Origin of the sequence: Helicobacter cetorum (assembly GCF_900198405.1) — a bacterium.
GTDB classification, from domain to species: domain Bacteria; phylum Campylobacterota; class Campylobacteria; order Campylobacterales; family Helicobacteraceae; genus Helicobacter; species Helicobacter cetorum_C.
Genome location: NZ_FZMR01000002.1, coordinates 115344 through 172563, shown reverse-complemented (window position 1 = coordinate 172563; position 57220 = coordinate 115344). Strand labels below are relative to the sequence as shown.

At 34.1% G+C, this 57220-nt stretch carries 52 protein-coding genes and 3 pseudogenes (1 of these 55 running past the window's edge); 42 read left to right on the top strand and 13 right to left on the bottom strand.

From position 1 onward, the window contains the following. Both C6H25_RS01355 and C6H25_RS01350 read right to left on the bottom strand, forming a co-directional pair. Positions 1 to 1304, bottom strand: a pseudogene (locus C6H25_RS01355) (hypothetical protein); the annotation flags it as partial. A 257-nt stretch (positions 1305 to 1561) separates the two neighbouring features. Further along, positions 1562 to 1762 carry a hypothetical protein gene (locus C6H25_RS01350; RefSeq protein ID WP_104747696.1) on the bottom strand — a complete coding sequence of 67 codons (201 nt, stop codon included), beginning with the start codon at positions 1760 to 1762 and terminating at the stop codon, positions 1562 to 1564. Between the two features lie 306 nt (positions 1763 to 2068). Between C6H25_RS01350 and C6H25_RS01345 the strand changes: the two genes are divergently transcribed. The 17 genes and pseudogenes from C6H25_RS01345 to C6H25_RS01265 all read left to right on the top strand — a co-directional run. Beyond that, positions 2069 to 2788, top strand: coding sequence for a cytochrome c biogenesis protein CcdA (locus C6H25_RS01345; protein ID WP_104747695.1), 720 nt, complete (start codon positions 2069 to 2071; stop codon positions 2786 to 2788). Positions 2789 to 2798: 10 nt separating this feature from the next. Further along, positions 2799 to 3935: an amidohydrolase family protein gene (locus C6H25_RS01340; RefSeq protein ID WP_104747694.1), complete on the top strand. Its 1137-nt coding sequence runs from the start codon at positions 2799 to 2801 to the stop codon at positions 3933 to 3935. Continuing rightward, complete coding sequence (mqnF, locus tag C6H25_RS01335; RefSeq protein ID WP_104747693.1) at positions 3920 to 5152, top strand: aminofutalosine deaminase family hydrolase; 1233 nt, start codon at positions 3920 to 3922, stop codon at positions 5150 to 5152. The genes C6H25_RS01340 and mqnF overlap by 16 nt, the downstream gene beginning before the upstream one ends. Before the next feature lie 75 nt (positions 5153 to 5227). Further along, entirely contained in the window at positions 5228 to 5470 is a 243-nt protein-coding gene (locus C6H25_RS01330) for an HP0268 family nuclease (RefSeq protein WP_104747692.1), read from the top strand. A gap of 9 nt (positions 5471 to 5479) precedes the next feature. Beyond that, the gene (gene miaB, locus C6H25_RS01325) at positions 5480 to 6790 is read left to right on the top strand and encodes a tRNA (N6-isopentenyl adenosine(37)-C2)-methylthiotransferase MiaB (protein WP_104747691.1); all 1311 of its coding nucleotides are present in this window, start codon (positions 5480 to 5482) and stop codon (positions 6788 to 6790) included. A 13-nt stretch (positions 6791 to 6803) separates the two neighbouring features. Then, positions 6804 to 7445, top strand: coding sequence for a lysophospholipid acyltransferase family protein (locus tag C6H25_RS01320; RefSeq protein WP_104747690.1), 642 nt, complete (start codon positions 6804 to 6806; stop codon positions 7443 to 7445). A gap of 18 nt (positions 7446 to 7463) precedes the next feature. Continuing rightward, positions 7464 to 8444: a hypothetical protein gene (locus tag C6H25_RS01315; protein WP_104747689.1), complete on the top strand. Its 981-nt coding sequence runs from the start codon at positions 7464 to 7466 to the stop codon at positions 8442 to 8444. Beyond that, positions 8434 to 8955, top strand: a complete 522-nt coding sequence (locus C6H25_RS01310) for a hypothetical protein (protein WP_104747700.1) — start codon at positions 8434 to 8436, stop codon at positions 8953 to 8955. Before C6H25_RS01315 ends, C6H25_RS01310 begins: the two co-directional genes overlap by 11 nt. Before the next feature lie 9 nt (positions 8956 to 8964). Continuing rightward, complete coding sequence (locus tag C6H25_RS01305; protein ID WP_104747688.1) at positions 8965 to 9507, top strand: hypothetical protein; 543 nt, start codon at positions 8965 to 8967, stop codon at positions 9505 to 9507. Positions 9508 to 9515: 8 nt separating this feature from the next. Then, a complete protein-coding gene (locus C6H25_RS01300) occupies positions 9516 to 9896 on the top strand; it encodes a YkgJ family cysteine cluster protein (protein ID WP_104747687.1) in 381 nt (126 codons plus the stop codon). 103 nt (positions 9897 to 9999) lie between these two features. Next, positions 10000 to 11250 carry an ATP-dependent nuclease subunit B gene (locus tag C6H25_RS01295; RefSeq protein ID WP_418904537.1) on the top strand — a complete coding sequence of 417 codons (1251 nt, stop codon included), beginning with the start codon at positions 10000 to 10002 and terminating at the stop codon, positions 11248 to 11250. Further along, the gene (locus tag C6H25_RS01290) at positions 11251 to 11799 is read left to right on the top strand and encodes an indole-3-glycerol phosphate synthase (protein ID WP_104747685.1); all 549 of its coding nucleotides are present in this window, start codon (positions 11251 to 11253) and stop codon (positions 11797 to 11799) included. A gap of 61 nt (positions 11800 to 11860) precedes the next feature. Continuing rightward, a complete protein-coding gene (locus tag C6H25_RS01285) occupies positions 11861 to 12112 on the top strand; it encodes a YfhL family 4Fe-4S dicluster ferredoxin (protein ID WP_014659007.1) in 252 nt (83 codons plus the stop codon). A 9-nt stretch (positions 12113 to 12121) separates the two neighbouring features. Beyond that, the gene (locus C6H25_RS01280) at positions 12122 to 13576 is read left to right on the top strand and encodes a Ppx/GppA phosphatase family protein (RefSeq protein ID WP_104747684.1); all 1455 of its coding nucleotides are present in this window, start codon (positions 12122 to 12124) and stop codon (positions 13574 to 13576) included. After that, positions 13573 to 14580 (top strand): lipopolysaccharide heptosyltransferase I, encoded by a 1008-nt coding sequence (gene waaC, locus C6H25_RS01275; RefSeq protein WP_104747683.1) that lies wholly within the window; start codon positions 13573 to 13575, stop codon positions 14578 to 14580. Before C6H25_RS01280 ends, waaC begins: the two co-directional genes overlap by 4 nt. After that, on the top strand, positions 14577 to 15572 hold the full coding sequence (locus C6H25_RS01270) for a lipid A biosynthesis lauroyl acyltransferase (protein WP_104747682.1): 996 nt from the start codon (positions 14577 to 14579) through the stop codon (positions 15570 to 15572). Before waaC ends, C6H25_RS01270 begins: the two co-directional genes overlap by 4 nt. A gap of 33 nt (positions 15573 to 15605) precedes the next feature. Then, a pseudogene (locus C6H25_RS01265) lies at positions 15606 to 15883 on the top strand (outer membrane beta-barrel protein); the annotation flags it as partial. Positions 15884 to 15997: 114 nt separating this feature from the next. On the opposite strand, the gene C6H25_RS01260 reads toward C6H25_RS01265, so the two are convergent. From C6H25_RS01260 to C6H25_RS01240, 5 genes are all read right to left on the bottom strand, one after another. Then, positions 15998 to 16300: a hypothetical protein gene (locus tag C6H25_RS01260; RefSeq protein ID WP_104747681.1), complete on the bottom strand. Its 303-nt coding sequence runs from the start codon at positions 16298 to 16300 to the stop codon at positions 15998 to 16000. A gap of 503 nt (positions 16301 to 16803) precedes the next feature. Next, positions 16804 to 19089, bottom strand: coding sequence for a hypothetical protein (locus C6H25_RS01255; protein ID WP_104747680.1), 2286 nt, complete (start codon positions 19087 to 19089; stop codon positions 16804 to 16806). Between the two features lie 223 nt (positions 19090 to 19312). Next, positions 19313 to 19594, bottom strand: coding sequence for an Asp-tRNA(Asn)/Glu-tRNA(Gln) amidotransferase subunit GatC (gene gatC / locus C6H25_RS01250; RefSeq protein WP_104747679.1), 282 nt, complete (start codon positions 19592 to 19594; stop codon positions 19313 to 19315). A gap of 15 nt (positions 19595 to 19609) precedes the next feature. After that, a complete protein-coding gene (gpmI, locus tag C6H25_RS01245) occupies positions 19610 to 21088 on the bottom strand; it encodes a 2,3-bisphosphoglycerate-independent phosphoglycerate mutase (RefSeq protein ID WP_104747678.1) in 1479 nt (492 codons plus the stop codon). A 12-nt stretch (positions 21089 to 21100) separates the two neighbouring features. Next, entirely contained in the window at positions 21101 to 22138 is a 1038-nt protein-coding gene (locus tag C6H25_RS01240) for a hypothetical protein (protein ID WP_104747677.1), read from the bottom strand. A 120-nt stretch (positions 22139 to 22258) separates the two neighbouring features. On the opposite strand from C6H25_RS01240, the gene glyS reads away from it, so the two are divergent. The 15 genes from glyS (at position 22259) to C6H25_RS01165 (ending at position 39421) form a co-directional block, all read left to right on the top strand. Then, a complete protein-coding gene (glyS, locus tag C6H25_RS01235) occupies positions 22259 to 24358 on the top strand; it encodes a glycine--tRNA ligase subunit beta (RefSeq protein WP_104747676.1) in 2100 nt (699 codons plus the stop codon). Continuing rightward, positions 24330 to 25640, top strand: coding sequence for a TolC family protein (locus C6H25_RS01230; RefSeq protein ID WP_104747675.1), 1311 nt, complete (start codon positions 24330 to 24332; stop codon positions 25638 to 25640). The genes glyS and C6H25_RS01230 overlap by 29 nt, the downstream gene beginning before the upstream one ends. Next, positions 25637 to 26710: an efflux RND transporter periplasmic adaptor subunit gene (locus tag C6H25_RS01225; protein ID WP_104747674.1), complete on the top strand. Its 1074-nt coding sequence runs from the start codon at positions 25637 to 25639 to the stop codon at positions 26708 to 26710. The genes C6H25_RS01230 and C6H25_RS01225 overlap by 4 nt, the downstream gene beginning before the upstream one ends. Next, positions 26710 to 29769: an efflux RND transporter permease subunit gene (locus tag C6H25_RS01220; protein ID WP_199768905.1), complete on the top strand. Its 3060-nt coding sequence runs from the start codon at positions 26710 to 26712 to the stop codon at positions 29767 to 29769. Before C6H25_RS01225 ends, C6H25_RS01220 begins: the two co-directional genes overlap by 1 nt. A 29-nt stretch (positions 29770 to 29798) precedes the next feature. Continuing rightward, entirely contained in the window at positions 29799 to 30080 is a 282-nt protein-coding gene (locus C6H25_RS01215; RefSeq protein ID WP_104747672.1) for a DUF3240 family protein, read from the top strand. Positions 30081 to 30652: 572 nt separating this feature from the next. Then, entirely contained in the window at positions 30653 to 31933 is a 1281-nt protein-coding gene (locus tag C6H25_RS01210) for an outer membrane beta-barrel protein (RefSeq protein ID WP_233707295.1), read from the top strand. An 87-nt stretch (positions 31934 to 32020) separates the two neighbouring features. Continuing rightward, positions 32021 to 32959: an NAD(P)H-dependent glycerol-3-phosphate dehydrogenase gene (locus tag C6H25_RS01205; protein ID WP_104747671.1), complete on the top strand. Its 939-nt coding sequence runs from the start codon at positions 32021 to 32023 to the stop codon at positions 32957 to 32959. An 11-nt stretch (positions 32960 to 32970) separates the two neighbouring features. Further along, positions 32971 to 33870, top strand: coding sequence for a glycine--tRNA ligase subunit alpha (gene glyQ, locus C6H25_RS01200; RefSeq protein ID WP_104747670.1), 900 nt, complete (start codon positions 32971 to 32973; stop codon positions 33868 to 33870). A gap of 2 nt (positions 33871 to 33872) precedes the next feature. Continuing rightward, positions 33873 to 34604 carry a Nif3-like dinuclear metal center hexameric protein gene (locus C6H25_RS01195; RefSeq protein WP_104747669.1) on the top strand — a complete coding sequence of 244 codons (732 nt, stop codon included), beginning with the start codon at positions 33873 to 33875 and terminating at the stop codon, positions 34602 to 34604. 14 nt (positions 34605 to 34618) lie between these two features. Continuing rightward, entirely contained in the window at positions 34619 to 35350 is a 732-nt protein-coding gene (locus C6H25_RS01190) for a zinc ribbon domain-containing protein (RefSeq protein ID WP_104747668.1), read from the top strand. Between the two features lie 7 nt (positions 35351 to 35357). Next, a complete protein-coding gene (waaA, locus tag C6H25_RS01185; protein ID WP_104747667.1) occupies positions 35358 to 36539 on the top strand; it encodes a lipid IV(A) 3-deoxy-D-manno-octulosonic acid transferase in 1182 nt (393 codons plus the stop codon). 2 nt (positions 36540 to 36541) lie between these two features. Then, a complete protein-coding gene (locus C6H25_RS01180; protein ID WP_104747666.1) occupies positions 36542 to 37270 on the top strand; it encodes an RluA family pseudouridine synthase in 729 nt (242 codons plus the stop codon). Between the two features lie 10 nt (positions 37271 to 37280). Further along, the gene (gene lgt / locus C6H25_RS01175; protein WP_104747665.1) at positions 37281 to 38126 is read left to right on the top strand and encodes a prolipoprotein diacylglyceryl transferase; all 846 of its coding nucleotides are present in this window, start codon (positions 37281 to 37283) and stop codon (positions 38124 to 38126) included. A 3-nt stretch (positions 38127 to 38129) separates the two neighbouring features. Next, entirely contained in the window at positions 38130 to 38762 is a 633-nt protein-coding gene (locus C6H25_RS01170) for an NAD(P)H-dependent oxidoreductase (protein ID WP_104747664.1), read from the top strand. Positions 38763 to 38848: 86 nt separating this feature from the next. Continuing rightward, complete coding sequence (locus tag C6H25_RS01165; RefSeq protein WP_104747699.1) at positions 38849 to 39421, top strand: hypothetical protein; 573 nt, start codon at positions 38849 to 38851, stop codon at positions 39419 to 39421. A gap of 87 nt (positions 39422 to 39508) precedes the next feature. Here the strand turns inward: C6H25_RS01165 and C6H25_RS01160 are convergent, their stop codons facing one another. From C6H25_RS01160 to C6H25_RS09045, 5 genes and pseudogenes are all read right to left on the bottom strand, one after another. Further along, entirely contained in the window at positions 39509 to 40624 is a 1116-nt protein-coding gene (locus tag C6H25_RS01160) for a glycosyltransferase family 8 protein (RefSeq protein WP_104747663.1), read from the bottom strand. Between the two features lie 86 nt (positions 40625 to 40710). Further along, the gene (locus C6H25_RS01155) at positions 40711 to 42702 is read right to left on the bottom strand and encodes a transglycosylase domain-containing protein (RefSeq protein ID WP_104747662.1); all 1992 of its coding nucleotides are present in this window, start codon (positions 42700 to 42702) and stop codon (positions 40711 to 40713) included. Positions 42703 to 42717: 15 nt separating this feature from the next. Beyond that, the gene (locus C6H25_RS01150) at positions 42718 to 43824 is read right to left on the bottom strand and encodes an aminotransferase class I/II-fold pyridoxal phosphate-dependent enzyme (RefSeq protein WP_104747661.1); all 1107 of its coding nucleotides are present in this window, start codon (positions 43822 to 43824) and stop codon (positions 42718 to 42720) included. Between the two features lie 28 nt (positions 43825 to 43852). After that, on the bottom strand, positions 43853 to 44239 hold the full coding sequence (locus C6H25_RS09050; RefSeq protein ID WP_418904536.1) for a CZB domain-containing protein: 387 nt from the start codon (positions 44237 to 44239) through the stop codon (positions 43853 to 43855). A gap of 114 nt (positions 44240 to 44353) precedes the next feature. After that, positions 44354 to 44638 (bottom strand): annotated as a pseudogene (locus C6H25_RS09045) (methyl-accepting chemotaxis protein); the annotation flags it as partial. A gap of 827 nt (positions 44639 to 45465) precedes the next feature. On the opposite strand from C6H25_RS09045, the gene C6H25_RS01140 reads away from it, so the two are divergent. The 10 genes from C6H25_RS01140 to C6H25_RS01095 all read left to right on the top strand — a co-directional run bounded on the left by C6H25_RS01140 (position 45466) and on the right by C6H25_RS01095 (position 57092). After that, positions 45466 to 47001, top strand: a complete 1536-nt coding sequence (locus tag C6H25_RS01140; protein WP_104747659.1) for a flagellin A — start codon at positions 45466 to 45468, stop codon at positions 46999 to 47001. A gap of 121 nt (positions 47002 to 47122) precedes the next feature. After that, on the top strand, positions 47123 to 47779 hold the full coding sequence (locus C6H25_RS01135) for a 3-methyladenine DNA glycosylase (RefSeq protein WP_104747658.1): 657 nt from the start codon (positions 47123 to 47125) through the stop codon (positions 47777 to 47779). 1 nt (position 47780) lies between these two features. Further along, positions 47781 to 48404 carry a hypothetical protein gene (locus C6H25_RS01130; protein ID WP_104747657.1) on the top strand — a complete coding sequence of 208 codons (624 nt, stop codon included), beginning with the start codon at positions 47781 to 47783 and terminating at the stop codon, positions 48402 to 48404. Positions 48405 to 48462: 58 nt separating this feature from the next. Next, positions 48463 to 49482, top strand: coding sequence for a uroporphyrinogen decarboxylase (gene hemE, locus C6H25_RS01125; protein ID WP_199768904.1), 1020 nt, complete (start codon positions 48463 to 48465; stop codon positions 49480 to 49482). Between the two features lie 8 nt (positions 49483 to 49490). Then, positions 49491 to 50996 (top strand): TolC family protein, encoded by a 1506-nt coding sequence (locus tag C6H25_RS01120; protein WP_104747655.1) that lies wholly within the window; start codon positions 49491 to 49493, stop codon positions 50994 to 50996. Between the two features lie 14 nt (positions 50997 to 51010). Then, positions 51011 to 51724 carry an efflux RND transporter periplasmic adaptor subunit gene (locus C6H25_RS01115; RefSeq protein ID WP_104747654.1) on the top strand — a complete coding sequence of 238 codons (714 nt, stop codon included), beginning with the start codon at positions 51011 to 51013 and terminating at the stop codon, positions 51722 to 51724. 13 nt (positions 51725 to 51737) lie between these two features. Next, positions 51738 to 54809, top strand: coding sequence for an efflux RND transporter permease subunit (locus C6H25_RS01110; protein WP_104747653.1), 3072 nt, complete (start codon positions 51738 to 51740; stop codon positions 54807 to 54809). Then, entirely contained in the window at positions 54806 to 55375 is a 570-nt protein-coding gene (locus C6H25_RS01105; RefSeq protein WP_104747652.1) for an outer membrane beta-barrel protein, read from the top strand. The genes C6H25_RS01110 and C6H25_RS01105 overlap by 4 nt, the downstream gene beginning before the upstream one ends. A 60-nt stretch (positions 55376 to 55435) precedes the next feature. Then, positions 55436 to 56560, top strand: a complete 1125-nt coding sequence (locus C6H25_RS01100; protein WP_158653844.1) for a hypothetical protein — start codon at positions 55436 to 55438, stop codon at positions 56558 to 56560. 1 nt (position 56561) lies between these two features. Further along, the gene (locus C6H25_RS01095; protein ID WP_104747650.1) at positions 56562 to 57092 is read left to right on the top strand and encodes an isochorismatase family protein; all 531 of its coding nucleotides are present in this window, start codon (positions 56562 to 56564) and stop codon (positions 57090 to 57092) included. 13 nt (positions 57093 to 57105) lie between these two features. On the opposite strand, the gene C6H25_RS01090 is transcribed toward C6H25_RS01095, so the two are convergent. Beyond that, positions 57106 to 57220 carry the 3' portion of a hypothetical protein gene (locus C6H25_RS01090; RefSeq protein ID WP_104747649.1) on the bottom strand. 356 nt of this gene lie beyond the right edge of the window, so only the last 115 of its 471 coding nucleotides appear in the window; its start codon lies off the right edge, out of view — the gene reads right to left on this strand; it ends in the stop codon at positions 57106 to 57108.

Genomic DNA, 57220 nt, shown 5'->3' with positions numbered 1-57220 from the left:
GAAGATTGTAATTCGTTATAGGTGTTGAGTTTGGGGGGTAATGCCATAAAAGTAAAATGCTGTTTGTATTGATTTGGCAACTGATTATTGATTTCTTTTAAGATTTGATTAAGCGTGCTATCATCACCACCTGTAGTATATAATTGCGTATTAGGAATGCCTTGAGTAGATGCGTTATAAAAATTATACAAACCATTGATAGCTTTGCTAATTTCTTTAGGATTGTGAGCAATAAGAGCGTTAGCAACATCACCTGCTTTAACCCACCATTTGTAAGTAGCATTATACACTTCTTGTGCTGTGATTGTCTTGTTATCAAAAGTGGCATCACCATTTGAATTGACATTAACCTTACTTGATAAAATTTCATTAAATGCAACATCATGTATCCAATAGCCAAATTGTGAATTTAGAGCTTTCATCTGATTATCAAAGGTTTCATTATTTAAGATAGCTTGATTGATAATGCTTAGAGCTTCTTGTTTTTCTCTTTCTTTTGTGGAGTTGCTTGAGAAATTTAAGTCATTAATTTTATTTTGCAATGCTTGTAAAGTAGGAGTAAAAACAGCCATGCTATTTCCAATCCAAGCCATGGCAATTGAATAAAATTGGTTATAGATTGTCATAAGGTTTGGGTCTATCTCTTGGATTAAATGCTGTAGTTTTGCTGGTCCTATAGGGCAATTATCCCCAAGAGAAACTTGCCCATAAACCTGACAATTAAAGAAATTTCCGGTCGTTTTTTGCAACATGGTTACATTATTATATAGTGCATAAGCATAATTAGTTGTAGGGCTATTCTCAGCTATGCCTTGTAGCATTTGAAATAACATTAAAGCTTCAATACCACCACTAGCACTTAAGGAAGTGTTAGAGTTGCTTGATGTATTTTTAGGGCTACCAATAGTGTTACTTTCTATTTCACTAATAATAGAAGTTAAAGCTTGTGGTATGGTCTCAGTTTTGCCATTTACTTGTAGAGTAATACTAGCAATATCTGTATTTGTATCCTTTGGATTTTCTAAGGCTTTTAAGATATCTTGAGCTTGTTGAATGATAGATTTTGTAGTTTGATTCTTATTGCTACCAAAAGATAAATTATTGAAAAACCCCTTTATATACCCCTCAAACGATTGCTTCCTTAATTTTGACAAACTATAAACTACATTTGAATTAGCATTACTCTCTAAGGCATAATGATTACTTGCTATAAGCGTAGCTTGTTTAGGATTACTACTAACTTGACTAGGATTGATAAGTTGTAATAATTCATTACTCTGAGCCAACACTAATCCTAAACTCATAATCCCTACACCATTTTGTGTTAAACCTGCATTTAATTGTAAGCTTTTAGCTATTTTATCTATTTGAGAGTTTTTAAGTAAGCTAGGGTCATTTTGAATAGCTTTTAAGGTCTTGATAGCTTGTTCTTGGATTTTTAACTGAGCGAGTTGGGTTTTTTGTTGTGCTTGAGCTTGATTACTTGAATTTTTTATTTGGTTTTGTAAATTTGTGATTTGACTAGAAACATCATTAGAAAGGGTTGTTAATTCTTGGCTATCTAAAAGAGAGGTATTACCCCCCCCCCCCCGAAAATATCAGGGTTATTGTAATAAGGGTTAGTCATAGTAGAGCTTTGACTCATTTGTGCCATTTGATAGTTAGCCCCTAAAAAGAAAGAGCTTTCTTCAGCTATTAGAGAACTAACTAGAGATAAACTTAAACTTAAAGCACTAAAAAATTTTAATCTGTTATGAGACATTAAGAAATTTCCTTTTTTTAAATGATTTTACGAATGAAATAAAAATAAGTTTGAATTGTAGCATAAAGGGGGGCAATTAAAAATAAAAAACTAAGAGTTTAGAAAACCGATGGGCTATTTTAAGGGTTTTTAAAAATAAAACCTAATTTTTAACATCATGAAAACAAGCTATAAAAATTTAGATAGAACAACTTAAAAATAGAATTACATTGATTTAAGTTGATTGAATAAACTTAATGAATATAATACAAAGATAAAAATCATAGGATTTTAGATACCATAAAGATAAGATTTAAGGATTAAAATATGTTTGATAACACGCTGATAAATTTATTTGAGACAACGCCTTTTTTAACTTCGCTCTTAGCTGGGGTTTTGACTTTTTTAAGCCCTTGTGTGTTGCCTTTAATTCCAGCATATATGTCTTATATCTCTCAAATTTCTTTAGAAGATATTAAAGATGGTAAGGCTAAAAGAGTTTCGGTTTTTTTAAAATCCTTGATGTTTGTTATAGGATTTTCGCTCGTATTTTTGGGTGTGGGCATGTCTATGGCAAAGCTTATTCATAGCTTTGTGGGGGGATGGGTGAATTATATTTCTGGGGGTATTGTCATACTCTTTGGCTTGCATTTTTTAGGACTATTTCGTTTTACTTTTTTGTATAAGACTCAAAGCGTGCGTTTTAGTAGTAAATCTAATAGTATGCAACGCTTTTATCCCTTTCTTTTAGGGGTGAGTTTTGCCCTAGGTTGGACGCCTTGTATTGGACCTATATTTACTTCTATTGTGATGATGAGTGCAAGCAAGGATACTTATGGTTTGTTGCTTATGGTAGTGTATGTTATGGGGTTAGCCATTCCATTCTTATTAGTGGCTTTAATGGTAGAAAGGGCGTTATTATTTTTAAAATCCTTAAAGAAATACAACCGCACTATTGAGATTATTTCAGGGTTAGTGCTAGTTTTAATGGGGGTGTTGATTATGACAGATTCTATGAAAAACTTGACAAATTTCTTACAAAATTAGGGGGGGGGATATGCTGTTAAAAAATGCGTCGTTTTATGATGATGAAAAATTAAGGGTAGCGGATATTCGTTTAAAAGATTCTCTCATTACGGAAATAAAAGAAAACTTAAGCCCAACAGATAACGAAGAAGTAATTGAGTGTGCGAACTTATTTGTATTGCCAAGCTTAATTGATTTAAGCGTTACCTGTTTAGAAGGCTATGAAAATTTAAGACAAAAGGCTTTTAAAGGTGGGGTAGGGCTACTTAATATTTTTAATCACGCTCAAAGTAATATTAAAAATATTATGGCAATTAAGGATAGCAGATTAGAAGACATTGCTACGCTTAAAAATCAAGGGGGGGAAATTTTAATCGCCCAAAGTGATGTTTTTTTAGAGCTCATCAGCCATTATGCAAAATCCTATAACTTGCCCCTTTTGATATCCTTAGAAAATTCTTTTGAAAGCTTAAATAGTGGGGAATTAGCCTATGAATTAGGGCAAAGTTTCATAGACAATGCGTTTGAAAACACCCACTTAGTGCGTTTTATGGAAGTTTCTAGAGCCTTAGGCATTCCTATGCTTTTAAATAAAATCAGTAGTATAGCCACACTAGAACTTACAAAAGCCTTTAATTATTTAGGGGCGAATTTACAAATTCAAGTGCCATTAAGCCATTTAGTATTAGATGAAAGCGTAATTAAAAATTATGAGCCTAGGTTTAAAATTGCCCCCCCTTTAAGAGACAAGAAAAGTCAAAACGCCTTGCAAGTTGCTTTAAGAAATAATGAAATCTCCATGCTAACAAGTCTCCATACTCATAAAAACTCTAACGCACAGCTTTTTGAAGAAAGTGCTTTTGGGTGTGAGAGTATAGAATACGCCTTTAGCGTGGCTTATACCTTTTTGGTTCAAACAAATATTATTAGCTTACAACAGCTTATTAAGGTCATGGCTTTTAATCAAGCAAAGTTTTTAGGGCAAAACTCAGGCGAGATTAAAGAAAATAAAATGGCTAATCTTATTATCGTAGATTTAGATGCTAAAAAAAGGGTTAGCAATAAAAATTCGCCTTTTTATGATTTAGAATTACAAGGTGTGGTTGAAAGAGTGATTTTAAAAGGACAAACAGCGTTTTTTAAAGGGGGCTTATGCGAGAAATCATAGGGGCTTCTTTAGTTTTTCTTTGTAATGAAAAATGCGAAGTTTTACAAGATTATGGCGTAGTCTTTGATGAAAAGATTCTTGAAATAGGCGCTTATAAAAGCCTAGTGCTTAAATACCCTCATTTAAAGGTACAATTTTTTAAAAATTCCATTCTTTTACCCGCCTTTATTAACCCACACATTCATTTTGAGTTTTCTAACAATAAGGCGAGTTTTAATTACGGGAGTTTTGCTAACTGGCTAGAAAGCGTGATGGAAAATAGGGGGGCGATTTTACAAAATTGTGAGATGGCTATCAAAAACGCTATAAACACACAGCTAAAAAGTGGAGTGGGGAGTGTGGGGGCGATTTCTAGCTATCTTAAAGAGGTCAATTTATTACAAGATTGTCCCTTAAATGCTGTGGTATTTATGGAGTTTTTAGGAAGTAGCTATTCCTTAGAAAGACTAGAAATATTTAAGACACAATTTAGGGATTTAAAAGCGTTAGAAAATGAGCGTTTTAAAATCGCTCTAGCCTTGCATGCCCCTTATTCAGTCCAAAAAGATATGGCATTAAGTATCATTAAGTTAGCCAAAGACTCACAAAGCTTGCTTTCTACGCATTTTTTAGAATCTTTTGAAGAATTAGAATGGTTAGAAAATTCTAGTGGGTGGTTTAAGAGTTTCTATCAAAAATTTTTAAACCAAACTAATGCTAAATCGCTTTATAAGAGCGTGAATGATTACATTGAAATGTTTAAAGACACACATACTTTATTTGTGCATAATCAATTTGCACCTTTAGAAGTCTTAAAAAGAATTAAGTCTCAAGTCAAAAACGCTTTTTTAATCACATGTCCTGTTTCTAATCGCCTACTAAGTGGGAAAGTTTTGGATTTAGAAAAAGTTAGAAAAGCACATTTGAATGTGAGTATTGCCACAGATGGTTTGAGCTCTAATATTTCGCTGAATTTTTTAGATGAATTAAGAGCGTTTTTATTTTCTCAAAAACCCATGCCCTTATTAGAATTAGCTAAAATCGCTCTTTTAGGGGCTACGCATTATGGGGCTAAAGCTTTGGGGTTAAATAATGGCGAGATAAAAGAAAATAAAAGAGCGGATTTGAGTGTGTTTAGTTTTGATGAAAGTTTTACTAAAGAACAAGCGGTTTTACAATTTTTATTGCATGCTAAAGAAGTGGAATGTTTGTTTTTAGGGGGTAAAAAAGTGCTTTGAGAGAAAATAATTTATTTTAAAGATAGAATGCGTTAAAATTAGAGATTTGAATAGATGAAATAAAAAGGGAAAGTTATGAAATTAGTTTTAGCAAAGAACACAAGAAAATCAGACACAAAGAGCGTTGAATTAGAAGACTTGTATAAAAAATTTAGTGAAGATAAGCATTCTATTTTTTATTTTGCTCCCTCAAACGCTCATAAAGACATGCTTAAGGCGGTGGATTTTTTCAAAGAAAAGGGGCATACAGCTTATTTAGATGAAGTGAGAGTAAGCACTGATGAGAAAGATTTTCTTTATGAATTACACATTATTTAAGGGCTTGTGTTGAAAGTTTATATTGAAACGATGGGTTGTGCTATGAATTCTAGGGATAGTGAGCATTTATTAAGCGAGCTATCCAAACTAGACTATAAAGAGACTAATGACCCCAAAGTAGCGGATTTGATTTTAATCAATACTTGTAGTGTGCGTGAAAAACCAGAGCGAAAATTATTTTCAGAAATCGGTCAATTTGCTAAGATTAAAAAACCTAGTGCAAAAATCGGTGTTTGTGGATGCACAGCAAGCCATATGGGAGCAGATATACTCAAAAAAGCCCCAAGTGTGAGCTTTGTGTTAGGGGCTAGGAATGTGTCTAAAATCTCTCAAGTCATTCATCAAGAAAAAGCGGTTGAGGTGGCTATTGATTATGATGAAAGTGCGTATGCATTTGAGTTTTTTGAGAAAAAGGCTGAAGTTAGGTCGTTATTAAACATCTCTATAGGTTGTGATAAAAAATGCGCTTATTGTATTGTTCCGCACACTAGGGGTAAAGAGATTTCTATTCCTATGGATTTAATCTTAAAAGAAGCTGAAAAACTTGCTAGCAATGGCACTAAAGAGCTGATGCTTTTAGGACAGAATGTGAATAATTATGGCGTGCGTTTTAGTAATGAGCATGCAAAAGTGAATTTTAGCGATTTGTTGGATAAATTAAGTGAGATTGCTGGCATTGAAAGGATAAGATTCACTTCACCTCACCCCTTGCATATGAATGATGAATTTTTAGAGAGATTTGCGAACAATCCTAAGGTGTGTAAGAATATCCACATGCCCTTACAGAGTGGCTCTAGTGCAATATTAAAAGCCATGAAAAGGGGCTATACCAAAGAATGGTTTTTAAACAGAGTAGAGAAATTAAAATCCTTAGTGCCTCAAGTGGGAATTAGTACTGATATTATCGTAGGCTTTCCTAATGAAAGCGATAAAGATTTTGAAGATACTATGGATGTGCTAGAAAAAGTGCGATTTGACACGCTCTATAGCTTTATTTACTCGCCACGCCCTTTTACTGAAGCGGGAGCTTGGAAAGAGAGAGTGCCTTTAGAAGTTTCATCTTTAAGATTAGAAAGATTACAAAGTAGGCATAAAGAAATTTTAGAAGAAAAAGCAAAACTTGAAGTGGGTAAAACGCATGTGGTGTTAGTAGAGAATGTGCGTGAAGATAAAAATCAAGTTATAGGTTTTGAGGGGCGTAGTGATACGGGAAAATTTATTGAAGTAACTTGTAAAGAAAAAAGGAATTTGGGCGAACTTATAGAAGTAAAAATTGTTTCTAATGATAAAGGACGCTTAGTTGGGGCAGTCAAAGAGTGATTAAAGGGAAGAGTTGAGTTTAAAATTTTTTAGAAAAAATTTAGTGTTAAGGATTGTTCCACGCTTGGCTTGGGGAGTCCTTTGGTTATTGCATAAAACTTGTAAGAACCGCTATTTTTTATCTCAAAAATTAAAAGAGCAACAATTTATTGTAAGTTGTTGGCATGGTGAACTTGGCATGATAGGCTTTGCTTATTTAAGGCTTAAAAAACCTTGTATTTATGTGATTGCAAGCCAGCATTTTGATGGCTCTATTGCAGCGGGTTTATTTGAAAGCTTTGGCTTTAAAAACATTAGGGGTTCTAGTAAAAAAGGGGGGGTTAGGGTTTTGATAGAGGGGCTTAAGCATTTAAAAGAAGGCTATGATGTAGGTATCACTCCAGATGGCCCTAAAGGACCAAGACACAGCATAGCTGATGGGGTTATTGCTCTAGCTCAAAAATCAGGCGTAGGTATTAGTGTGTGTAGGGTTATTTGTAAAAGTGCATGGCAATTTAATACTTGGGATAAATTTGAAATTCCTAAGCCTTTTAGTGAAGTGCATTATTATATGTTAGAACCTGTTGTTATCCCTAAGGAATGGGAGCTTTCAAGGGCTAAAGAATATTTGAAGATGCGTATGGATAGCTGTAATAATCAAGAACAAATAAGTTGAAGTTAAGGGGATTATAGGGTGTTTAAAGGGCTAGAAAGAATGCTTAGAGAAAAGCTTTTTTCTCAAGTGTATATTTCTTTTAATGTGGATAAGAATGATTTGAGTATTCAGGTTTTAAGAATCAAAAATTCTCAAGTTAAAGAAAAATTTTATAAAATGTTTGAAACTAAGAATGGCGAGATTCCTATTCAAGCCTTAAAAATTGCTCGAACTTATACTCAAAAATACCCTTACACTTATTTTAGTGCTATGAGTAAGGCCAAAGAAATTGTGTGTGAAAAAAGTGTTTTTGAGCAACTAAAACTAGAAAATCCTAAAGAAGACTATAGAGTTTGTGAAATTAACCAAAAATATTGCGCTTATATAGAGTCCAAAGATTTTCTAAAAGATTTTAAGCGTTTTAAAATCCAAGACATAGATTATCTTTTTTCGCCTTTTAATATTATTTATCGTTTTGTTTATGATAGTTTAGAAAGTAGACCATCGCTATATTTGCTTATGGAGCGTTCTAGAGTTTATTTTTTGATTGCGGATAAAAAAGAGATTTTTTTGGCTAAATCGGTGTTTTTAGAAGAGCAACCTGAAGTGTTTCTGCAAAGCAGTCCAGATGAGTCTATGGAAGTGAAAAATGAAATGATAGAATCATTTTTGAGTGAGATTCAAGAGGATATTGATAATTTAGAGGAGGCTATGAATTTAGATGGGGTTCAAGATAATGGTGCAGAAAAACCTGAAGAAAACGCTCAAAATCTTATTGAAGACTTGACGAATATTCCTATTATTGCTGATATTTTGCAAGAAAATTTAAGGAATGTCTATAGTTCTAAGGATATAGATTTTGTAGAAAAAGTCGTGCTTTTAGATAGTTGTCAAATCCATCAAAAGGCTTTATTGCATTTGCAAGAATATTTGATGATGGAAGTGAGCAAACTTACTTTTTCATTAGTAGAGCAACTGAATATGCTTGCTCGTATAGAGAATGATGAACATGCGTTATAGTTTTATTCCTCCAAAGGTTAAGCACCTTGTTAGCAAGCTTTCTAAAATTTGGATTTTTTATTTGGTATTATCGTGTATGGTTGTTTTAGGGCTAGTATGGTTTGTAAAAAATGCGAGTAAGCGCACCAACAACAATGCTATGTTTTTAGAAACTCAAGAGCTTATCTATCGCCATGAAATCAATCGTTTGCAAGTGAAGATTGCTCAAACGCTCAAATTGATTAAAGAGGCTAAAAAACGCTTGGATTACAATGATAATATTAAGGATATTTTGCAAGGACTTTTAAATATTGTGCCAGATTCCATTACGATTACTTCAGTTGAAATGGGTCAGCAAAGCATTATTATTAAGGGCAAGACTCCATCAAAAGAGGCCTTTTATTTTTTGTTTCAAAACAAGTTAAATTCAATGTTTGATTACTCTCAAGCAGAATTTTTCCCCCTAAGTGATGGGTGGTTTAATTTTGTCTCTACAAGTTCTTCAAATACCGCTTTTATTAAAAATCCTTAAGGGGGTCGCATGGATAAAATACATTTTTCTCATATAGATAGAGAGCAGTCCGGCGATGTGGGCTTTATTATTAAAAACCTTATATTTTTAGGGATTTTTTCATTGTTTGGGTGGTTAAATACTCATTATTTTTTATGGCCTAGCATGCTTGAGTTCAAAAGCATGCTTTTAGAAGAGAATCGTAAAAAAAGCCTTTTAGAATATACCCAAAGGCGTTTTGAGACTAGCCTTAATAATTATCGCACTCAAAGGGATACTAGCTTGCTTTTATTAAAAGTTTTGGGCTATGAAGAATCTAAAATGGTTTTGGATAAAATTTTGAAACTTTGTTTTGAAAATTATCAAATTGAGGTTGTGTCTAAGAAACAAGATTCTCTTAAAAAAGCGAGTTTTGATATTAGGGCTAAAACAGATGAATTAAAAAAAGTATATCGTTTTTTTACGCTATTGAATAAGTATTTGCCAAGTGCAGAAAGCCAGCTACCCATTAAAATTTCTAAAGATACTAAAGGATTGGTGGTGCAGTTTGGCGTAGGCGTGCAGTATCAATAAGAGGTTTTATGCAAGGTTTTGATTTTAGTTTTGATAGTAAGGCATGCGAGAGTTGTGGGGCAAAATGCTGTGTAGGAGAGAGTGGGTATATTTTTTTAAATATTGAAGAAATGCAAAAAATAAGTGCTTTTTTAAAATTAGAATTTGAAGAATTTACTAAAAAATATGTAAAAAAAGTGGGCTATAAATATTCTTTGATAGAAAAAGATGCCAAAGATTTAGGTTTAGCATGCGTGTTTTTAGATTTAGAGACTAAAAAATGTCAAATTTATAGCGTGCGTCCTAAACAATGTCAAGCTTTTCCTTTTTGGGAGAGTGTAAAAAGCTTTTCTAAGGAAGAAAAAGAGGCTTTTTGTCAAAGTTGCCCCGGAATTAAGCATATGTGTTAAAAACAGCAGACTAACTATGCTACAATAAAAATTAGTTACATAAAAGGAAAAATAGATAATGAAAATTAAACTTAAAGAAAAAATTTTAGTTAGCTTGTTGCTTATGCAAGTGTCATTCTACTTGAATGCAGAAACCCTTTCAGAAGACCATGAAATTTTGTTGAGTTCAGATGCTTTTCATAGGGGGGATTTTGCTAGTGCACAAAAAGGGTATTTAAATCTTTATAAACGCACCAATAAAGTGATTTATGCTAAAGAGGCAGCCATTTCAGCGGCAAGCTTAGGGGATATTAAAACCGCTATGCATTTAGCTATGCTCTATCAAAAAATCACTAATAACCATAATGATGTCTCTATCAATAAGATTTTAGTAGATGGCTACGCTCAAATGGGACAGATTGATAAAGCGATTGAGCTATTAAAAAAAATCCGCAAAGAAGAAAAGACGATAGGCACAGATAATGTGCTAGGGACTTTGTATCTAAGTCAAAAAAATATTGACAAGGCTTTCCCTTTATTAAATAGATTTTATAACCAAGTGCATGATGAAGATAGTTTAGAAAAACTTATTACGATTTATTTCATACAAAATCGTAAAAAAGATGCTTTGGATTTATTGCAATCACATATTGATAAATACGGGTGTTCAGAGCAATTATGTCAAAAAGCTTTCAATACTTTCACGCAATTTAATGAGCTTAATTTAGCCAAAACTACTTTTGCTCGTTTGTATGAAAAAAACCCTATTGTCCAAAACGCTCAGCTTTACATAGGGGTATTAATCCTACTAAAAGAGTTTGATAAGGCCCAACAAATTGCAGAATTATTTCCTTTTGATAGGCGTTTGTTGCTGGATTTATATACCGCCCAAAAGAAATTTGCTCAAGCATCTAAACAAGCTTCTTTAATCTATAAAGAAAAAAAAGACCCTAAATTCTTAGGATTAGCAGTGGTTTATCATTATGAAGATTTAAGCATGAAAAATAAGAAAGTTACCAAAGAAGAAATGATGCCCATGATTTCAAAACTACAAAAAGCTGTTTTAGAGAGAGAGCAAGTTTTAGCTAAAAATCAAGGCAAGAAAGATTTGCAAGACGCTTTCTTTTATAATTTCTTAGGCTATTCGCTTATTGATTATAGCGTGGATATTAAAAAGGGCATGGAGTATGTGAAGAAGGCTCTAGCGATAGAGCCTAGCTCAGCTCTTTACTTGGACTCTTTGGCATGGGGGTATTATAAACTTAATAATTGCCAAGAGGCTAAAAAAATCTTTTCTCAAATTCCTAAAGAACGCATTCAGTCAGAGACTGAATTAAAAGAGCATTTCAAATCTATTCAAGAATGCAAGAAATAAATGCCAAAGATTTTAGAAAATTTACAAAAAAGCCTAGCCTTAAAAGAGAGCATGCTCTCTTATGAGATGTTAGGCAAAAGCTTGTCGTATAATCCTTACTTACCTAGAGTTATCTCTAAAACTAAGGACTATGTTTTTTTGACCCCTAGCGAGATTAGAGAAAAGCTTTTAAATGAATTTATAGACACAGAATGTATTATTGTCAATTTCAAAGAATTGTATGAAGTGGGTGTACCAAGCGTATTTGATTTAGAAATTTTAGGGTTATTACGCCGTCATGCAAGCTCTTTGATTATCCATGATGATTTTTTAATAAGTCATTACCAGCTTTTAGAATCCGTTATTCAAGGTTCTGATGGGGTTATTTTAGATGAAGAGCTTTTAAAAGAAGATTTAAAAGACATGATAGAATTTGCTTTGCGTTTGGGACTAAGCGTTTTTGTAGAGACCAAAAAGGCGAATGAAAGCTTAAGAGCGTTAGGGGCTTTAGGCGTTCTAGAAAAAGCTCCAAATTCTCAAAATAAGAAAAAAATAGTCTTTTTAGATTGAATTTTAAGCTAATTTTGAGTAAAAATCGTATTCAAACTTTGATGATAAAAAGGAGTTAATCATGTCGTTATTAGTGAGCGATGAATGTATTGCATGTGATGCTTGTAGAGAAGAGTGTCCTAGCGAGGCGATTGAAGAGGGCGACCCCCTTTATAATATTGACCCAGATAGATGCACAGAGTGCTATGGGTATTATGATGAGCCAAGTTGCGTGAGCGTGTGTCCTGTAGATGCAATTTTGCCTGACCCTAATAACACAGAAAGCGTAGAAGAATTAAAATATAAATATGAAAGCTTACAAGAGCAAGATTAAAGGCTAGTAATGGCTAAAATCACGACCGTGATTGACATAGGCTCTAATTCGGTGCGTTTAGCAATCTTTAAAAAGACAAGTCAATTTGGTTTTCACTTGCTTTTTGAAGCCAAATCTAGAGTGCGAATTTCAGAGGGTTGCTATGCATTCAAAGGGGTTTTACAAGAAATTCCTATGCAACGCACCATAAAAGCTCTGTGTGAGTTCAAACAAATCGCTCTCAAGTATAAAAGCAAGAAGATTTTATGTGTGGCTACTTCAGCGGTGCGTGATGCCCCTAATAGATTAGAGTTTGTAGCAAGAGTAAAACAAGCTTGTGGTTTGCAAATCAAAGTCATTGATGGGCAAAAAGAGGCGTTTTATGGCGGGATTGCGTGTGCGAACTTATTGCATAAAAATTCAGGCATTACCATAGATATTGGAGGGGGTAGCACGGAGTGTGCGTTGATAGAAAAGGGTAAGATTAAGGATTTAGTCTCGCTTGATATTGGCACTATTAGGATTAAAGAATTGTTTTTGGATAAAGCCTTAGATGTAAAATTGGCTAAAGCATTTATTCAAAAAGAAGTCTCTAAATTACCTTTTAAGCATAAAAATGCCTTTGGAGTAGGGGGGACAATTAGAGCGTTGAGTAAAGTGTTGATGAAGCGTTTTGATTATCCTATAGATTCTTTGCATGGCTATGAAATAGATGTGAATAAAAATCTAGCTTTTATTGAAAAAATCATCACGCTTAAAGAAGATAAATTACGAGCTTTAGGGGTGAATGAAGAGCGTTTAGATAATATTAGAAGTGGGGCATTGATTTTATTGGTCGTGTTAGAGCATTTAAAAACTTCTTTAATGATTAGTAGTGGGGTAGGAGTGAGAGAAGGCGTGTTTTTAAGTGATTTGCTCCGCCACCACTATTATAAATTCCCTCCTAATATTAACCCATCTTTAATTTCTTTAAAAGATAGGTTTTTACCCCATGAAAAGCATAGTCAAGGGGTGAAAAAAGAATGTGTCAAGTTGTTTGAAGTGCTATATCCTTTGCATAAAATAGATGAAAAATATCTTTTCCATTTAAAGATTGCTGGTGAGTTAGCGAGCATGGGCAAGATTTTAAATTTTTATCTAGCCCACAAGCATAGTGCTTATTTTATTTTAAACGCTTTGAGTTATGGGTTTAGCCATCAAGATAGGGCGATTATTTGCTTGCTCGCTCAATTTAGCCATAAAAAAATCCCTAAAGATAACGCTATCGCTCATATGAGCGAGATTATGCCAAGCCTTTTAACCTTACAATGGCTGAGTTTCATTCTGTCTTTAGCAGAGAATTTGTGTGTCGTAAACAGCCACCATTTAAGCTATAGATTAGAAAAAAACAAGCTTATTATTCATTCTAGTAATGAGCTTTATTTGGCTAAAGAAATGCTTCCTAAACTCATTAAACCTATTCCTTTTATTGTAGAGTTTACTTGAAAATAGCTATTGTTAGACTTTCAGCACTGGGCGATGTTATTGTTAGTGCTGTGTTTTTGGCTACTATCAAAGAGCATTTTCCTAACGCTCAAATTGAATGGTTTGTAGATGAAAATTTTAGTGCGATTTTAGAGCATTCCCCTTATATTGATAAATTACACCCCATAGCTTTAAAAAGCACTTTAAAATCCCTTAACCCTTTTAAGATTTTCAAACTTTTTAAATCCTTAAAGACTTATGAATACGATATTGTGATTGATATGCAAGGCTTGATAAAATCCGCTCTCATTACCAAGTTTTTAAAAGCCCCTAAAAAAGTCGGCTTTAGTTTTACTTCTGCTAGAGAAAGTTTGAGTGCGTTATTTTACACTCAAAAAGTTACTATTGCTTATAATGAGCCTATTTTAAAACGCAATTTCACGCTTATTTCTCAAGCCTTAAACTTGAAAATAGAAATGAAAGAGAGTTTATTGACTAGAGCTAAAGTGTTTTCTTATTCAAATTCTTTGCAAATCAATGAATTGAATTTAAATGAGAATAAACCAAAAATCCTTTTTGTTTTAGAAACTTCTAAAATCAATAAAACCTATCCCCTAGAATGTTTTAAAGAGCTTGCTTTGATACTAGAAGGCTTTCAGATTTGCTTGTTATGGCATGCTGATGAAAATAAAGCTACTACGCTTTATAACACGCTAAAAAATCAATGCGATATTCTATTGCTTCCTAAACTCACTTTAAACGAAGTTAAGGCATTGCTTGTTAGAATGGATTTAATTATAGGGGGCGATACTGGTATCACACATTTAGCATGGGCATTGCAAAAACCTAGTATCACCCTTTATGGTAACACACCTATGGAGCGTTTTAAGCTAGAAAGTCATATCAATGTTTCACTCACTAGCAACGAATACGCCAATTATAATAAAGATGATTTTTCTATCCAAAAGATAGAGCCTAAAAAAATTAAAGAATGCGTTTTAAAAATTTTAAAGGAAAACAAATGACTTATAAAGAACGCCTAATACACGAAAAAATATTAAATAAAGACGATAGGGGTATTAAAGTAGAATTACGCATTTTTAGTATTTTTTTAGTGGAATTTTTAGTTAATTCTTTAGGGTTTATTCTAGCTAGAATGCCCCATTTATGGTTTTTAAGATGCATTAAAGCTTTAGCGTGGCTTATGAAAACTTTTGATAAACGCCGTTATTATGACGCTAAGGCTAATTTAGATTTTGTGTTTGAAAGTTCTAAGAGTGAAGCTGAAAAAGAAAAGATTATTCAAAAGGGTTATGAAAATTTTGCATTCATCATTTTAGAAACGATTAGAGTAATATTCATTCCTAAAGATAAATACGACGCACGCTTTAGCCTTGTGAATGAAGAAAATGTGTGGAAGTCTTTAAGCAAGGAAGGACAAGCGATTACTTTATGCATGCATTTTGGTTACTGGGAGGCAGTAGGCACGACTTTAGCTCAATATTATGAAAATTATGGGCGTGGGTGTTTGGGGCGTTTGACTAAATTTGCCCCTATAAATCACATGATTATGAGTAGGCGAGAGGCTTTTGGGGTGCAGTTTGTTAATAAAGTAGGGGCGATGAAAGAACTCATTAAAATGTATAATAAAGGCAATGGTTTAGTAGGGATTTTAGTGGATCAAAATATTTCGCATAAAGAAGGGGTTGTGGTTAAATTTTTTAATAAAGATGCCACACATACCACCATTGCTTCTATTTTATCACGCCGTTATAATATAGATATTCAGCCTGTATTTATTGATTTTAATGACGATTACTCGCATTATACAGCAACCTATTATCCAAGTATCCGCTCTAAAATTACTGATAATGCTGAAAATGATATTTTAGAATGCACTCAAGCTCAAGCGAGCTTGTGTGAAGAGGCGATAAAAAAGCACCCTGAAAGCTATTTTTGGTTTCATAGGCGTTTTAAAAGCACGCATCCTGAGATTTATAGAAATAAAAATAAATAGTAATGTATAAGCTTATTTTTTTAAGCCCTTTTACTTGGCTTTAGAGACACTTATAATAATGTAGGGCTTTATACTTATGCGTAGGCACAGATGTATTGTATAGCATCTTTGAAAGGTCTTATCAAAATAAAGCCGTCAATTTTGGTGTCTTTGGAGGCATTCAATTAGCGGGTGAAACCTTTAGCTCCTCTTTAAGAAACAGCGAATCATAGATAAAAAGAAGATTAATAGCACGCATTTCCAATTTCTCTTTGATGTGGAGATGCGTATGAATTTTGGTATTTTGAAAAAAAGATATGAAAAAGCATAACTAACACTCCATTGAGATTGGTATTCGAATTCCTATGATTTAAAAAATATCTACGATTTGATTGGATTGACTGATAATCTCTAATTGGTATTGACTAGATTTTTCTAAGTTTGAACTAAATTGCGTTTATGATGCTTGATTGTTCAATTTTGTTGAGATTATTAGAAGTTACAATAAGGTTTTGGGCAATGGTTAGAATTTCATTGGTTTCTTTAACTAAAGGCATGTTTTGGACTTGCACATTGTAATTAGCCTCTCCAAGAAATGAACAAGATCCAGAAGTAGACCATGCCTTGGTTGCAACTAACTGTTCTACAATGCTTTTTACTTGAGTTAGTAGCTTTTGAGGACTACTGCTTGTTGTATTTATAGCTTCCATTTGAGGTAATTCTACATTAAGTTTTTTGGCTATGTCCATTGATTATTGTTTGCTGGCTTTGCCATTGTTGTTTCTGTGTTGCATTATCATAGCAATTTTTTCCATTGATAGTAGCATAACCCATATTCCCATTACCAAGTAAGACTACCTATAGGGATAGAGCCATTCTGGTTGGCAAATTGGCCTCTTGATAAGCAGGTGAATATTTTGTGTTGCTATCACCGAAGTTGTTGTCAGAGAATTTTGGATATTGTTTATGGCACTATTGATTGCTTCTTTATTTCTTCTATTTACCATCGCACGATTCAATTTTTGCAATGCTATAAGGCTATTTTGTAGTTCTGCATAATTACCATTAAGTTTTTTAATTTTACCGGTATTTTTAGCGATTTATTGGGGTTTACTAATTAGTAATCATTTCAATCTCATGTCTAAGAGTCTCTAAGACTCATTTTTTATCTTTTAAAGAATTAAAAGAGATTTTATAAGGTGGTTGTTTTTAAAAAAGTATTAGAAAGACCCTAGAAGTCTTTCTAAGTTGGCTATTTTTCAAACCTATCTAGCATATCCATATCATTATCGGAGTAATCTTTATCTTCATCGGCGTGATTGACCTCGTCAATATGGTGGTGCATAGCGTTTGCTATGGTAGGATTATGTTCAAGATAAGTGTTGATTTCTTGGACATCTTTTTCTAAGATTTTATCGTTTTGCAAGACTAAACTATCATATTCTTTATTTAAAAGACCTCTTGTAGCATTATAATCAGCTCTTAGGGCATTATCATACAGAGCATTATTGATTGCTTTAATCTTTAGAGCGAGTTGTCCGTTACTAGGGTCTTTAGCAAATTGTCTTAGGGCTTGCTCGTCTTCTTGAACTAATTTTTGCATCGTATTTCCCAAAAACTCAGTTTGTAAAACAGAAGAATTATAGGCTTGATGGTTAAAACAGCTCATGCCATGAATACAAGTGTTATTATCTGCTTGAACAATTTGATTGGCCGCATTATAGTAATAAGGGCTAAACTGATTAAGGGTATTTGCAAGATTATTGATAGCGTGGTAATCCTTAAGGGTATTATTCAAATTAGTTTGAACTTGGTTAAACTCATTTTCTAAGTTTTTAACATAGCTTTCTGATTGAGCGATTTGTTGCTTATTGCCCCAGCCACTTGCTAAATACCAATTTAATTGACTCATGCCAGAAGTTCTAGAATAGCCGGTAAGCTTATTAGAAATGCTTTGTAATTGTTTCAAATCATTTTGAATGGCCCCACCGATATTGCCATATTCTTTCATAAGATTAGTAGCGGTAGTTTTGTCTGCATAGGCATTTTGGAATAATGGAAGAGCGTTGTTTAAGTTGCCTAAGAGCTGTTCGAACTGCCTTTCATATCCAGCATTCGTTTTGCCTGCATTGTAGAGAGTGTTAAGCCAGCTTGTATTGACATATTTAGAAATTGTTTGAATATTTTGCTTGACTTCTACATTCTTATAGGCTTTATCTAAACTAGCTTGAACTTGATTAAATTCATTTTCTAAATGCTCTACATAATTTTCTACTGAATTAACCTTGCTTTGACTACCCATGCCATCGCCAATATACCAAGACATTTGACTTACCGCTGATGTGCTACCGCTTGTAAGCTGGCTAGAAAGAGAGCTTAATTTTTTCAAATCACTTTGAATGGTTGCATCATTAAGATTGCTATATTTTTTGACATCATTATTATAAGTGTCTGTATCATTATGAGCATTTTTGAATAGAGGTAAAGTGCTATTGAGATTTTTCAAGCTTTGTTCAAATTGTACGACATTGCGATCATTCTTTGCTTGATTGAAAAGCCCTTGAATATAGTCTGTATTGGTATATTGAGAAATAGTTTGAATGTCTTTTTCAATCATTGCATTTTTATAGTCATTTTCTAAATTAGCTTGGGTTTGATTGAATTGATTTTCTAAGCTCTTGACATAATTTTCCACTGAATTAACTTTGTTTTGATTGCCATAGCCATCAGATACATACCAATTCAACTGATTAGTCCCTGAATTACCATAATTACCCCAAATTTCATGAGCAAGTGTTTTTAATGTGTTTAGGTCGTTTTGAACGGCTGAATTACTGACATTACCATAGTTTTTAATATCATTTTGATACACGCTAGATTCAGTGCGAGCGTTTTTGAATAAAGGTAGAGCGTTAATGACATTATCAAGGGTTTGCTCAAATTGTCTTTCATACCCTTTGTTATGCTTGCCCGCATTATAAAGTTCATTAAGCCAACTAGTATTAGTGTATTTGGAAATATCTTGTAATTCTTGCTCAACTTCGGCATTTTTATAATCATTCTGTAAGGTTGCTTGGGCTTGTTGAAATTCATTTTCTAAATTTTTGACATAGTTTTTTACAGAATTAACTTTATTTTGATTGCCATAACCATCGCCAATATACCAAGACATTTGGCTTACCGCTGATGTGCTACCGCTTGTAAGTTGGCTAGAAAGAGAGCTTAATTTTTTCAAATCACTTTGAATGGTTGCATTACTCATGCCACTATAAATTTTCATATCATTATTATAAATATCGGTATCGTTATGGGCATTTTGATAAAGAGGTAAGGTGCTATTGAGATTTTTTAGACTCTGCTCAAATTGTGCGACATTTTGTCCATTCTTAGCTTGATTAAAAAGCCCTTGAATATGACCGGTATTAGTGTATTGAGAGATATTTTGAATATCTTTTTCAACTACAGCGTTATTGAAATTTTCTGCAAAAGCAAAACTGCTAATTAAAGCTAAACTAAGAAATGTTTTATAAGCATTCATAGTAACTCCTAAAAATAAATTTTAAAAAAACAAAATGGCATGACCATAAAGTTGTAGAACTATAGCATATTTTTTAACATTATAACAATGAATAAACCATAAAATAATGTTAGTATCTATAAAAAGTAACATTATTAAAAATGATAACAAAAGCCCAAGAGACTATCAATTATCTTATAAAAACTTGCTTTAAACGCTGAGTTGAGTTTTTTATTATCCTTGTCTATTCAATAATCTTAGGCACAATGAAGTAGTTATCTTGGCTGTGTTTGCTTTGGCTTAAAATATCTTGTGCTACACTAGGCTCATTTTGTGCTATATCTTCTCTTAAAGGGGTGCTTAGCTTGGTGTCTATATTCAAATCGCTTGTTTCTAGAGTAAAGATATTTTCTACAAAACCTAAGGTCTCGGCTAAATGGCTTTTAACACTTTCTTTATACTCATCTTTAATCTCTAGCATGCTTAATTTTTCTAAGCGTTGTAATAATTTATCATCAATTTGCATTGTTTTTCCTTTAATCTAAAATAGGGGTTCACTCATAACTTCTGGGGCTTTAATACCCATAAGTTTTAACACGCTACTAGCGATGTTGTTTAAGGCTCCGTTTTTTAAGGTTTTGACACCATTTCCTAAAACAAAGCAATACACACTTCCGGCGGTGTGATTAGTCAAGGGATTGTGATTTTCATCTTTCATATGCTCGCAATTTCCATGATCACTTGTTAAAAGCATGGCGTAATCTAATTCTTTGGCTAGTGAAAGGATTTTTCCTAAGCACTCATCTACTACTTCTACAGCCTTAATGCTTGCTTCAAAGTTTCCGGTATGCCCCACCATATCGCCATTAGCAAAATTAACAATGATTAAATCAGTGCCTAGTCTCATCTGCTCTAATACAACAAGGGTTACTTCTTTGGCACTCATTTCAGGCTTTAGGTCATAAGTAGCCACTTTTGGGCTACTAATTAGCACTCTATTTTCATTTTTAAAAGGAGTCTCTATTCCGCCATTGATAAAGAAAGTTACATGAGCGTATTTTTCGGTCTCAGCGATATGGCTTTGAGTTAGGTTATGAGAAGAGACGACTTCAGCGAGTGTGTTTTGAATATTTTCTTTAGGAAACAAAATAGGGTAGGGGAATGTTTTGTCATAAGGGGTCATGGTAGCGATATGAAGTTTTTTAAAAACTTGACGCTTAAAAGCATTAAAATTTTTATCGCCTAAAGCACTCACTATTTCTTTAGCCCTATCATTTCTAAAGTTTAAAAAAATAAAGCTTTCATCATCTTGCATGCCTAAATAACCTTTAAAGCAAGTCGGCAAAATAAATTCATCGGTAACATTTTCGTTATACTGACTTTTGATATATTCACTAGGACTTAAAGGGGTGGGGTTTGTAAGACCCATTAGGCTATTGTAAGCGAGTTCAATTCTCTCAAAGCGTTTGTCTCTATCCATCGCATAGAAACGCCCGCTAATGGTGGCGATTTGAATGTTTTCATTACAGATAGCCTGCATTTGTTCTAAATAAGTTAAAGCACTTTTAGGGGCAACATCTCTGCCATCAGTGATTAAATGTAGATAGACTTTCTTATTGAGTTTTTGACTTTCTAGGGCTAGAGCGATAAAATGCTCAATATGTGAATGCACGCCCCCATCACTCATCAGCCCCATAAGATGGATAACCTTGCTTTTATGAATAGTGTCTAAAAAAGCGGTGTTGTTTTTAAGCTCATCATTTTGAATGCTTAAAGAAATTTTGACTAAATCTTGATAGAGCACTCTACCAGCTCCGATACACATATGCCCCACTTCAGAATTTCCCATTTGTCCTTTAGGTAAGCCTACGCTTAAGCCATGCGTGTCAATGAGACTATAAGGCAAGGTCTCAAACATCAAGTCATAAGTAGGCTTTTTGGCATGAAAAAAGGCATTATAATCGCTATCTTTGCGATACCCTATGCCATCAGTAATGATAAGAAGAGTTTTTTGTGCCATATTTAAGGCTTTTTAAGGCTCTTGCATAAGGGTAATGCGATTAGCTAAAATCGCATTTTTTTGTCCCTTAGAGCAATTTTTACACACTTCCTTAGCATTGTTCTTTTGGGAGCGTTTATGATGGGCTTTAGCAGATTTTTGAGTGCTTTTAGGTTTAGTATGGGTAAGATTAGCGTGGTTGGCTTGAGCTAGATATACAGGTTTATGCTCTAATTTCTTGTTATAAGAAGTCTTAATTTCTTTGATTTCTTGTTGCTCTTTAGCCTTAACCTCTTTAATGGCTTTTATCTCTTGAGCTTTAGTCTCTATAGGGGTTTTTAGAACTTCACTAGCACTTGCTAGAGCCTTTGGCATAGTATTACCAACGGGGTCTAGCTGTAAATTACTATTAGCACTTCTTTGCAACGCTTGGTCTTCTTTGGTATTTGCACTAAAGAGCTTGGATTCTTTTAAACGCTTGATTTTATCTTGTATATCTTCGTAATATTTTTCTGCATCTTCGTTAGACTTTTGGTTTCTTTCCCAACGACTGCCTTTATTATAAGATTTAATCATGCTTTTTAAATTACCTTGATAGCGCGTTTTCCAATAGATTAATTCTTTTAGAGCTACTTCGGAGGCAAAATTATTATTTTGAATGAGTAATTCCCCCATAACATTGCGTAAAAAAGGGCTATCTTTATGTCCATAGCTTTTTAGAACGCTTGGGATATAAGCATGATAAACGCCTGCACTTGGGTCAGAAAAATTAATCCTATAAGTCCCTGCACATGATTCTTTCCATGCAATGCTTGCTAATTCATAGCCTAAATTTTCTTTAGAGCCAAATTGATAAGCGAAGTTTAAAACTTCTTTTTGCTTAGCATTAAACTCTTTAATGTTATCACACTTTGTCATCGCAACATGAGTGATAGGCGATTTTGGCTTATTTTTATTCTCTTTAATAGAGCTTTCTTCTGCAACTAAGTTTAAGCTTAAAAAAGCACTTAGCGTTGCACCTACTAAAAGAGCTTTTAGCTTAGTGTTAATAAACGGGGCTAAATTTTTCAAATGTTTACCTCTATGATTTTAAGAATTTATAAATAAGAATAAATTTGAGTATAATTCTACCATAATTTTAGCCTAGCTTGGTTTAGGGTAAGAGCAAAATTTTTAGGGAGAATTTAGATTTTGAGTTCAGATGAATTATTAGTAGAGATTTTAACCGAAGAATTGCCTGCACAAGCATTGCTGAATGAATATAAGGAAATGCCTAAAAAGCTCCAAGCCCTTTTTCAAAAATACGCCCTAGAAGTAGGAGCTATAGAGATTTTTTACACCCCTAGGCGTTTGTGTTTATCTATCAAAGATTTTCCCCTTTCAACCAAAGAAACTAAGGAAGAGTTTTTTGGAGCACCCATTGAAATTGCGTGTAACAATAAGGATAAAACGCAAGGTTTGAATGCGGTTGGTTTGGGGTTTTATAAGAAAATAGACTTAGAGTTAAAAGATAATAAGAACTTCCAAACGGCTTTTAAGAACAATAAAGAAGTGCTTTATTATGCTAAAGTCAATGCCCCACAGCCTACTAAACATTTGATTATGCCTATTATCTTAGAGTTTTTAGAGAGTTTGAATTTTGGAAAATCTATGCGTTGGGCTAGTGTAGAAAAGAGCTTTATTAGACCTATTCATAATATTTGTGTGCTATTTAATCAACAAGATTTTAATGGCATTGAAGTAAAAGAATATGGTTTTAAAACTAAACAAGCCACACAAGTGCATAGACAAGAGAGTTTTGAATACATTAAGGTTAGTAGCCCTAAGGAATATTTTGAGACTTTAGAAAAACACCATGTTATTTTAGGCCCAACAAAGCGTGAGACTAAAATCCTACAAGAGATTAGAGAGTTAGAAAAAAAGCATAATATCATAGTAGAGATTGATACTAATTTATTAAAAGAAGTCATAGCCATTACTGAATACCCCACAGCGCTTTTTGGAGAATTTGACAAGGAATTTTTGAAATTACCCAGCGAGATTATCATCACTTCTATGAAAGAAAACCAACGCTATTTTGCTACCTTTGATAAAGACAGCAAGACATTACACAACGGCTTTATTGTGGTGAGTAACGCCATTAGTAAAGACAAGCAAAAAATCATTTTAGGCAATCAAAAGGTTTTAAAGGCTCGTTTAAGTGATGCAGTTTTCTTTTATGAAAATGATTTGAAAAAGCCCTTAGATAACGCCCCTTTAGAAAATGTTGTTTTTGTGCAAGGCTTAGGAACTTTAAAAGATAAAGTGGAGCGTGAGTTAATTATCGCTAAATATCTAACACAAAAATATTTTTCATCTTTAAATATGCCTTTAGAGAAAGCCCTTGAGCTTATCCTTAGAGCCATTAAAATCGCTAAAGCGGATTTGCTGAGTGAAGTGGTGTATGAATTTACAGAACTTCAAGGGATTATGGGTTATTACTACGTTTTAGCCCAAAATGAAGATAAGCTTGTTGCTTTGAGTATCAAAGAGCAATATTTACCTACAAGCGAAAATTCTCCCTTACCTTCTAATGTCTTTAGTGCGATAGTTTCCTTAAGTCTTAAGATAGATAGCTTACTTGCTCTTTTTAGTGTGGGTAAAATTCCTAGTGGCTCTAAAGACCCTTACGCACTAAGGCGTATGGGATTAGGGCTATTAAAGATTATTTCTCATTATGAATTAGACTTTGATTTAAAGCGTGATTTAGAAAATATAATGCAACAAGTGGGCGTTTATAAAAGCTTTGATTTGGATATGTTAGAGAAGTTTTTGCTAGAAAGATTTGCTAATTTAATAGATTGTAACCCATCAATTATTAGAAGTGTGCTTAATACAAATGAGCGAGATATTGTAAAAATCATTCAAAAAGTCAAAGCCTTAAAACGCTTTTTAGATAACCCAAAGAACACTCAAAAGAAAGAATTGCTTTTTAGTGCTTTCAAACGCCTAGCTAATATTAATAAAGATAGAAATCTCAACAAGACTTGCGATTTTTCAAAAAATCTTTTTAAAGAGCCACAAGAGCATGCCCTTTTTAGTGCATATAATGAGCTAAAAACGAGTCATTTTGATAGCTTGGATAGCAAAATAGAAGCTTATTTTAGTTTGTATGAACCTTTAGAAGAGTATTTTAAAAGTGTGCTGGTTATGGATAAAGATAAAGAGATTCAAGAAAATCGTAAGAATTTCTTATTGAATATCTATAAGAGTTTCTTAGAAATTGGGGATATTAAAGAAATTGCGATTTAATCTATTCAAACGCTACACAAAAGTTCAACTTTCTTTTTTGGGGGTAGCTCTTTTTGTGAGCATGCTTAGTGCTAAGACTTTTACCCTAAAAGAGTTTTTTAAAGAAGTAGAAACTAACTCAATGGAATTAATCGCCAAAAAAGCTGATTTTAAGAGCCGATTAAATGAACAGCGTTCCACTAATGCTTGGGATTTTCCTTTTATTGATAATGAAACTTCTATGGTAAAAAACTATCAAGGTATTGTAGAGGCTCAGCCTAGAACCGTTCTAGTGATTAAGCCTAAACTGCCATGGGTTAGCTCACTATTATCCAAAAGCCTTTCTATCAAAACCGTTCAATATGATAAAAGCTATACTCTAAGCAAGAATCTAGCCTTTATTGGTGCGAAACGCCTCTATTTAACTTATGTAATCACCAAAGAAAAATATAAAATTTATGTGCAACGAGAGGCTAATTTTTATTCTCAGCTAGAAATCGCTAAAAAAAAGGTTAAAGCTGGGAGTATGAGCGAAAAAGATTATATTAATTTTAATAATTCTTATTTGGAATCCAAATTAGCTAAGACTAATATTGAAACCATGCTTATCAATATAGAAAAGTTGCTAGACACGATGTTAGCCATTGTGGAGCCGGTAAAGGAGGGGGCTAATTTTGGCACTTATTTAAACCATTTGCATGATGTGAAAGTAATAGGCTTAGATTTTGAATATGTGCGACTAGAGCCTGAATCTTTAAAACAAAAATTAAACCGCTCTTTGTATGTGGATATTTTAGATTTGACCGCTAAAGATTATGGAGTGAATGCCAAGTTGGCCAATAGAGATGTGTTTAATAATTTTGAATTTGGAGTTGGTGCTGAAAGTTATAACTCTTCTACAAACTTTTCTATGGAAGTGCGTATTCCTTTACCCGTAACACCTAAAAACATCTATCAAAAGCGAAAATTTTTAGATTTGCAAAGTGGGACACTCGCACAAAATGAAGTGATGAAAAGAAATATTAGAATTAATGCTAATTCTTATCTTAACCAACTTAAAACCAAAGAAAAGTATATTAAAGTGCAAAAAGAGGCGATTGACAATAAAAGACGCTTAATGGAAATGGGGCGTGTGGCTTATGAGGCGCAAAAAATTGGATTGTTTGAATATTTGATTTATCAAAATTCTTACATGGACGCTCTTATCGCCTTAGCAGAGGCTAAAATTGAATATGTTAATATTACAGCTCTTTTAGAAGAGACTTTGGGAGAAAGTTTGACAAGATTAGGAGAATTGAATTGAAAAAATCATTATGCTTAATCTTTTTGTGTGTAATTTTAGGAGTTTTTTTAAGGGCAAAAGATTATGAAGAGATTGTCCTAGATGAAAAACAGCTCAAGCACATGGGCTTGCATGTGATTAGACTAGATAAAGAGATTTTTAGCAAGGGACTTCCTTTTAACGCTTATATTGATTTTGATAGCAAGAGTTCTGTGGTTCAAAGCTTGAGTTTTGATGCCTCAGTAGTAGCTGTGTATAAGCGAGAGGGCGAGCAAGTGCAAAAGGGCGATATGATTTGTGAAGTCAGCTCTATTAGCTTGAGTAATCTCTATTTTGAATTACAAAACAATCAAAATAAATTAAAAATTGCTACTGATGTTACCAAAAAAGATTTAGAGCTATACAAAGCAGGGGTGGTTTCTAAGAGAGAGTATCAAACAAGTTTTTTAGCTAGTGAAGAAATGCGTCTTAAGGTGGAGCAATTAGAAAGCACTTTTAAAGGCTTTGGTATAGACCCTAAAAATCCTAAAGGTAATTATGGCTTTAGGATTATCGCTAGAGATAATGGTTTATTATCCGTCGCCCCTAAGAATGCTGGCGAAAAGATTTTAGCTTTCACTAGCTATGTGCGTATTTCTAAGAGTAATAACCTTATCGCACGCATTAAATTACCGGTAGATGTATCCAAAAATATTAAAAGGCATTCTCCGGTTTATGATGAGAATGGCATTAAAATTGGGGTTATTCAAAGTATTTCAGTGGTTTTAGATAGGGGGTCTAACACCATTTTAGCCACCGCCCTAATTGACCAAGGCAATTATCATGTGGGCGAAATGGTGGAAGTTTATATTCAAGGTTCTCAGCCCAAAGGCTCTGTATTTGTGCCATCGCAAGCTTTAATTAGAAATGGCAAAGACTATCTAGCATTCATTAGGACAACTAAGGGGTTTAAACCAATTGCAGTGCATGTTTTAGAGGAACGAAATAAGATTTTTGTAGTCAGTAGCCAAAGTTTAAAGCCTAGTGATAGCGTGGCAATAGGGGCATTAATTGGATTAAAAGGCATGATAAACCACTTAGGGGAAGAATAATGTTAGCCTCTATCATTGAGTTTTCCTTACGCCAACGAGTTGTAGTGATTGTATGTGCAGTGTTGGTTTTATTTTTTGGAACTTATAGTTTTATCACCACTCCTGTAGATGCTTTCCCAGATATTTCGCCCACTCAAGTAAAAATCATTTTAAAACTTCCGGGTTCTAGCCCTGAAGAAATGGAAAACAACATTGTGCGTCCTTTAGAATTAGAGCTTTTAGGCTTAAAAGGGCAGAAATCTTTAAGAAGTGTTTCTAAATATTCCATTTCAGACATTACGATAGATTTTGATGATAGCGTGGATATTTATCTAGCTAGAAACATGGTTAATGAGCGACTGACAAGCGTAATGAAAGATTTACCCGTAGGGGTTGAAGGGGGCATGGCACCCATTGTTACACCACTATCAGACATGTTTATGTTTACTATTGATGGGGATATTACTGAGATAGAAAAACGCCAGCTTTTAGATTTTGTTATCCGTCCGCAGTTAAGAATGATTAGTGGTGTAGCTGATGTCAATTCTATTGGAGGTTTTAGTAGGGCGTTTGTGATTGTTCCAGATTTTAATGATATGGCTAGACTTGGCGTAAGTATTTCTGACTTAGAAGAAGTCTTAAGGGCAAACTTGAGAAACAGCGGAGCAGGGCGAGTAGATAGAGATGGCGAAACTTTTTTAGTCAAAATCCAAACCGCATCACTTACTTTAGAAGATATTGGTAAAATCACCGTTTCTACTAAAATGGGGCATTTGCATATCAAGGATTTTGCTAAAGTGGTGAGTGAGTCTCGCACTCGCTTAGGCTTTGTTACAAAAGATGGCATAGGCGAGACTACAGAGGGTTTGGTGCTTTCTTTAAAAGGAGCCAATTCTAAGCAAATTATCACGCAAGTGCGTCAAAAATTAGAAGAGTTAAAACCCCTTTTGCCTAAAAATGTGTCTATAAATGTGTTTTATGACCGCAGTGAATTTACGCAAAAAGCCATTGCAACCGTCTCTAAAACTTTAATAGAGGCGGTAGTGCTGATTGTTATCACACTCTTTTTATTCTTGGGGAATTTACGAGCGAGCGTTGCAGTGGGTGTGATTTTACCCCTAAGCTTGTCAGTGGCTTTTATTTTGATTAAAATAAGTGATTTAACCTTAAATCTAATGAGTTTAGGCGGTTTGATTATTGCTATAGGCATGCTAATAGACTCCGCAGTCGTAGTGGTAGAAAACGCTTTTGAAAAATTAAGCACTAATACCACTACGACCAAACTCCATACAATTTATCGTTCATGTAAAGAAATAGCTGTTTCAGTAGTGAGTGGGGTAATTATTATCATCGTATTTTTTGTGCCGATTTTAACCTTGCAAGGTTTAGAAGGCAAGATGTTTAAGCCTTTAGCTCAAAGTATTGTTTATGCGCTTTTAGGCACGCTAGTTTTATCTATCACTATTATTCCTGTGATGAGTTCTATTGTATTAAAAGCCACACACCATAGCGAAACCTTTTTAACGAGATTTTTAAATAAAATCTATGCTCCTTTATTAGAATTTTTTCTGCATAATCCCAAGAAAGTTATCGTTGGAGCGTTTATATTCTTGGTGGCTAGTCTTTCATTATTTCCTTTTGTGGGTAAAACTTTTATGCCCACTTTAGATGAGGGTGATGTGGTTTTGAGCGTAGAAACTACTCCTTCTATTTCCTTAGAGCAGTCTAAAGAGCTTATGCTAAAGATTGAAAAAGCGATAAAAAATAATGTTAAAGAAGTTAAAACCATAGTCGCACGCACCGGAGTTGATGAAATAGGACTTGATTTAGGGGGTTTGAATCAAACTGATACTTTCATTTCTTTTATTCCCAAAAAAGAATGGTCAGTTAAAAATAAAGAGCAGTTATTACAAAAAATTATGGACTCTTTAGAGGGTTTTAAAGGGATTAACTTTTCCTTTACTCAACCCATTGAAATGAGAATTTCTGAAATGCTAACCGGTGTTAGAGGGGATTTAGCGATTAAAATTTTTGGCGAAGATATTTCTAAATTAAACGAATTGAGCTTTCAAATTGCACAGCTTTTAAAGGGTATTAAAGGTTCTAGTGAAGTTTTAACCACTCTTAATGAGGGCGTAAACTACTTGTATGTAACCCCAGACAAAGAGGCTATGGCTAATGTAGGCATTGCTAGTGATGAATTTTCAAGATTTTTAAAATCTGCTTTAGAAGGCTTGATTGTAGATACGATTCCTACAGGAATTTCACGCACACCGGTTATAATCCGTCAAGAGAGTGATTTTGTAAGCTCAATTACCAAGCTAAAAAGCCTTGAATTAACTTCTAGGTATGGTGTGGCAGTGCCTATTACTTCTATTGCTGATATTAAAGAAGTGGATGGTCCTGTTTCTATCGCAAGGGAAAATTCAAGGCGTATGAGCGTGGTGCGTAGCAATGTAGTAGGGCGAGACTTAAATTCCTTTGTAGAAGAGGCTAAAAGAGTTATAAAAGAGCAAGTTAAATTACCCTCAAGCTATTTTATTACTTATGGAGGGCAGTTTGAAAATCAAGAACGGGCTAATGCTAGGCTTTCAACGGTTATTCCTTTAAGCATACTAGCGATTTTTTTCATTCTCTTTTTCACTTTTAAAAATATTCCTTTAGCTTTACTCATTCTTTTAAACATTCCTTTTGCAGTAACCGGTGGGTTGATTGCATTATTTTTAGTAGGAGAGTATATTTCAGTGCCAGCGAGCGTGGGCTTTATCGCTCTTTTTGGGATTGCAGTTTTAAATGGCGTAGTGATGATAGGTTATTTCAAAGAGCTTCTATCACAAGGAAAAAGCATAGAAGAGTGCGTTTTGCAGGGGGCAAAAAGGCGTTTAAGACCGGTTTTAATGACCGCTTGTATTGCAGGTTTAGGCCTGATCCCCTTATTATTTTCGCATAGCGTAGGCTCAGAAGTTCAAAAGCCCCTGGCGATTGTTGTGCTTGGGGGCTTAGTAACTTCAAGTGCTTTAACCTTGCTCTTATTACCGCCTATGTTTATGCTGATTGCTAAAAAGATTAAAATCGTGTGAATTAAGATTATTGCTAAAAGGTTTTTTTTATGGTTGCTTTAGAAGTTTATACCGATATTGGCTCAAAGGACACACTAATAGATTTTTTATTTGAACAAGGCTTTGATGATTTTTTCTGCATACCATGCCATAAATATGCCTCGCCCTCAAAACTTCTCAGCGAAAAAGAGCAAGTGAGCGGTTGTAAAGACTATACAAAAGTAAGGCTTTTTCTACAAGAAGAAGAGGCTATAAGGCTTGGTAAAGCCATGCGAGAAAGATTTGTTTCTAAAGATATTAGGCTGTTTTACTCTCAAGTGCATGAATGCTAAAACATGTAGTGGAGTATAGCAAGAAAATACGAGCGATAAAAGGCTTAAAACACCCCTTTTTAAAGCCAAAAATAAAGGGTTTATAAAATTAAGAGCAATAACCCCTTAAAAAATCAATCAATCAAAACCAATTAGTATTGATTGATAGCAGAGTTAAAAAACACAAAATGAAATCTTAATACCATAAGAGAGCGAATGCCAAAATTTTTATAAAAGTTTTTGATAAATCAGTCAAAATATAGCTTTTATTTAATGCTATAGTGTTTATTTATGTAACAAATTATTTAAAAATGAGAATAACAGCTTTTGAATGCACCTAAAACTTCTCAAAAACACCAATGATTTCAATCGCATGAACGCCTAAAATAAGGTAGTTTAAGCGGTTTTCTTTTATATAAAGATTACGAAATTTTACATAAAAAATAACATTCTATAAATTAGTCTAAATAAAGTAAAAAATTACTTTTTTGTTGCTATATTTCCATTGAATCATTAATCTACTATTAGGAATTGAATATGAATTTTTGTAACACCTTTTCAAATCAAAAAACAAGCTCTAGGGGAGGGGACTTATGAGACCTTTATTGCTCGTTCCTTTAGCTTTTTTAACTGATTTAAGGGCTGAGGAGAGTTCGTGGTATGCGGGCGGTAGCTTTCTAGTAGGACAAGGAGAGCAAAAACGCACTATAACCACTTTTGAACCTCCTAGAACTGAGCCTATCACCCCATCTGTTAGTCCGCAACCTATCCCACAAACCCCAAGTTCTCCAAGCACTAAGCCAAGCCCCTCGCCAGCTCCTAAGCCACAAGAACCAGAAAAGCCTGAGGCTAAACCAAGCCCCTCTCCTTCTCAACCAAGTCAACCCCAAAGCCCTAATACTCAAAAAGAACAACAAGCAAAACAAGATTATGAAGAAGCAGTAAAAAAATATTTAGATGAAAAAAATCAAGCTATAGAAAATGCCCAAAAAACACCAGATTGGGATAAATTTAACAAATATTGTGAAACAGCAACAAAAAGGTTTAATGAGCCACTTCATAATTGTTGGAGTATGTGGGGACCACACGCAAAAGATTATGAACAAAACTATAATAGATATTTTAATGAACATGACAATCCAAGCGCAGCATTGCCGGTTCAAGGTTGTCCCATTCCACAAAACTATCCTAATCTTCCAATTCCTCAAGGATATACTGATGAAAGTTTGATGAACCAAAATTGTTATAGTAAAGGACCATTGGTTTTTGCTAGTCTTGCTAGACTAGGCATGCCAAACATGACAAATTCTCTCTATAGATTATTAGCCAATAAAAGTAACCAAACCACTAGCTCACTTGTTAGCGTTTCATCTCAAAAATCCCAAAACTCCCAACCCACTATCACAACCTCTAAAGAAACCGGTGTGCATTATGGAGGCAGTCTAGCGCTAGGGTATAAATACTTTTTTAAGCCTAGATTTGGGTTTAGAGGTTATATAAATATTGAATATCTTTATACTAACACCTATTTTTCTAGCTCTAACATTCTTTATGGGGGCGGAGCAGACTTTTTAGCCAACATCATAGATAATAATGATAGCAGTCCTATTTTTGGTGTGTTTGCTGGAATTAATATCGCCGGAAACACTTCTATCACACAGATTGAACGCCAAAATGTGAGTAACACTAAATTTGATGCGTTTTTGCATACCGGGCTTAGAATGGTTTTAAACCACACGCATGAGTTTAATCTAGGCGTGAGAGTGCCATTCATCAAAAACCCAAGCGTTTCCTTAAAAACAAAAGATAAGACTTATGAGGTGCAAAACAACATGTTTTATAGCTTGTTTGTGAGTTATTATTACTTGTTTTAAAATAGTGGGGGTTAAATAAGGGCTATTTTAGAGTTATTGTTGTAAAATGCGAAGTTTTATAAAAAAATCAATAAGCGTAAGGTTTTAATGGATATTTCAGTGTTTGGTGGCGGAGCGTGGGGGAGGGCTTTAGCCTTTGCTTTTGGAGAAAAAAATCGGGTTAAAATCATCTCAAGGCGGGATTTAAAAGAGCCTTTGAAAAAACTTAATGATACGCTAGTTTCTAAAGGTTCTACCCCTATAGAACAAGTGAGTTTAAAAGAAGGTTTGCAATCACAATTGTATGTTGTAGCAATTAGTGTGCAACATTTAAGAGAATGGTTTAAAAATGCTAATCTATCCAAAAATGCGAAAGTTTTAATCGCATCTAAAGGGATAGAGGTCTTAAACAGAGCGTTTGTGAGTGAAATCGCTGAAGAATTTATTGAGCCTAGCCATTTGTGTTTTTTAGCCGGTCCTAGTTTTGCAACTGAAATCATTCAAGGTTTGCCTTGTGCGTTAGTGATACACTCTCATAATAAAGATTTGGCGTTAGAGTTTTCGCATAAAATGCCCTCATTTATCCGCTCTTACGCTCAAGAGGATATTATAGGGGGCGAAATTGCTGGAGCGTATAAAAATGTGATAGCCATTGCTGGGGGCGTGTGTGATGGCTTGAAACTCGGTAATAGTGCTAAGGCTAGTTTATTATCTCGTGGCTTAGTGGAAATGCAACGCTTTGGAGCGTTTTTTGGGGGTAAAACGGAGACTTTTTTAGGTCTCTCTGGAGCTGGAGATTTATTTTTAACCGCTAATTCTATTTTGTCAAGGAATTATCGTGTGGGTTTGGGGTTAGCTCAAAATAAACCTTTAGAGAATATTTTAGAAGAATTAGGCGAAGTGGCTGAAGGGGTGAAAACGACTAATGCCATTGTAGAAATTGCTAAAAAATATAATATTTATACGCCTATTGCGAGTGAGTTAGCCTTGCTTTTAAAAGGTAAAAATGTGCTAGAGAGCATGAATGATTTGATTAGACGCACTTAAAAGGATAGAACATGCAAGATTTTTCAAGTTTATTATTAAAATTACAAGAATATTGGAAAAATCAAGGTTGTTTAGTCATTCAACCTTATGATATTCCTGCAGGGGCTGGGACATTCCATCCTGCCACGCTTTTAAGAAGTTTGGATAAAAAGCCTTGGAATGTGGCTTATGTCGCTCCATCTAGACGGCCTACTGATGGGCGTTATGGAGAGAATCCTAACCGCTTAGGGAGTTATTATCAATTTCAAGTGGTGATTAAGCCAAGCCCTTCTAACATTCAAGAATTGTATTTAAAAAGCTTGGAAGTTCTAGGGATAAATCTCAATGAGCATGATATACGATTTGTAGAAGATAACTGGGAAAGCCCCACTCTAGGGGCATGGGGGCTAGGCTGGGAAGTGTGGCTTGATGGCATGGAAGTTACACAATTTACATATTTTCAACAAGTAGGGGGAATTGCTTGTAACCCCATTCCTGTAGAAATCACTTATGGCTTAGAAAGATTAGCGATGTATGTGCAAAGAGTAGAGAGCATACTAGAGATTGAATGGGCGAAAAATCATAGTGAGAGCGTGCGTTACGCTCAAGTGCATTTAGAAAGTGAATATGAGTTTAGCAAGTATCATTTTGAAGTAGCGAGCGTAGAGAGATTGTTAGAAATGTTTAAAAACGCTAAAACAGAAGCCTTGCATTGCTTAGAAAATAAACTTCCTTTAGCAGCTTATGATTTTGTGATGTTATGCTCGCATTTTTTCAATATTTTAGATGCTAGAAAGGCGATTTCTGTCGCACAGAGACAAAACTATATTTTACAAATCAGAGATTTAGCCAAAGGCTGTGCTGTATTATATAAAGAGCAAGAAGAAGAAAGAGAAGAGCGGCTAAAAAACGCTTTAACTTCAAAGGCTTAAAAATGGCATTAGTAGGGGAAGTGCTTGAAATTTTAAACAATCTTTCACCTTTTGAACTTCAAGAATCTTGGGATAATAGCGGATTGAATTTAGGGAGTAAAAATAATGAAATTAGTGAGATGATTACATGCTTAGAAATAACGCTTGAGATCGCTACTAACGCTAAAGAAAATGCTTTAATCATCACGCACCACCCTTTAATTTTTAAGCCCTTAAAAACGCTTGATTATACTACTTATCCTAGTAATATTTTAAAACTTTTAATTCAAAAAAATATTTCGCTCATTAGCATGCATACAAATTTTGATAAAACGCATTTAAACAAGCATTTTGCTAAGACACTTTTAGGTTTTGATAATCTAATAGAAAAAAATCTCATCTTAGTTAAAGAAAGTTTAAATTGGGAGTTTGATAAACTTTTAGAGCATGTCAAGTCTCGTTTGGGAGTTGAAAAATTAGCATGCGCTAAAGGCTCTCAAATGATTAAAGAAGTGGCGTTTGTATGCGGAGCTGGAGCGTTTGCAATCCATTCTTTAAAAAAAGAAGCTTGCTTAATCACTGGCGATATTAAATACCATGACTCTATGATAGCCAAATCTTTAGGTATAAGCTTAATTGATGCGACGCATTATTATAGTGAAAGAGCGTTCGCACAAATTATGGCTGAAATTTTGCATTCTTATGATTATTTGGTTACAATAGAAACTTTTAAAAACCCCTTGCAAATCATTTAAAGGAAAGCTGTTTTATGAATATTCATCTCAAACAATTGATTGAAATTTCTAATTTGGATAAAGAAATTGACTCTTTAGAGCCACTCATTAGAGAAAAGCGTAAAGACTTAGATAAAGCACTGAATGATAGAGAAAATAAGAATAAAGAGGCTTTAAATTTAGAAGAAGAAAAACTAGCCCTAAAACTACAAGTCTCTAAGAATGAGCAAACCTTACAAGACACTAACGCTAAAATTGCTAGTATTCAAAAGAAAATGAGTGAGATTAAATCTGAAAGGGAATTGCGTTCTTTAAATATTGAAGAAGATATTGCTAAAGAGCGTTCTAGTCAGGCTAATAGAGAAATTGAAAATTTACAAAATGAAATCAAGCATAAAAGCGAGAGACAAGAGAGCTTAAAAAATGAAATGTTAGAGCTTGAAAAATTAGCAAATGTTTTAGAAAGCTCCGTAGAAAGCGAAGTCCAAAATATCAAAGAAACCCAACAAAAAATCTTTAAAAAGAAAGAAGATTTAGTAGGAAAAATGGAGCCTAAAATCTATAGCTTTTATGAAAGAATTAGAAGATGGGCGAAAAATACCAGCATTGTAACCATAAAAAAACAAGCTTGTGGGGGTTGCTTTATTAGATTGAATGACAAGACTTATTCAGAAGTTTTAAGTAGTGGGGATATTGTCACTTGTCCGCATTGTGGGCGTATTTTATACACTGAAAGTTTGGAACTACCTATAGAAAGCCAAGAATAATTATTAGTTGTTTAAGTTTTTCTATCTTTTATGTTTGAGTTTAGGGCATCTTTGTTGTGTGCCTTTAATTTATCTTTTGAGTTTTAAGGAGAAATACCGCCATTCTTTAAAATCTCGCTTTTTTTTAAAAGATAACGCTTTAAAAAGCGAACCGATTTTTTGGTTTCATGCATGCTCTTATGGGGAAGTCAAATCCTTAGAGCCTGTTATTCAAGCCTTAAAAGAACCTATTTTAATTAGCGTTACCACTAACACCGGCTTTGAATTAGCCACTAAGACTTATTGTAATTTTAAGCATATAGAAGTGCGTTACTTGCCTTTTGAAACCCTATTATTTATTTGGAAGAAAAACTTAAAAAAATTAAAGACCTTAGTAATTACAGAAGCAGAGTTGTGGTTTAATGTGTTTGATATGGCTCAAAAATTAGGGGCAAAAACCATGCTCATTAATGCTAGGATTAGCACACGCTCTTATCCTAAATATTTGCGTTTTAAATTCTTTTATAAAATTTTATTTAAACGCATTGATTTGATTTTAGCCCAAAGTGAAGAAGATAAAACTCGCCTATTGAGTTTAGGAGCTAGAAAGGTTATCAATTTTTTTAATATCAAGCGTTTTTCAAAGCCCACAATCACTTACTATTACCCTAAAAACCCTAATGCTTTAAATGTAGTTCTAGCCAGCACGCATGAGAGTGAAGAAGAGCTAGGTTTAAAGGCGTTTTTGGAATTTAAAAAGATTTATACGCATGCAAGACTAATCATTGTGCCACGCCACCCAGAGCGTTTTAAAAGCGTGCAAAATCTATTGCAAAATATATTAAAAGCTACGCCTTATAGCTTAGAGTTTTTTTCTTCAAAGGGTTTTGTGGAATGCGATATTTTATTGGTGGATAGTTTAGGGGAATTGAATAATTTTTATCAAATTGCAGATATTGTAATACTAGGGGGTTCATTTGTAAAAAAAGGGGGGCATAACCCCTTAGAGCCGGCGTTTTTTAACACTCGTTTAATCACAGGGGAATACATTTTTAATCAATTAGCGTTATTTGAGTTAGTTAAGCCCTATAAAATAGTTAAAAAAGAGAATTTGTTAAACGCCCTTTTGGATTATGAAAATTTAGGCGTGGTGCGTTTTTTAAAAAACCAACACCATTTAAGCGAATTACTCACACTCGTTAAAGGATAAATATGGAAAAAGCCTATAAACTATTAAGCATACAAGAAAATATTTCACATAAAAAAGCAAAAGCTTTGATTGATTTAGGATTAGTAAGCATAGGGGGGAAGAAACTTAGCATTGCTAGAAAGGAGCTACCCAAAAACACACGCTTTAGTATCCAAAAAATTGAAAAACCCAGCGTGATTTTTGAAGATGAAAATGTCCTAGCTCTTTTTAAACCCCCCTTTATAGAGAGCTATGACTTGGTGCTTTTTTTTAACGATTGGGTGTTATTGCACCGCTTGGATAAAGAGACTAGTGGAGTGATTTTATTAGTCAAAGAAAATTCAGAATTTCATTTAAAGGCTAAAAAGGCTTTTAAAGACAGGGTGGTAAAAAAGGAATATCTAGCATTAGTTCAAGGTATTTTAGAAGAAGAGCAAGAAATCAATGCCCCCATTCTTACAACTAAAACTTCGCATGCTTATAGTAAAATCTCACCCAAAGGGCAAGACGCTCTCACCAAGATTACACCCTTAAAAATTATGGGTAAAAAAACCCTTCTAAAAGTAGAGATTAAAACCGGAAGAATGCATCAAATTAGAGTGCATTTAAAGCATATCAATTACCCTATTATAGGTGATACGCTCTATGGCAATAAACAAACTTCAGCCAAACGCTTAATGCTCCATGCCCATAAAATTGCGTTATTAGGGTATGAGTTTGAGGCCATTACCCCTAAAGAATTTGAATTTTAAGGACTAGAATATGAATGCTTGGAATACGATTTATGAGCGTTTTGACCCTATAGCCTTTAGTCTTGGTGGCATTGATGTGCATTGGTATGGTTTAGCGTATGCTTGTGCGATTATTATAGCCTTTTATATGGCATTAAGAATGATTAAAAATGACCCTAAAAGATTTCCTATTGAAAGAAAGGATTTTGAGAGCTATTTTTTATGGGCAGAACTTGGCATAGTTTTGGGAGCAAGAATAGGATATATTCTTATTTATGACCCAAATTCTAGCTACTACTTAATGCATTTTTGGCAAATCTTTAACCCCTTTGATAGTGAAGGGAATTTTGTAGGTATTCGTGGAATGAGCTATCATGGGGGCTTGGTAGGGTTTTTAGTTGCATCATATCTTTATAATCGTAAGGATTTAAAAAAGTTTTTAATCTATTTGGATTTAATCGCTATTAGCTTACCTTTGGGGTATGTTTTTGGTAGGATAGGGAATTTTTTAAACCAAGAGCTTTTTGGAAGAATTGTGCCACAAGATAGCCATTTAGGGCAAATGATAGGTATTATAGTCAATAATGAGTTGCGTTATCCTAGTCAGCTTATTGAGGCGTTTTTAGAAGGGATTGTGGTGTTTTTTATGGTAATGCTGGCTAAAAAATACACTAAAACGCATGGGTTATTAATCGTGGTTTATGGTTTGGGGTATTCATCTATGCGTTTTTTAGCAGAATTTTACAGAGAGCCTGATAGTCAAATGGGGGTTTATATTTTTAATTTGAGTATGGGGCAAATTTTGAGTTTGTTTATGGTAATTGTTTCTTTAGGGATTTTATTGTATGCTACAAGGTATTCTAAAAACAAAGGATAATTGATGAAATTTTTAGATAAAGAAAAACGCAAACAATTATTGAATGAACGCCATTCTTGTAAAATATTTGATGCTAATTACAAGCTATCTAGCGAAGAATTAGAAGAAATTGCGGAGTTTGCTAGATTATCACCTAGTTCTTATAACACTCAGCCATGGCATTTTATTATGGTTACTAACCTTGATTTGAAAAAGCAAATTGCAACGCATAGCTATTTTAATAAGGATATGATTGAAAGTGCGTCAGCTTTAATGGTAGTATCGCATTTAGAGCCTAGCGAGCTATTACCCCATGGGCATTATATGCAAAATCTCTATGTTGAGCCTATGAAATCTAGGATAATCCCTTCTTTTAGCCAAATGCTAGAAGTAAGGTTTCAAAACAGCATGCAAAAATTAGAAAGCTACATGCTAGAACAATGCTATATTGCTGTAGGACAAATTTGTATGGGTGTGAGCTTAATGGGATTAGATAGCTGTATTATTGGAGGCTTTGATGCTTTAAAAGTGAGTGAAGTTTTAAATCACTATACCAATAAGCCTAAAATTGCGTGTTTAATTGCTCTAGGTAAGAGAGTTAATGAGGTTTCTTTAAAATTAAGAAAGCCCAAAGCTAATGCGATAACTTTCTTATAGCGCATTATTTAAAATGTTTTTAAGTATTATTTGGCTACCATTGAATGGATAGCTTGCATTTTATTTTATAGAGAAGGAGTTGAGTGTTGTTTGCAAGAATTTTTTTAGGTTGCCTTTTAGGGATAGTTTTAGGCACCTCTTTGTCTGCTAAAAGTATTTTGAGAGAGAATGAAATTTTGGTCTCTGACTTAAAAAATATGAAGAGAGAATTAGCCGGTGCACCTAAATGGGTTTTTATGGATCCTAAGAGTCCCTATGAAGAATTGGGTGTGGCATACATTCCCATTAAAAATAGGTTTTTAGGGATTGACCAAGCGACTTTGAATGCTAAAATGAGCATGATTTTGGTTTTCCATGAAGTTTTTGTGAATTATAAAAAACTTTTTATGGAGCAGTTTCATGAAAGTGAGGGCACAGTTCTATCTATTGCTGATGCTTATTACAACTATTTGATTACAAAGGTTCGCGTGTCTGATACTTATGTAAATATGAAAGCTGAAGTGGCTGTAGTGAAGATTAAAATTGATGGGTGTAAGATTGATGAGATTGAGCGCTACCTTAAAGCCAGTATTAAGAATATCAATGATAATGAGCTAGACTATATCGGCAAAGTTACACAAAAAGAGCTTGGAGATGTTTGCACCGCTAAACCTAGATAAGTTTTTCTTTTAAAGAGAGATTAAGGACTTTTGCCTTTTGTCTCTTTTTATAGATTAAGTTGCTTTGAGATTTCCGTAATAGGTTTTTTAGGGAGAGGTTAATTTCAAAAATCGTTTGAGTTTTAGGTTTTTTAAGCTAATATAGTTTTCTAAAAAATAGGGGTCTTTACTCATTTCATTAGTTAGGTGTGTGTGCAACATTTTGATAGATTGAGAATCATACGAAATTGGTTTATTTGAATATTTTAAGTAGTTTTCAAAAAATTGAAATCTAAAGGGTGTTGCTAGAATTGTTTTTAGGTAGTTATTCAGATATTCACTAGGAATATCATTGTTTTCTAAGCGTGCTAGGAATGGTTTTGTCCCGGTGTTAAAGTGCAATATTATACAATCTTTAAAAATTCTAAGTCTATCTTTTGGCTTTTTGTTTTGTAAAAAATCTATGCATAAATTATATTTGAGTGGTAATTCTAGAATATGTTCATAAAAGAGAATATTTATAAGAGTTTGTTCGGCATAAAACAAGCTTTTACCATGAGATTTTAAATAGCTAATTGCTTGTTCTTGGAGATTATTTTTTCGCCAGAGCTCTAAATTGGCAATAAAAAAGCCACCATTATAGCCCTGATGGTTATGCTCCATATCAAGTTCACTTAAGCGACTTATATCTATATTATTGAGCTTAGCTCTTGTAGCAATATTTGCATTGAATTGTTGTTTGCTCCACAAAGATGTAATATCTTTGACCATAGCAAAATAATAATCTTGTATATCTATAAAAAATGCACTTGATATATCGCCATAAAAATGCATATCTACATCTATAGCAATAATTTTATCTACTTCTTGATATATAGAGGCTAAGAAGAGTTTGCATAAGACTAAAATACCATATCTTTTGGCACAAACTTCTGGTAAATACTCTAGAATTTGATTGTCTAATATTGTATGAGGAGTGAAACTTAAGACCACAAAATCCTCAAAAGGCAGAATGCTTTCTTGTAATAAAAGTTTATCATCTTGTGTTATATCCTTTGTGAAACAATGCACGTGGTAGTTTAAGGTTAAATTTTTATAAGTTCTGCTTGCATGAGAAAAAAGTGAATAGAGTGTAACACCTGCACCTATGCAATAAGCTTTGTCAAAAGACATAAAAAGATGCAGTGTTTTAGTTTTTTCTTTAGGAAAAGATAAATCTGTCATTTTCTAGAGTCCTATTTTTTTGAATATAATATAACATGATGTCGATAAGGGCATTCTGAATGCAAAAAAAATTAAAGAATATATTCTTAAAAAATCAAGCGTTCTTGGGCATTATCCTCTTCTTTAGGAGCAGAAACAATAGGAGAAGTGGAGTAATAAGGAATTTTATCTATGATTTCTTTACGCACATTTTGAGGCACATCAAATTTTCTTTTTAAAGAAGGCTCAATAGCTAGAATATTTCGCATAAAATGCGCATATACAGGAGCACTCACCACACCTCCTGTAGCTCGTTTTCCAATAGGGGTATTATTGTCTCTGCCAAACCAAATTACGCTTTGTATCGTAGGGGTAAAGCCAATAAACCACGCATCAACATTATTATTAGAAGTGCCTGTTTTACCGGCTACTTCTATATTGTTTAGGCGTGCTTGTCTGCCGGTGCCATTTTCTACGGTATTCATCAGCACTGAAAGGGTTAAAAAGGCTTGTTCTTTAGAAGTGGTGCGTTTAATCTCAATAGGCGTAAAGGTCTTAACCTCGCCCTTAAGGTTTGTAATGCTCTCAATGAGCATGGGTTGGAGCATAGTGCCATAATTAGAAAAAAGCGAGTATTTTTGTGCGGCATCAAGGGGTGAAATAACAAAACTGCCAAGCACAATGGATAAATCTTTGGGTAGATTTTTGAATCCCATGCCATTTAAAGCGTTATAAACTTTATCAAAGCCAAGTTGGTCGCTCAAGTTGATAGTAGCTAGATTAAGAGAATGGCTTAAGGCATCTTGCAAAGTTACAAGCCCTAGAAAGTTACGAGAGTAGTTGCTAGGATGCCAAGCATGGTTTTGAGAGCTGTCATTATTGCGGTTAGCATTTTCAAAATTCCTAGCTGTATCAGGGATTTTAGAGGCAGTAGAATAACCATTATCAAAAGCAATTTGATAAATAAAAGGCTTGATAGCACTTCCAAATTGGCGTTTGGCTTGTGTGGCACGATTAAAAGCGCTTTTTTTATAATCAATTCCGCCCACTAGAGCAAGGATTTTTCCGCTTTGAGTGTCTGTAACCACCATACTAGCGTTGAGATTATCTTCTGTTTCTAAGTCGCTTTCTTTTTCGGCAGTTTTATTTTTGAGGCGTTCTTGAGCTATTTTTTCTAAGATTCTTTGATGACCAAAACGCAAAGATTCTAAGGCCAAGCGTTGGTAATCTAAATCTAAAGTGAGCTTAATGGTATAACCTTTAGTCTTAAGGCCTTCAAGTTGCTCTAGCTGTTTAAGCACTTCATCTACAACATAAGGAGCGCTATTTTGCGTAGTGCTTTCATTATACACGATAGGCACTTCATTTAAAGAGTGTTTTAATTCTGCAGAAGAAATCCAACCTAAAGAGTGCAAGCGCCTTAAAATATCATTAGCCCTAGCAAGCGAAAAATCCAAGTTCTTTGTAGGGTCATAGAAACTTGGGGCACGAGGCAAGGATACGAGCATGGCGATTTCTTTAAGGCTGAGTTTGTCTAAAGGTTTTTTAAAATATCCTAAGCTTGCCGTTTTGACACCATAATACCCATGCCCAAAAAAAGTTTGGTTTAAATAGCGTTCTAAAATTTCTTCTTTGCTCAAAACCTTTTCAATGCGTAAGGAGATAATAGCCTCTTTGAGTTTTCTTGTTAGGGTTTTTTCTCGTGTAAGCACCATATTTTTAACAAGTTGTTGGGTGAGCGTGCTACCCCCCTCAGTGTAACGACCACTTTTAGCATTTTTAAGCACCGCACGCATGATGGCATCTAAATTAATCCCTCCATGCTCAAAAAAAAGCGTATCTTCTACGGCCAATAAGCTTTCAATAAGTCTAGCAGGAACTTCATCAAAATGAGCGTAAAAGCGAAATTCTTTATCGTAGATATTGGCAATCAAACGCCCTTTTTTATCTAAGATTTGTGAGGCAATATCAGGGTGGTAATCCTTAATTTTGGCAATATCTTTATCGGTGTTAACCCAAATTTGTGCGACAAGAATAGAGAGCGACCCAACAATAATAGCACCCAAGGCCATTAAAAAATAAAAAATTTTTTTTAACATGAGAGATTCTTTATCCTAAAAATCATTTAATAAAACTCCTTTAAGAAGTGTGCCTAATTGTAAGGTATCTTGCAATGTGTGCTTTAATGAAAGAGAAATGCGTAAAATGGGCTTAGAAACGGTAGGGGGGCGAATAGCTCCCACTAAAAAACCTTGTTCTTTTAAGTAGGCATGGGTTTTTAATAATTCATCATTATTCTTAAAGGCCAAAGTAAAAAACCCTGTGTGTGTAGAAATGCCTAAGGTTTCAAAAATAATCTGTTGGTGTTGGTTGAGATTAGCTCTTAGCTCTTGTTGGTGTGTGATAAAATACTCTAAATGTGCTAGGCTCAATGCGGTATCTAAAAGGCTTAATGCGGTAGTGTAAATAACGCTTTTTGCCCGATTGATTAAAAATTCTATGACTTCATTAGGAGCTAGAATGCAAGCTCCATAACTAGCTAGCGCTTTAGAAAAAGTGCTGAGTTTAATAATATTTTTCCTCTCTGTAATATGATGGTATTCTAAAAAACCTAGTAAATTTTCTCCAATAGTGCCAAAGCTATGAGCCTCATCTAAAATTAAAAAAGCATTTGGAGTTTGTAATACCACTTCATAAAGTGCGTAAGGTGCGATACTTGTATCCATAGAATACACGCCCTCGATGGCGATAAATTTGAGCTTATTTTGAGGAGCATTAGAGAGCTTATTTTTCAAATCTTTAGTATCATTATGTTTAAAAAAAATAACTTGCTTTGATTTATTCTTAGTGCTAAAAATTCCGCTTGCATGGTAATGTTCATCTATGAATAACAAAGCATTTTTAACCAAGAGAGTATCAATAAGAGCCAAATTACCCAAAAAGCCACTCCCTATTAAAAGTGCGTCTTCAAAGCCAAATAAACTTGCCAATTTACTTTCTAATTCAGCATGTAAGGGGTGGTAGCCATTGACTAGCATAGAGGCCTTAGAAGAATGAGTGCTGAAAGCTTGAAGTTTTTCAAAAGCATTTTTCAATAAATCGCTACGAGTGCTTAAGCCTAAATAATCATTAGAGGCATAATCCTTTAAAGAAAAATCAAAAAGCTCTCTCTTGCGATAGCGTTTAAAGCGATGCAAAGCACACAATTCGTTAGAAAACATCAGCTTAACTAAATCTTGTTAAAAAATTTTAATTTCCTTTTTGGATTTCTTCAATTCTTTTATTTAGCTCATCTTGTTTTTCAATAAACATCTTGTCAATATTTTCTTTAACATGCTTAGCACTTTCTTCTACCAAATGCACTTTATGTTCTAGTTTTTTAATGTCTTTAGTATGCTCCTCTTGGACGAGCTTAACTAAGTCGTTTGCCTCAGTATGCACGCTTGCATGATGGCTTTCAAGGGCTCTATAGCCTGAAGTATTAGCAAAATTTTCTTTACCAGCACCTTCATAATACCACTTGCCTAAGCGACAACTTTTATGACTTGTAGTGTTGAATGTGTTCATACCAAAGACCATACCATAAAGATTGTCTTTAAAGACTACATGGTCAAGTTTAGCTAAACCACAAAACACTCGGTTATTAATGTTATAAATGGTATATTTAGCTGATTTGGCAACAACTTGATTATTTTGGACTTTATCTTGAATTTCTTCTACATCACTTTTAATAGACCCTACAATAGAATTGATGTCATGGGTATTAGTTTGAATGTCGTTAGCCTCTTGTTGCATGCTTTTGACAACGACAGCAATTTCTTTTGTAGCTTTTTGGGTTTTTTCAGCTAATTTTCGCACTTCATCAGCTACTACTGCAAAGCCTCTGCCATGCTCACCGGCTCTTGCGGCCTCAATAGCAGCATTCAAAGCTAAGAGATTAGTTTGTTCTGCAATGTCATCAATAAGGGAGATAACTTGCGTGATTTCGTTACTGCGTTGATTAAGCGAATCAGCTAACGAAGTAGCATTTTGCATTTTTTCGTATAAGGACTCTATATTCTGGCTTGCTTTATTAACAGACTCTAACCCCTCATTAGAGTGCTGTTCGCTATTTTTGCTTGCACTTAAAAGTTCGCTAGTTTCATTATGGATGTTTTGCATGCTTAGCTGTGCACCTTCTAAGCCCTCTTTAAGACTTGCAAAAAAGGTTCTAAATAAATCGCTTTTATGATATTCGCTAACACAATCTGCTTTTTTAGCAAGGGAAAAGTATTGCACCCCATCAATAGTTTGACTTTTAGAAGAATAGGTAGTGTCATTTAACTGAATATTTTCAGCATTTTCTTTAAAAACAGAAATCTGCTCATCTAAATCTGTTAAACTTGCCAAATGTCCATTTTTAAAAACTATTTTATTATTTTTAATACCAACAAACCCCTCATGCAAGCACATATCCAAGAGACTCTGATAAAGATTGACCTCTTTTTTTAAATTGGCAATTTCAGAATTTTTTTCATTGATTTTAACTTGGAGTTGTTTATTATTCCCAAACATAGTGCTTTCCTTATCTTTGTATTTGTGCTTCTTAAGGTCATACAAGAACCATAATTTGCATTTCAAATTGACCTAGATTATACCTAAAAATTAATAAAACATTACTTTTGATATGAGGTCAATATGACCGAAATAGACTTTTAAGGTTTTTGTTGTAAAGATATCAATAATCTAGAAATTTGAATAAGGATAAATGGTATTATTTTTTAAATATAAAATTATTTGTTTTAAAAATTTTAGATGTTGTCCGATATAACCTTAACCATTGGCAAGGATGCCTTTGGGTTTAATAACAAGGAGTTACAACAATGGCTTTTCAGGTCAATACAAATATCAATGCGTTAAATGCGCATGTGCAATCTTCTCTTACTCAAACTGCACTTAAGAATTCATTGGAGCGCTTAAGTTCAGGTTTGAGAATCAATAAGGCAGCTGATGATGCATCAGGCATGACAATTGCGGATTCTTTGCGTTCACAAGCGAGTGCTTTAGGTCAAGCGATTGCCAACACTAATGATGGCATGGGAATTATCCAAATTGCAGATAAAGCAATGGATGAGCAGTTAAAAATCCTAGATACCGTTAAGGTTAAAGCTACTCAAGCAGCTCAAGATGGTCAAACCACTCAATCTCGTAAGGCGATTCAAGCTGACATCGTGCGTTTGATTCAAGGCTTGGATAATATTGGTAATACAACCACTTATAATGGTCAAGCGTTATTGTCTGGTCAATTTACCAATAAAGAATTCCAAGTAGGTGCGTATTCTAACCAAAGTATTAAGGCTTCTATTGGCTCTACCACTTCAGATAAAATTGGTCAAATCCGCATTGCTACGGGTGCGTTGATTACGGCTTCTGGAGACATTAGCTTGACATTCAAGCAAGTAGATGGTGTGAATGATGTAAAATTAGAGAGCGTAAAGATTTCTAGCTCAGCAGGCACTGGAATTGGTGTGTTAGCAGAAGTGATTAACAAAAATTCTAACCGAACAGGTGTTAAAGCTCAAGCAAATGTTATCACCACAAGTGATGATGCAATTCAGTCGGGGAATTTAAGCAATTTGACTTTAAATGGGATTCATTTAGGTAATATCGTAGATATTAAAAAGAATGACTCTGATGGAAGATTGGTCGCAGCCATCAATGCAGTTACTTCTGAGACTGGTGTGGAGGCCTATACTGATCAAAATGGACGATTGAATTTGCGTAGTGTTGATGGGCGTGGGATTGACATTAAAGCCGATGATAATCAAGATGGCTCTCAAGTCGCTATTAAAAATGTTAATGGTGGTCAAGATTTAACGCAAGGTTCTACTAACTATGGAAGACTCTCTCTCTCGAGATTGGATGCTAGGAGCATCAGTGTTGTTTCAGCATCTGATTCAGATAAATTAGGCTTTACTGCTATTGGCTTTGGGCAAAATCAAGTGGCAGAAACCACAGTAAATTTGCGCGATGTTACAGGAAACTTTAACGCCAATGTTAAATCAGCAAGTGGTGCAAACTATAACGCTGTCATTGCTAGTGGCAATCATAGTTTGGGAGCTGGAGTTACGACCTTAAGGGGTGCGATGGTGGTTATGGATGTCGCTGAGTCAGCTATGAAGATGCTAGATAAAGTGCGTTCTGATTTAGGTTCTGTACAAAATCAAATGATTAGCACCGTAAATAACATCAGTATCACTCAAGTGAATGTAAAAGCTGCTGAATCTCAAATTAGAGATGTAGACTTTGCTGATGAGAGCGCTAACTTTAATAAAAATAACATTTTGGCACAATCTGGTAGCTATGCGATGAGTCAGGCTAACACCGTTCAGCAAAATATCTTAAGGCTTTTAACATAGTTTTAAGAGGATATTTGTATGGAGCTAATGCTTTTAAGGCATTGGCTTTTTGTTTTCATTTTTACTTCTTTTTGCTATAAAATACCTTTTATTTTCTTTTTTCTGTAGTAGGCGGTTTTTGATGTTAGATAGTTTTGATATTCTAAAAGCTTTAAAAAATTTAAATTTATTAGAAAATACCCCTCTTGTTTGGTGGCCTAACGCTTATAGCTTTGAGACTTTAATTGGGGCGATTTTAACGCAAAATACAAAATTTGAGAATGTTTTAAAATCTTTAGAAAATCTAAAAAACGCTCTTATTTTAGAAAGTGATGATGAAAATAATCTTAAAAAAATTGCTTGTATTGAGCCTATCAACCTTAAAGAGCGTATCCGCCCTAGCGGGTTTTATAACCAAAAGGCAAAACGAATCATTAGTTTGAGTGAAAATATTTTGAAAGACTTTAAAAATTTTGAAAATTTTAAAAAAGAAGTAACTAGAGAGTGGCTTTTAAATCAAAAGGGCATTGGTAAAGAAAGTGCGGATGTGATTCTTTGCTATGTGTGTGCTAGAGAAGTGATGGTAGTGGATAAATACACTTATTTATTTTTAAAAAAATTAGGCATAGAAATAGAAGATTATGATGAATTGCAGAATTTTTTTATGAAAGGTGTTGAAGAAAATCTAAAAAATGCCTCAGCACTCTATGAAAAACCTATTTCTTTAGCAGAGCTTTATGCGAGATTTCATGGAAAAATTGTAGAATTTTCTAAGCGAAAATTAGATTTAAAATTTTAAAATGTCTTTTTTTCTTAAAATCTTAGTGGTGTTGGGCTTAACAAAGTCGTTATTAGCCGATAGCCATTCGTTAGGTTTTTTTAAGCCTTTAGAGCCGACAAAAAAATATTTTGGCATGCTTAAAATAGGGTATCTTTATCAGCATGTTCAGTCTGTAAAATCTGCTCCTATACGCCCTAAAAATCGTCCTCCTATTTGGATAAAAAAGCAATACGATGATTTTTCGTTGGGTTTTAGTGCGGGGCGTGTTATAAAAAAGAAGTTCTTGCTAGGGGGATATTTAGATTCAGCAATGGGTGGGTCGTATTTTTTAAGCACAGGATTTGTAGCTGGGGTGAGGCTTTTTAAAGGGTGGGTAATTCCTAGAATTTCATTAGGGTATCAACTCCAAATTTTAGGGGTAAAAATGGATAAACACCAATATAATATCCAATCAGCCGTAGGAACTATTGGGGTGTTTTTTAATGTGGCTAAAAATTTTGGCTTGAGCGTTGAGGCACGAGGGGCTATCCCTTTTTATTTTATCCAAAGCAAGTTTTCTAAGGCTTTTGGCACACCAAGACTAGACATTTATTCCATAGGAATAACCTTTACATTTTATGATTTTACTAAATTTTTAGGATAAAATACTTTTTGAGAATTAACTACAAAGATAACAATAGATAAATAATTAAGGATTTATGATGATTTTTATTGATGCATGTTTTAAGAAAGAAACACCCTACACACCCATTTGGATGATGAGACAAGCTGGGCGTTATTTAAGTGAATATCAAGAGACTCGCAAAAAAGCGGGGAGTTTTTTAGAGTTGTGTAAAAATAGTGATTTAGCTATGGAAGTTACCTTACAGCCGGTAGAAATTTTAGATGTGGATGCCGCCATTTTATTCAGTGATATTTTAGTTGTGCCTTTAGAAATGGGCTTAGATTTGGAATTTATCCCTACAAAAGGACCGCATTTTTTACAAACCATCACGGATTTAAAAAGCGTAGAAAATCTAAGAGTAGGAGCATACAAGCAACTCAATTATGTTTATGATACTATCTCTCAAACTCGTAAAAAACTTTCTAAAGATAAAGCCTTGATAGGTTTTTGTGGTTCGCCTTGGACACTAGCGACTTACATGATAGAAGGTGAAGGGAGTAAAACTTATGCTAAAAGTAAGAAAATGCTCTATAGCGAGCCTAAAGTTTTGCATGCTCTTTTAGAAAAATTAAGCACAGAATTAATAGAGTATTTAAGTCTTCAAATTCAAGCAGGGGTTAATGCGGTTATGGTCTTTGACTCATGGGCAAATGCCTTAGAAAAAGAAGTTTATTTAAAGTTTAGTTGGCATTATATGAAAAAAATTTCTAAAGAGCTTAAAAAACGCTATCCACACATTCCAGTAATTCTTTTTCCTAAAGGGATTTGTGGGTTTTTAGATAGCATAGATGGGGAATTTGATGTATTTGGAGTGGATTGGAGCACTCCTTTAGAAATGGCAAAGAAAATTTTAGGCGATAAGTATGTTTTGCAAGGGAATTTAGAGCCTACACGCCTTTATGATAAAAGTGCCTTAGAAGAAGGGGTTGAAAAAATTTTAAAAATTATGAACAATAAGGGGCATATTTTTAATTTAGGGCATGGAATGTTACCGGATTTGCCTAGAGAAAATGCTAAGTATTTAGTGGAATTGGTGCGTAGTAAATCTAAGCGATAGGGGTCTTTATGAATGTAATGATAAGATATATTGGTTTATTGGGAGTTTTAGGTATTTGTTTGTTAGCTAAAGACCCTAAAGGCGATTCTTTAGAAAACGAGATTTCTATCATGTCGCAATCTAAATCTCCCCAAGAAATTAAGCAAATTTTAAAAGAATATAATCATAAGAATTTGAGCTTAGTTAACCCTAAGGATTTATCTAATAATACATTGTTTAACACCCCCAATGATTCTCAAGGTTTTTTGCCTTTGAAACAAATTGATACTCCTGTAGCCTCTAGCATTACTAAAGAAATTGCTAGATACCATGAAAGAAGTCATAAAGTCGCTTTAGGGCTTTATGAATTGCTTAAGGGGGCTACAACTAATCTTAGTTTGCAAGCCCAAGAAATGAATGTTAAGCAAGCGATGAAAAACCATACTATTTCAAAAGCGATGTTTTTGCCTACTTTTGATATGCACTATAATTTTAAAAATGAAAATAGAGATACCCCAGAATTTAAGCGTTATAACACCCAACAATTACAAGCACAAGTTAAATTAAATGTTTTTAATGGTTTTAGTAATGTGAATAATGTGAGAGAAAAATCTGCAAGCTATCGCTCTAGCGTGGCTAATTTAGAATACACGCGCCAAAGTGTGTATTTGCAAGTGGTGCAACAATACTATCAATATTTTAATAATCTCGCTCGTGTGATTGCTTTACAAAAAAAATTAGAGCAGATTAAAACAGATATTAAAAGGGTTTCTAAGCTCTATGATGAAGGGCTAACTACTATTGATGATTTACAAAGTTTGAAAGCTCAAGGGAGCTTGAGTGAATACGATATTTTAGATGTGCAGTTTGCCTTAGAACAAAACCGCTTGACTTTAGAATATCTAACCAATTTAAACATAGAAAATTTGAAAAAAACTACCATTGATACTCCTAATTTACAACTAAGAGAACGCCAAGATTTAGTTTCTTTAAGAGAGCAAATTGTCGCGCTCAAATACCAAAATAAACAGCTCAACTACTATCCTACCGTGGATTTATATGACTCATGGCTTTATTGGATTCAAAAGCCTGCTTATGCGTTAGGGCGTTTAGGGAACTTCTATCCGGGGCAGCAAAACACCGCCGGGGTTACTGTGAGCTTAAAAATCTTTGATGATATAGGACTATCTTTGCAAAAGCAGTCTATTTTATTAGGACAATTAGCAAGTGAAAAGAATTTGGCTTATAAAAAGCTAGAGCAAGAAAAAGACGAACAGCTTTATAGAAAGTCGCTTGAAATTGCACGAGCTAAAATTGAATCTTCTAAAGCAAGCTTACAATCAGCCAATCTTTCTTTTATGAATATCAAAAAGAAATACGATGCAAATTTAGTGGACTTTACCACTTATTTAAGGGGCTTAAGCACCCGCTTTGATGCAGAAGTGGCTTACAACATGGCTTTGAACAATTATGAAATGCAAAAAGCAAATTATATTTTTTATAGTGGGCATAAGATACAAGATTATGTGCATTAATTTAGAGGGATAAAATGATACAAAAATTTTTAATAGGGCTATGCTTGAGTTTTTTATATTTGCAAGCTAGTGAAGAGGTGTATGCTGTCTTTAATGTGAAAGCCATGCAAGACTCTAAACTGACTTTGGATAGTTATGGCATTGTGAATGTGATTAGAGTTACTGAAGGGAGTGTGGTTAAAAAAGATGAAGTATTACTACTATTATATAACCAAGATAAACAAGCCCAAAGCAATTCTATTGAACAGCAATTAGCTTTTGCTAAAAAACAATACGAGCGTTATAACAAAATAGGTGGTGCTGTAGATAGAAACACTTTAGAACGCTATAAGGCGGATTATAAGCGTTTAGAATCTGATTATGCTTTTTCACTTTCTATGTTAGATAAAACTATTTTAAGAGCCCCTTTTGATGGCGTAGTAGCGAGTAAAAACATTCAAGTGGGCGAAGGGGTAAATGCGAATAACACCGTGCTTTTAAGACTGATTAGCCATCAAAAAAAGCTTGTCTTAGAATTTGACTCTAAATATATCAATGAAGTGAAAGTAGGGGATACTTTCACTTATTCTATAGATGGGGATTCTAAAAAATATGAGACTAAAATCACTAAGATTTATCCGGCTATTGATGAAGATACTAGAAAAGTGAGTGCAGAGGCTCTAGCACCTAGTAATATGGCAGTAGGGCTTTTTGGCGATGGGTTTATCCAAGTTAAAAACCACAAATAGAAAGTATTAAGCCATGTATAAAGTAGCAATTAATCGTCCTATTACGACTTTGATGTTTGCTCTTGCGATTGTATTTTTTGGAACCATGGGCTTTAAAAAGCTTAGTATCGCCCTTTTTCCAAATATTGACATTCCTATTGTGGTGGTTAACACCTTGTATCCGGGGGCTAGCGCTGAGATTATAGAAAGTAAAGTAACCGATAAGATTGAAGAGGCGGTCATGGGGGTTGATGGGATTAAAAAGGTTACTTCTAATAGCGCTAGAAATATTAGCATGGTTGCGATTGAATTTGAGCTAGAAAAGCCTAAAGATGAAGCACTGAATGATATTATCAATAAAGTTTCTTCAGTGCGTTTTAATGACCCAAATATTCAAAAGCCCTCTATTGATAAGTTTGATACCAACTCAGATGCGATTATCTCGCTTTTTATAAGCAGTGAGAGTGTGCCTATTGCCACTATTAATGACCATGCTAAAAATGTCATTAAACCCATGCTACAAAAGATTTATGGAGTGGGGGGTGTGCAACTCAATGGTTTTAGAGAAAAGCAAATTAGAATTTATGCTGACCCCACTTTAATGAATAAATATGGCGTAACTTATAGTGAGCTTTATAATGTGTTAAAAACAGAAAACTTAGAAGTGGATGGGGGGCGTGTTGTTAATGACCAAAAAGAACTAGCTATTTTAGTCAATGCGAATAGTTATACGATTGCTGATGTAAAAAACATTCAAGTGGCTAATCATGTGCGTTTAGCTGATATTGCTAAGGTAGAAGTAGGACTGCAAGAGAACACCACTTTTGCAAGCTTTGCACACAAGCCCGGAGTGATACTAGAAATTCAAAAAATTGCCGGATCCAATGAAATTGAAATTGTAGATCATGTCTATAAAGAGCTTAAGCATCTCCAAGAAGTCAGTCCGGGGTATGAGATCACACCTTTTATGGATACGACAACTTATATCCGCACTTCTATTGAAGATGTTAAGTTTGACTTGATTTTAGGGGGGATTTTAGCGGTTTTAGTGGTGTTTATTTTCTTGCGTAATGGCACGATTACTTTAGTTTCAGCGATTTCTATTCCTATTTCTATTATGGGGACTTTTGCTCTCATTCAATGGATGGGTTTTTCCTTAAACATGCTTACTATGGTAGCCTTAACTCTAGCGATAGGCATTATCATTGATGATGCGATTGTTATCATTGAAAATATCCATAAAAAATTAGAAATGGGCATGGATAAACGCACAGCAAGTTATGAGGGAGTGAGAGAAATTGGTTTTGCGGTCGTAGCGATTTCTGCGATGTTGCTCTCTGTGTTTGTGCCTATAGGGAATATGAAAGGTATCATTGGGCGCTTTTTTGAGAGTTTTGGGATTACGGTGGCTTTAGCAATAGCCTTATCGTATGTGGTGGTCGTTACGATAATTCCTATGGTAAGCTCTATTGTGGTAAGCCCAAAGCAATCTCGTTTTTATCATTGGAGCGAACCTTTTTTTAAGGCTTTAGAGACTCGCTATGTTTCTTTATTGCAATGGGTTTTAGGGCATAAACTTATTGTGTTTTTAGCTGTGGTTATAGTTTTTATAGGCTCTCTTTTTGTAGCCTCTAAGCTAGGCATGGATTTTATGCTAAAAGAAGATAGAGGGAAGTTTAATGTATGGCTTAAAGCAAGTCCGGGCGTAAGTATTGATTATATGGTCAATAAAACCCAAGCCTTTCAAAAAGTAATTGAAAAAAAGCCTTATGTAGATTTTACCACCTTACAAGTGGGCTATGGGAGCATTAAAAGTCCTTTTAAGGCTAAGATTTTTGTGCAACTTAAGCCTCTTAAAGAGCGTTCTTTAGACCAATTTAAAATTATGAAAGAATTGCGTAAAGAGTTAGACAGCATGCCAGAGGCTAAAGATATGCTTAGTATTAATTTTTCAGATATTCCTTTGTTAGGCGGGGGGGATAGCTCGCCTTTTCAAGTCTTTGTTTTTGCACCTTCGCAAGAAATCGTCAATAAGAGTGTAGCGAATTTGAAAAAATTCTTATTAGAAAGTCCTGAATTAAAAGGTAAGGTTGAAAATTATCACACTAGCACAAGCGATTCACAGCCACAAATCCAATTAAAAATCTTAAGACAAAACGCCAATAAATACGGCGTGAGTGCTCAAGCGATTTCAGCGGTTGTAAGCTCCGCTTTTTCAGGCGAAAATCAAGCGAGCTATTTTAAAGAAAATGGCAAGGAGTATGATATTATCATTCGTGTGCCAGATAATAAACGAGTGTCTGTAGAAGACATCAAGCGCTTACAGGTGCGTAATAAATACAATAAATTGATGTTTATAGATGCTTTAGTTGAAGTTAAAGAAACTATTAGTGCTTCTAATATCACTCGCTATAATCGGGAGCGTAGTATCACCGTGTTTGCTAGTCCTAATAAAAGTGCTAAGGTGTCTTTGGGAGAAGTTTTAAAACAAGTTACTAAGCATTCCAAAGAATGGCTTGTTGAAGGAGCGAATTATAGCTTTACAGGAGAGGCTAATAACGCCAAAGAAACCGGTGCAGAATTTATCATTGCTTTAGCTACAGCGTTTGTGCTAATTTATATGATTTTAGCTGCATTATATGAATCTATTTTAGAGCCATTAATTATTATGATTACCATGCCTTTGAGCTTTTCGGGGGCGTTTTTTGCTCTAGCTATTGCTCATCAACCATTAAGCATGTTTTCTATGATGGGCTTAATCTTGCTTATTGGTATGGTAGGAAAGAACGCCACGCTTTTAATTGATGTGGCGAATGAAGAGCGTAAAAAGGGTAAAAGCATTCAGGAGGCGATTTTATATGCAGGCGAGACTCGTTTAAGACCAATTTTAATGACTACGATTGCGATGGTTTTTGGCATGTTGCCCCTAGCTTTAGCGGTAGGTGATGGAGCTGCTATGAAGTCTCCTATTGGGATTGCTATGAGTGGGGGGCTTATGGTGTCTATGGTATTAAGCTTGCTTATTGTGCCAATTTTTTATCGTTTACTTGCTCCTGTAGATGATAAGATTAAACGCTTTTATCAAAGTCAAAAAACCTTACAATGAAAAAGATTTATTTAATTCTTGCTTTAATGATTAGCTTATTAGAGGCGTTTGAGCCTAAGAATAGCCAGATTTATTTAGGGGCTAATGTGGGTTTAGCTCCCATTGAGACAATCCCAAAAGCCACCCCTAATTCTTCTTATACGGCGTTTTTATGGGGAGCTAAGGGGGGTTATCAATATGCGTTTTTAAAATACTTGGCTTTGAGGGGGGATTTTTCTTATCTTATGGCGATTAAACCGACAGCATTTAATACGATTGTAACTTCTTTGTTGAGTTTGAATGCTGATGTTCTAAGCGATTTTTACACTTATAAAAAATATAGCTTTGGCGTGTATGCTGGGCTTGGGGTAGGGTATTTTGAGCAAAATATCCGCTTAAGCTCCGAAAATGGCTCTTTTATGGGCTATAATGGCTTGGTGAATGTTGGCGTAGGTAGCACGATTGAAGTGCATCATCGCATAGAGCTTGGAGTTAAAATTCCTTTTTTAAAAACGAGGAATATTTTCAAGCATTCTAGCTACCTCAGCAGTGTTTTTATTAGTGCGTCTTATAGCTATTTGTTTTAAATGAAAAATTCTATGATTAGCATTGTTCCCTTTGATTTGGGGTTTTGCTATTTTGATACTTTGGTTTTTAAAAGTGAAATTCAAAAATTCCAAGATAGTGTAAAAAATTTATGTGCTACAAGTTATGATTATAGCTACATAGAAGTACAAGACAAAAAAGAAATTATTGCCACTATAAAATTAAAAGATACCATAACTCTTTATATTTTTACTTTTGGTGTGGGTGTTTTTGTTTTTAATGGTTTTGATTTTCCCATAAGAGAACGAGAAAAGCTTTTCTCGTTAAAAAAATTTTTTAATAATAATATTGCTTGTGAATTATATTGTAAGAAAAAAATTATAGAAAAAGAAATTTTTAGTCAAAGTTGCGTCATCAATAAGCTTATTAAAGAGCTTTGGGATATACCAAAAAATAAGGCATTATCAAGACCAATAACTTGCAATGAAGGGTTTTGTAACCATGGGTTTTCTTATATTTTAGCCGTATATTGTTTAGAAAATAATATAAGTGATAAATCAAAATTGGATTTATTAATGAATCCTGCAATTTTAAAAAATATTATCGAAGAGCAACATTGGAATAGCATTTTAGAACAAATAAATAAATATGAGCCTATAGGACATAAAAATCATAGGCTTGATGATACCACAGATATTATTGCTTCATGGTCTGGGGTGGGTATAATTCAAAGCATTCTGCAAGATAAAAATAAAGAAATGATTATACAGTATGAAGTGAAGTTACAAGCGGTGTGGTTTTTATTTGATTGCCTAATAGAAAATATTAAAAATCATTCTTATAGTTTGTTAGAGTTAGAAAAAATAAAATCTATGGTAGCTCTAATAGATTTAGAGATAGAATACTTTTTTGATGCTAATATTTCAACAACAGAAAAAAACGCTTATAATATTATCTTTGAAACATCTGGTTATGGGATAATTAAGCATAAATTACAGGTCTTATTAGATAATAAGATTATGATTGAAAAGGCTAAAATCACGCAAAAAAGAGCTAAATATTCTAAGTCAACAGAAATACTTTTATTGCTCATTGCACTCACACAAATCTATGAGCCATTGATGAATTTATTTTCAACAAAAAGTCATATTCAAACAAGTGTAATGTTGATTTTAATGGTAGTTTTTGTTATAGCTAGTATTTTTATTATAAAAAAAGGAAATTAGAATGAAAAAAATTTTATTGATTATTGATATGCAAATGGGTTTTATGCGAAATGAGACAACCAAAGAATTAGCTCAAAAGATTAATGTGTTATTAGAATTAGACATTTTTGAGCTTGTAGTGGCATCACAATTTAAAAATACCACGCATAGCATGTATGAAAAGCTGTTTTCTTGGTTTAACCTCAAAGAGATTCAAGAGCAAGAATTGGCTATTAATAAGGATAAGATTGATGTCATAGAAGAAAAGGTTATCTATAATGTCATTAATGATAGTTTTATGGCTAAGCTTTGTGCATTAAACAAGGGGCAGTATCCCAAAGAAATTTATCTAGTAGGGGCAGATACAGATTGTTGTGTATTAGTAAATGCTGTGAGTTTATTTGAAAAAAATATTAGACCTATTGTATTGAGTGAATATTGTTTTTCTAATGCAGGTTTAGAGTCTCATCTGGCTGGAATTAAATGTTTGGAGAGACTGATTGGTAAAAATCAATTAAAGAATAATATTATCAAAAGTAAAAAAGACTTGTAAGGAATGGCTTTTATCAAAGCCTTTTTGCATCAAGTGTTACATTAATTTCATCTTTTATAATCTTAGCGCTTAGTTGCTTGATATTATCCATTTTTACATGGCAGTCTTTTAGAGAACCTAGCCAATCA

Bases quoted from the DNA above. Each gene is read 5' to 3' on its own strand.
- C6H25_RS01350 (WP_104747696.1), bottom strand. From the start codon at position 1,762: ATGTCTCATAACAGATTAAAATTTTTTAGTGCTTTAAGTTTAAGTTTA.
- C6H25_RS01345 (WP_104747695.1), top strand. From the start codon at position 2,069: ATGTTTGATAACACGCTGATAAATTTATTTGAGACAACGCCTTTTTTA.
- C6H25_RS01340 (WP_104747694.1), top strand. From the start codon at position 2,799: ATGCTGTTAAAAAATGCGTCGTTTTATGATGATGAAAAATTAAGGGTA.
- mqnF (WP_104747693.1), top strand. From the start codon at position 3,920: ATGCGAGAAATCATAGGGGCTTCTTTAGTTTTTCTTTGTAATGAAAAA.
- C6H25_RS01330 (WP_104747692.1), top strand. From the start codon at position 5,228: ATGAAATTAGTTTTAGCAAAGAACACAAGAAAATCAGACACAAAGAGC.
- C6H25_RS01310 (WP_104747700.1), top strand. From the start codon at position 8,434: ATGCGTTATAGTTTTATTCCTCCAAAGGTTAAGCACCTTGTTAGCAAG.
- C6H25_RS01305 (WP_104747688.1), top strand. From the start codon at position 8,965: ATGGATAAAATACATTTTTCTCATATAGATAGAGAGCAGTCCGGCGAT.
- C6H25_RS01300 (WP_104747687.1), top strand. From the start codon at position 9,516: ATGCAAGGTTTTGATTTTAGTTTTGATAGTAAGGCATGCGAGAGTTGT.
- C6H25_RS01295 (WP_418904537.1), top strand. From the start codon at position 10,000: ATGCAAGTGTCATTCTACTTGAATGCAGAAACCCTTTCAGAAGACCAT.
- C6H25_RS01290 (WP_104747685.1), top strand. From the start codon at position 11,251: ATGCCAAAGATTTTAGAAAATTTACAAAAAAGCCTAGCCTTAAAAGAG.
- C6H25_RS01285 (WP_014659007.1), top strand. From the start codon at position 11,861: ATGTCGTTATTAGTGAGCGATGAATGTATTGCATGTGATGCTTGTAGA.
- C6H25_RS01280 (WP_104747684.1), top strand. From the start codon at position 12,122: ATGGCTAAAATCACGACCGTGATTGACATAGGCTCTAATTCGGTGCGT.
- C6H25_RS01270 (WP_104747682.1), top strand. From the start codon at position 14,577: ATGACTTATAAAGAACGCCTAATACACGAAAAAATATTAAATAAAGAC.
- C6H25_RS01260 (WP_104747681.1), bottom strand. From the start codon at position 16,300: ATGGACATAGCCAAAAAACTTAATGTAGAATTACCTCAAATGGAAGCT.
- C6H25_RS01255 (WP_104747680.1), bottom strand. From the start codon at position 19,089: ATGAATGCTTATAAAACATTTCTTAGTTTAGCTTTAATTAGCAGTTTT.
- gatC (WP_104747679.1), bottom strand. From the start codon at position 19,594: ATGCAAATTGATGATAAATTATTACAACGCTTAGAAAAATTAAGCATG.
- gpmI (WP_104747678.1), bottom strand. From the start codon at position 21,088: ATGGCACAAAAAACTCTTCTTATCATTACTGATGGCATAGGGTATCGC.
- C6H25_RS01220 (WP_199768905.1), top strand. From the start codon at position 26,710: ATGTTAGCCTCTATCATTGAGTTTTCCTTACGCCAACGAGTTGTAGTG.
- C6H25_RS01215 (WP_104747672.1), top strand. From the start codon at position 29,799: ATGGTTGCTTTAGAAGTTTATACCGATATTGGCTCAAAGGACACACTA.
- C6H25_RS01210 (WP_233707295.1), top strand. From the start codon at position 30,653: ATGAGACCTTTATTGCTCGTTCCTTTAGCTTTTTTAACTGATTTAAGG.
- C6H25_RS01205 (WP_104747671.1), top strand. From the start codon at position 32,021: ATGGATATTTCAGTGTTTGGTGGCGGAGCGTGGGGGAGGGCTTTAGCC.
- glyQ (WP_104747670.1), top strand. From the start codon at position 32,971: ATGCAAGATTTTTCAAGTTTATTATTAAAATTACAAGAATATTGGAAA.
- C6H25_RS01195 (WP_104747669.1), top strand. From the start codon at position 33,873: ATGGCATTAGTAGGGGAAGTGCTTGAAATTTTAAACAATCTTTCACCT.
- C6H25_RS01190 (WP_104747668.1), top strand. From the start codon at position 34,619: ATGAATATTCATCTCAAACAATTGATTGAAATTTCTAATTTGGATAAA.
- C6H25_RS01180 (WP_104747666.1), top strand. From the start codon at position 36,542: ATGGAAAAAGCCTATAAACTATTAAGCATACAAGAAAATATTTCACAT.
- lgt (WP_104747665.1), top strand. From the start codon at position 37,281: ATGAATGCTTGGAATACGATTTATGAGCGTTTTGACCCTATAGCCTTT.
- C6H25_RS01170 (WP_104747664.1), top strand. From the start codon at position 38,130: ATGAAATTTTTAGATAAAGAAAAACGCAAACAATTATTGAATGAACGC.
- C6H25_RS01160 (WP_104747663.1), bottom strand. From the start codon at position 40,624: ATGACAGATTTATCTTTTCCTAAAGAAAAAACTAAAACACTGCATCTT.
- C6H25_RS01155 (WP_104747662.1), bottom strand. From the start codon at position 42,702: ATGTTAAAAAAAATTTTTTATTTTTTAATGGCCTTGGGTGCTATTATT.
- C6H25_RS01150 (WP_104747661.1), bottom strand. From the start codon at position 43,824: ATGTTTTCTAACGAATTGTGTGCTTTGCATCGCTTTAAACGCTATCGC.
- C6H25_RS01140 (WP_104747659.1), top strand. From the start codon at position 45,466: ATGGCTTTTCAGGTCAATACAAATATCAATGCGTTAAATGCGCATGTG.
- C6H25_RS01135 (WP_104747658.1), top strand. From the start codon at position 47,123: ATGTTAGATAGTTTTGATATTCTAAAAGCTTTAAAAAATTTAAATTTA.
- C6H25_RS01130 (WP_104747657.1), top strand. From the start codon at position 47,781: ATGTCTTTTTTTCTTAAAATCTTAGTGGTGTTGGGCTTAACAAAGTCG.
- hemE (WP_199768904.1), top strand. From the start codon at position 48,463: ATGATTTTTATTGATGCATGTTTTAAGAAAGAAACACCCTACACACCC.
- C6H25_RS01120 (WP_104747655.1), top strand. From the start codon at position 49,491: ATGAATGTAATGATAAGATATATTGGTTTATTGGGAGTTTTAGGTATT.
- C6H25_RS01115 (WP_104747654.1), top strand. From the start codon at position 51,011: ATGATACAAAAATTTTTAATAGGGCTATGCTTGAGTTTTTTATATTTG.
- C6H25_RS01110 (WP_104747653.1), top strand. From the start codon at position 51,738: ATGTATAAAGTAGCAATTAATCGTCCTATTACGACTTTGATGTTTGCT.
- C6H25_RS01105 (WP_104747652.1), top strand. From the start codon at position 54,806: ATGAAAAAGATTTATTTAATTCTTGCTTTAATGATTAGCTTATTAGAG.
- C6H25_RS01095 (WP_104747650.1), top strand. From the start codon at position 56,562: ATGAAAAAAATTTTATTGATTATTGATATGCAAATGGGTTTTATGCGA.